51 protein-coding genes and 1 other RNA gene (1 of these 52 running past the window's edge) are annotated in these 57,671 nt (G+C 39.0%); 23 read left to right on the forward strand and 29 right to left on the reverse strand.

All coding sequences use genetic code 11. From position 1 onward, the window contains the following. The 11 genes from ACE1EF_RS17780 to ACE1EF_RS17830 form a co-directional block, all read left to right on the forward strand. Positions 1–644 (forward strand): hypothetical protein (locus ACE1EF_RS17780; RefSeq protein WP_375722048.1); only part of this gene is annotated, 644 nt, incomplete at its 5' end. 202 nt (positions 645–846) lie between these two features. Continuing rightward, entirely contained in the window at positions 847–1,392 is a 546-nt protein-coding gene (locus ACE1EF_RS17785; protein WP_375722049.1) for a hypothetical protein, read from the forward strand. Between the two features lie 415 nt (positions 1,393–1,807). Continuing rightward, positions 1,808–2,080: a hypothetical protein gene (locus ACE1EF_RS17790; protein ID WP_375722050.1), complete on the forward strand. Its 273-nt coding sequence runs from the start codon at positions 1,808–1,810 to the stop codon at positions 2,078–2,080. 85 nt (positions 2,081–2,165) lie between these two features. Beyond that, complete coding sequence (locus ACE1EF_RS17795; protein ID WP_375722051.1) at positions 2,166–3,293, forward strand: class-III pyridoxal-phosphate-dependent aminotransferase; 1,128 nt, start codon at positions 2,166–2,168, stop codon at positions 3,291–3,293. A 125-nt stretch (positions 3,294–3,418) separates the two neighbouring features. Further along, positions 3,419–3,964 (forward strand): DUF6144 family protein, encoded by a 546-nt coding sequence (locus tag ACE1EF_RS17800; protein ID WP_375722052.1) that lies wholly within the window; start codon positions 3,419–3,421, stop codon positions 3,962–3,964. Between the two features lie 28 nt (positions 3,965–3,992). Next, entirely contained in the window at positions 3,993–4,856 is an 864-nt protein-coding gene (locus tag ACE1EF_RS17805; RefSeq protein ID WP_375722053.1) for a PorP/SprF family type IX secretion system membrane protein, read from the forward strand. A gap of 149 nt (positions 4,857–5,005) precedes the next feature. After that, positions 5,006–6,718, forward strand: coding sequence for a serine hydrolase domain-containing protein (locus ACE1EF_RS17810; protein WP_375722054.1), 1,713 nt, complete (start codon positions 5,006–5,008; stop codon positions 6,716–6,718). Between the two features lie 85 nt (positions 6,719–6,803). Beyond that, positions 6,804–7,640, forward strand: coding sequence for a class I SAM-dependent methyltransferase (locus tag ACE1EF_RS17815; protein ID WP_375722055.1), 837 nt, complete (start codon positions 6,804–6,806; stop codon positions 7,638–7,640). Positions 7,641–7,762: 122 nt separating this feature from the next. Continuing rightward, positions 7,763–8,116: a hypothetical protein gene (locus tag ACE1EF_RS17820; protein WP_375722056.1), complete on the forward strand. Its 354-nt coding sequence runs from the start codon at positions 7,763–7,765 to the stop codon at positions 8,114–8,116. Positions 8,117–8,262: 146 nt separating this feature from the next. Further along, positions 8,263–9,324, forward strand: a complete 1,062-nt coding sequence (locus tag ACE1EF_RS17825; RefSeq protein ID WP_375722057.1) for a DUF4185 domain-containing protein — start codon at positions 8,263–8,265, stop codon at positions 9,322–9,324. A 93-nt stretch (positions 9,325–9,417) separates the two neighbouring features. Next, positions 9,418–9,849 (forward strand): hypothetical protein, encoded by a 432-nt coding sequence (locus ACE1EF_RS17830; RefSeq protein WP_375722058.1) that lies wholly within the window; start codon positions 9,418–9,420, stop codon positions 9,847–9,849. Positions 9,850–10,218: 369 nt separating this feature from the next. Here ACE1EF_RS17830 and ACE1EF_RS17835 read toward each other — a convergent pair whose 3' ends face one another. From ACE1EF_RS17835 to ACE1EF_RS17855, 5 genes are all read right to left on the reverse strand, one after another. Beyond that, on the reverse strand, positions 10,219–11,223 hold the full coding sequence (locus tag ACE1EF_RS17835; RefSeq protein WP_375722059.1) for an alpha/beta hydrolase fold domain-containing protein: 1,005 nt from the start codon (positions 11,221–11,223) through the stop codon (positions 10,219–10,221). Then, positions 11,210–12,406 (reverse strand): glycoside hydrolase family 88/105 protein, encoded by a 1,197-nt coding sequence (locus tag ACE1EF_RS17840; RefSeq protein ID WP_375722060.1) that lies wholly within the window; start codon positions 12,404–12,406, stop codon positions 11,210–11,212. The genes ACE1EF_RS17835 and ACE1EF_RS17840 overlap by 14 nt, the downstream gene beginning before the upstream one ends. Before the next feature lie 163 nt (positions 12,407–12,569). Next, entirely contained in the window at positions 12,570–14,507 is a 1,938-nt protein-coding gene (locus ACE1EF_RS17845) for an OmpA family protein (protein WP_375722061.1), read from the reverse strand. Further along, positions 14,500–15,231 carry a lysophospholipid acyltransferase family protein gene (locus tag ACE1EF_RS17850; RefSeq protein WP_375722062.1) on the reverse strand — a complete coding sequence of 244 codons (732 nt, stop codon included), beginning with the start codon at positions 15,229–15,231 and terminating at the stop codon, positions 14,500–14,502. The genes ACE1EF_RS17845 and ACE1EF_RS17850 overlap by 8 nt, the downstream gene beginning before the upstream one ends. A gap of 125 nt (positions 15,232–15,356) precedes the next feature. Next, positions 15,357–16,805: an ATP-dependent DNA helicase gene (locus ACE1EF_RS17855; RefSeq protein ID WP_375722063.1), complete on the reverse strand. Its 1,449-nt coding sequence runs from the start codon at positions 16,803–16,805 to the stop codon at positions 15,357–15,359. A 106-nt stretch (positions 16,806–16,911) separates the two neighbouring features. Between ACE1EF_RS17855 and ACE1EF_RS17860 the strand changes: the two genes are divergently transcribed. The 3 genes from ACE1EF_RS17860 to ACE1EF_RS17870 are packed head-to-tail and all read left to right on the forward strand — an operon-like array spanning position 16,912 to position 18,913. Next, positions 16,912–17,541, forward strand: a complete 630-nt coding sequence (locus ACE1EF_RS17860) for a hypothetical protein (protein WP_375722064.1) — start codon at positions 16,912–16,914, stop codon at positions 17,539–17,541. Between the two features lie 14 nt (positions 17,542–17,555). Continuing rightward, positions 17,556–18,386, forward strand: a complete 831-nt coding sequence (locus tag ACE1EF_RS17865; protein WP_375722065.1) for a DUF3822 family protein — start codon at positions 17,556–17,558, stop codon at positions 18,384–18,386. Beyond that, positions 18,377–18,913: an RsmD family RNA methyltransferase gene (locus ACE1EF_RS17870; RefSeq protein ID WP_375722066.1), complete on the forward strand. Its 537-nt coding sequence runs from the start codon at positions 18,377–18,379 to the stop codon at positions 18,911–18,913. The genes ACE1EF_RS17865 and ACE1EF_RS17870 overlap by 10 nt, the downstream gene beginning before the upstream one ends. Here the strand turns inward: ACE1EF_RS17870 and ACE1EF_RS17875 are convergent. Then, complete coding sequence (locus tag ACE1EF_RS17875) at positions 18,885–19,811, reverse strand: DMT family transporter (RefSeq protein WP_375722067.1); 927 nt, start codon at positions 19,809–19,811, stop codon at positions 18,885–18,887. The two genes, ACE1EF_RS17870 and ACE1EF_RS17875, sit on opposite strands and share 29 nt — an antisense overlap. A 132-nt stretch (positions 19,812–19,943) precedes the next feature. Here ACE1EF_RS17875 and ACE1EF_RS17880 point away from each other — a divergent pair, with 132 nt between their 5' ends. Together ACE1EF_RS17880 and ACE1EF_RS17885 are read left to right on the forward strand one after the other, a co-directional pair. After that, positions 19,944–21,155: an outer membrane protein assembly factor BamB family protein gene (locus tag ACE1EF_RS17880; RefSeq protein ID WP_375722068.1), complete on the forward strand. Its 1,212-nt coding sequence runs from the start codon at positions 19,944–19,946 to the stop codon at positions 21,153–21,155. Between the two features lie 269 nt (positions 21,156–21,424). Then, complete coding sequence (locus tag ACE1EF_RS17885; protein ID WP_375722069.1) at positions 21,425–22,027, forward strand: superoxide dismutase; 603 nt, start codon at positions 21,425–21,427, stop codon at positions 22,025–22,027. Positions 22,028–22,088: 61 nt separating this feature from the next. Here the strand turns inward: ACE1EF_RS17885 and tamL are convergent, their stop codons facing one another. The 5 genes from tamL to ACE1EF_RS17910 form a co-directional block, all read right to left on the reverse strand. Beyond that, entirely contained in the window at positions 22,089–24,377 is a 2,289-nt protein-coding gene (gene tamL / locus ACE1EF_RS17890; RefSeq protein ID WP_375722070.1) for a translocation and assembly module lipoprotein TamL, read from the reverse strand. Further along, positions 24,361–29,328, reverse strand: a complete 4,968-nt coding sequence (locus tag ACE1EF_RS17895) for a translocation/assembly module TamB domain-containing protein (protein WP_375722071.1) — start codon at positions 29,326–29,328, stop codon at positions 24,361–24,363. Before ACE1EF_RS17895 ends, tamL begins: the two co-directional genes overlap by 17 nt. A 91-nt stretch (positions 29,329–29,419) precedes the next feature. Beyond that, complete coding sequence (locus ACE1EF_RS17900) at positions 29,420–29,677, reverse strand: hypothetical protein (protein ID WP_375722072.1); 258 nt, start codon at positions 29,675–29,677, stop codon at positions 29,420–29,422. Next, positions 29,674–30,042 (reverse strand): phage holin family protein, encoded by a 369-nt coding sequence (locus ACE1EF_RS17905; protein WP_375722073.1) that lies wholly within the window; start codon positions 30,040–30,042, stop codon positions 29,674–29,676. Before ACE1EF_RS17905 ends, ACE1EF_RS17900 begins: the two co-directional genes overlap by 4 nt. Before the next feature lie 2 nt (positions 30,043–30,044). Beyond that, a complete protein-coding gene (locus tag ACE1EF_RS17910) occupies positions 30,045–30,359 on the reverse strand; it encodes a YtxH domain-containing protein (protein ID WP_375722074.1) in 315 nt (104 codons plus the stop codon). 236 nt (positions 30,360–30,595) lie between these two features. Here ACE1EF_RS17910 and ACE1EF_RS17915 point away from each other — a divergent pair, with 236 nt between their 5' ends. Continuing rightward, entirely contained in the window at positions 30,596–31,651 is a 1,056-nt protein-coding gene (locus ACE1EF_RS17915; RefSeq protein WP_375722075.1) for an AI-2E family transporter, read from the forward strand. Here the strand turns inward: ACE1EF_RS17915 and ACE1EF_RS17920 are convergent. From ACE1EF_RS17920 to ACE1EF_RS17935, 4 genes are all read right to left on the reverse strand, one after another. Continuing rightward, on the reverse strand, positions 31,648–33,150 hold the full coding sequence (locus ACE1EF_RS17920; RefSeq protein ID WP_375722076.1) for a TlpA family protein disulfide reductase: 1,503 nt from the start codon (positions 33,148–33,150) through the stop codon (positions 31,648–31,650). The genes ACE1EF_RS17915 and ACE1EF_RS17920 overlap by 4 nt on opposite strands. A 155-nt stretch (positions 33,151–33,305) precedes the next feature. Further along, positions 33,306–34,247, reverse strand: a complete 942-nt coding sequence (locus tag ACE1EF_RS17925; protein WP_375722077.1) for a DUF6807 family protein — start codon at positions 34,245–34,247, stop codon at positions 33,306–33,308. Between the two features lie 168 nt (positions 34,248–34,415). Further along, positions 34,416–34,874 carry a hypothetical protein gene (locus tag ACE1EF_RS17930; protein ID WP_375722078.1) on the reverse strand — a complete coding sequence of 153 codons (459 nt, stop codon included), beginning with the start codon at positions 34,872–34,874 and terminating at the stop codon, positions 34,416–34,418. Between the two features lie 60 nt (positions 34,875–34,934). Next, entirely contained in the window at positions 34,935–35,123 is a 189-nt protein-coding gene (locus ACE1EF_RS17935) for a CsbD family protein (protein WP_375722079.1), read from the reverse strand. A gap of 415 nt (positions 35,124–35,538) precedes the next feature. Here ACE1EF_RS17935 and ACE1EF_RS17940 point away from each other — a divergent pair, with 415 nt between their 5' ends. Continuing rightward, entirely contained in the window at positions 35,539–37,887 is a 2,349-nt protein-coding gene (locus ACE1EF_RS17940) for an ATP-binding protein (protein WP_375722080.1), read from the forward strand. Positions 37,888–38,272: 385 nt separating this feature from the next. Then, positions 38,273–39,637 carry a sigma-54-dependent transcriptional regulator gene (locus ACE1EF_RS17945; RefSeq protein WP_375722081.1) on the forward strand — a complete coding sequence of 455 codons (1,365 nt, stop codon included), beginning with the start codon at positions 38,273–38,275 and terminating at the stop codon, positions 39,635–39,637. A gap of 4 nt (positions 39,638–39,641) precedes the next feature. On the opposite strand, the gene ACE1EF_RS17950 is transcribed toward ACE1EF_RS17945, so the two are convergent. The 6 genes from ACE1EF_RS17950 to ACE1EF_RS17975 all read right to left on the reverse strand — a co-directional run bounded on the left by ACE1EF_RS17950 (position 39,642) and on the right by ACE1EF_RS17975 (position 45,569). Next, on the reverse strand, positions 39,642–41,060 hold the full coding sequence (locus ACE1EF_RS17950; RefSeq protein WP_375722082.1) for a YhjD/YihY/BrkB family envelope integrity protein: 1,419 nt from the start codon (positions 41,058–41,060) through the stop codon (positions 39,642–39,644). 15 nt (positions 41,061–41,075) lie between these two features. Then, an RNA gene (gene rnpB / locus ACE1EF_RS17955) (RNase P RNA component class A) lies at positions 41,076–41,419 on the reverse strand. Positions 41,420–41,754: 335 nt separating this feature from the next. Beyond that, complete coding sequence (locus ACE1EF_RS17960; protein ID WP_375722083.1) at positions 41,755–42,207, reverse strand: DUF302 domain-containing protein; 453 nt, start codon at positions 42,205–42,207, stop codon at positions 41,755–41,757. 361 nt (positions 42,208–42,568) lie between these two features. After that, entirely contained in the window at positions 42,569–43,678 is a 1,110-nt protein-coding gene (locus ACE1EF_RS17965; RefSeq protein WP_375722084.1) for an AAA family ATPase, read from the reverse strand. Positions 43,679–44,115: 437 nt separating this feature from the next. After that, complete coding sequence (locus tag ACE1EF_RS17970) at positions 44,116–44,526, reverse strand: hypothetical protein (protein ID WP_375722085.1); 411 nt, start codon at positions 44,524–44,526, stop codon at positions 44,116–44,118. A 44-nt stretch (positions 44,527–44,570) separates the two neighbouring features. Continuing rightward, positions 44,571–45,569: a type I phosphomannose isomerase catalytic subunit gene (locus ACE1EF_RS17975; protein WP_375722086.1), complete on the reverse strand. Its 999-nt coding sequence runs from the start codon at positions 45,567–45,569 to the stop codon at positions 44,571–44,573. A gap of 129 nt (positions 45,570–45,698) precedes the next feature. Here ACE1EF_RS17975 and ACE1EF_RS17980 point away from each other — a divergent pair, with 129 nt between their 5' ends. Genes ACE1EF_RS17980 through trpS form a run of 3 tightly spaced genes read left to right on the forward strand, consistent with a single transcriptional unit; the run spans position 45,699 to position 49,140 of the window. Continuing rightward, positions 45,699–47,318 carry an alkaline phosphatase family protein gene (locus tag ACE1EF_RS17980; protein WP_375722087.1) on the forward strand — a complete coding sequence of 540 codons (1,620 nt, stop codon included), beginning with the start codon at positions 45,699–45,701 and terminating at the stop codon, positions 47,316–47,318. Between the two features lie 33 nt (positions 47,319–47,351). Continuing rightward, on the forward strand, positions 47,352–48,119 hold the full coding sequence (locus tag ACE1EF_RS17985; protein WP_375722088.1) for a TIGR00266 family protein: 768 nt from the start codon (positions 47,352–47,354) through the stop codon (positions 48,117–48,119). A gap of 40 nt (positions 48,120–48,159) precedes the next feature. After that, positions 48,160–49,140 (forward strand): tryptophan--tRNA ligase, encoded by a 981-nt coding sequence (gene trpS, locus ACE1EF_RS17990; protein ID WP_375722089.1) that lies wholly within the window; start codon positions 48,160–48,162, stop codon positions 49,138–49,140. A 180-nt stretch (positions 49,141–49,320) separates the two neighbouring features. On the opposite strand, the gene ACE1EF_RS17995 is transcribed toward trpS, so the two are convergent. Beyond that, a complete protein-coding gene (locus ACE1EF_RS17995) occupies positions 49,321–49,806 on the reverse strand; it encodes a threonine/serine exporter family protein (protein WP_375722090.1) in 486 nt (161 codons plus the stop codon). Between the two features lie 3 nt (positions 49,807–49,809). Then, positions 49,810–50,637 carry a threonine/serine exporter family protein gene (locus tag ACE1EF_RS18000; protein ID WP_375722091.1) on the reverse strand — a complete coding sequence of 276 codons (828 nt, stop codon included), beginning with the start codon at positions 50,635–50,637 and terminating at the stop codon, positions 49,810–49,812. Between the two features lie 153 nt (positions 50,638–50,790). Here ACE1EF_RS18000 and ACE1EF_RS18005 point away from each other — a divergent pair, with 153 nt between their 5' ends. Further along, the gene (locus tag ACE1EF_RS18005) at positions 50,791–51,318 is read left to right on the forward strand and encodes a gamma carbonic anhydrase family protein (protein ID WP_375722092.1); all 528 of its coding nucleotides are present in this window, start codon (positions 50,791–50,793) and stop codon (positions 51,316–51,318) included. A 43-nt stretch (positions 51,319–51,361) separates the two neighbouring features. Here the strand turns inward: ACE1EF_RS18005 and murI are convergent, their stop codons facing one another. The 6 genes from murI to ACE1EF_RS18035 all read right to left on the reverse strand — a co-directional run. Continuing rightward, entirely contained in the window at positions 51,362–52,180 is an 819-nt protein-coding gene (murI, locus tag ACE1EF_RS18010; protein WP_375722093.1) for a glutamate racemase, read from the reverse strand. Positions 52,181–52,196: 16 nt separating this feature from the next. Then, the gene (locus ACE1EF_RS18015; RefSeq protein ID WP_375722094.1) at positions 52,197–52,736 is read right to left on the reverse strand and encodes an OmpH/Skp family outer membrane protein; all 540 of its coding nucleotides are present in this window, start codon (positions 52,734–52,736) and stop codon (positions 52,197–52,199) included. A gap of 220 nt (positions 52,737–52,956) precedes the next feature. Continuing rightward, entirely contained in the window at positions 52,957–54,189 is a 1,233-nt protein-coding gene (gene serB, locus ACE1EF_RS18020) for a phosphoserine phosphatase SerB (RefSeq protein ID WP_375722095.1), read from the reverse strand. Between the two features lie 6 nt (positions 54,190–54,195). Next, positions 54,196–55,896, reverse strand: coding sequence for a glutamine--tRNA ligase/YqeY domain fusion protein (locus ACE1EF_RS18025; RefSeq protein WP_375722096.1), 1,701 nt, complete (start codon positions 55,894–55,896; stop codon positions 54,196–54,198). Positions 55,897–56,100: 204 nt separating this feature from the next. Further along, on the reverse strand, positions 56,101–56,979 hold the full coding sequence (era, locus tag ACE1EF_RS18030) for a GTPase Era (protein ID WP_375722097.1): 879 nt from the start codon (positions 56,977–56,979) through the stop codon (positions 56,101–56,103). 103 nt (positions 56,980–57,082) lie between these two features. Further along, positions 57,083–57,671: the 3' portion of a glycosyltransferase gene (locus ACE1EF_RS18035; protein ID WP_375722098.1), read on the reverse strand. Its footprint extends 464 nt past the window's final position; only the last 589 of its 1,053 coding nucleotides appear in the window; the start codon falls outside the window, past its right edge — the gene reads right to left on this strand; the stop codon is at positions 57,083–57,085.

The raw sequence follows: 57,671 nt of genomic DNA on the forward strand, positions 1-57,671 counted from the left end.
CGCAGTTGTCTCTTTTGTCCTGTCAGTTCCTTTCCCGTCGGAAAGAAACTGCCACGACAGCATACCGCGGGAACGTTAGGCACAAGCTTAAAACAAAAACAACCATGACTAAGTCACAAAGAATTATTCTAATAATATCGCTGACTACTATAACTTCAATATTCGTAAGTTCTTGTTTTAGACATTACTTTAGAATAATTGGTTCAGGAGAATTGAAAGCCTATAACAGTGAGAATACTGAAATTGATACTGTTTATTCAATATTTCGATTAGACAATGTGTGTGAGATTCTTTACACGGAAAATGTAAATTTAGGAGGTATGATTCAAAATTCATACGCAACATCTATAGCAGAAGTTCCTGAGAATAACTTAATAGATTCTACTTTTCAAATTACTTGCAGCAAAGATTTTTTATATAACGATAGTTTAATAGGTGCAAATACAGATTTCTCAAAAATTGAAAGTTTAGAAGTTTATGTTTATAATAGATTCATTGAGGTATGGTTCAATGATGAATTTATGAAGAATTCCAACTTTAAGAATGATTGGTTTAATTTCGAGATTACAATAAAAACTTGCGATGATTTATTAATTAATAATGAATTAAAGCTTTATATGAATGTTAAAAAAGCCAGTGCCTAACACACGGTATAGTGCATGGCAGTTCTTTTAAACCAAAAACACAAACGTTCGCGCAAAGCTCATTTCGTCCTGACAGTTCCTTTCACGGGTGAAAGAAACTGCCACGACACCATACCGCGGGAACGTTGGGCATAATAATGAGAAAGACTGCAAACTCTAAACACATATTGATTAAAATAGCTTATTGATAATAAAACAAACGATGAAAACTGAAACATTCTTTTGGATTATTATAGGAATATTTGGACTGATTGCGTTTTTAGGGTTGATATTAATATTACAGGATAAAGAGAAAACAGGAAAGAAACTAGTAAAATTATCAGGTTTTTTTATAGTATTCATTTTTTTCTTTTTTATTAATGCACCAAGGACTCGATATTATTCTTTGTATAGCGAACAAAAATTTTGGAAAGAATATGGATTGCCCCAAATTGATTCTTGTATGTACCTTGATTACTTAAATAAAGATAAAATTTCATATTTAAGTTGGTGCAAGGATAGTGTGTTACACTTCAGAAAATCAATAGAATATGACATTTTTGATATTTACTCGATTGAAGATGTGTTTATGAATAGAAAAGAGTCTAAAACACTGACTTACTATTTCATTAAACCAAACATACTTAGAGATTCAAGTCTGATAGTGACCATAAATAATGATACAATTTCAAAAATGGAAGGAGACTTGATTCTGAAAGATTGGAGGCTATATAGAAGAGCATATCATGTAAATTTTAATATATATTAAAAAGATAAAATTACTATGCCCAACACACGGTCATAGTGCATACGGTTTTGTTTTAATCTGCGATTCCAAATTCCGTATGCCGTCGTTTTCGGCTTGACAGTTCCTTTACCGTAGGAAAGAAACTGCCACGACACCATACCGCGGGAACGTTAGGCCCCATGACTATAACCACATAAACGGATTGATAGTTATGGATCTCTTAAAATCTGAAAAACAAACAAATAGTGGGGTATATGGCGCGATTTTTGCTTAAATTGAAACAATTAAATCATATGCTTTTAAAAAAATCACTTAAATATTGATCATCATGAAATCGGTTTTTACATTGACATTGATACTCGCATTATATTCTTTAAGTTGCGTTTCACAGGTAAAGGTAAAGCTTAACTTAAGTAACGACTCAATTCATCAATCATTGAGATTAAAACCCCTTCAATACAGCAGCATTCCTTTTGAACTCAGAACCAATCCCTTTTCAAACGGCTTATTGGATTATAACAAGTACTTAAATAAACCGGAAATAAAGTTCAATAATCACGACTTTTTAAAGGATAAAACAGATTTAACAATGGATCATCCTGTAATTTACTTTATGCCCTGTGTAAAAACAGATATTAACAGCAGAATGCCCGTTTTAAAACCGGATACCATTACCAAATACTCACTGCTGATAAAAAAGCTTCAATAATGCGCGTTGTACAGTCGTCCTGAATGTATTTGGATTTTTAATACCTTGCATAACCTTTACGTTATGAGACCTTATATATTTAAAGATGAAAAAGGATATCATCCCGTTTTATCAATCCGGCGATAAACTAATTGTTAAGTCAGATGACTGCAGTTTATATGATTCGGACGGGAAAGTCTATATTGATTTTGAATCCGGCGTTTGGTGTGCAAATATTGGTCACAGCAATACGCAAATTATCAAACGTGTAACGGAACAGATCAACACATCCATACATCATGGCTATCAGTTCAGAAATCAATATGCTGAAGACCTGTCTGTAAAACTGCAGCAACTGATTGGTTTTGAAAACGGAGCCAGCGTTTTTTTAAGCTCCGGCTCGGAAGCCGTAAACCTTTCCATAACCTTAGCCAGATATTTTACAGGTAAAAATAAGATTCTGAAGATTGATAATTCCTATCTGAGTGCCTTCGGACCGGGACAGATTTCGGATGAGAACGATGTCCTGGTAAATATTACCTTTGATGATACCGGTTCAATTGAAACAATTGATTTTAATGACATTGCAGCCTTTGTCATGGAAACAGGAGGTGCCTCAGCAGGTATGGTACGGTTTCCATCAGAAGATTTTATTCATCAGCTGACAGAAGCCTGCAGAAGACATAACTGCCTGATCATTGCAGAAGAGGTTACCACAGGTATGGGAAGAACCGGAAAGTGGTTCGGCTTTCAGCATTACCGTGTTATTCCTGACATTTTGGTGACAGGGAAAGCTTTAGGTAACGGATTTCCCATCAGTTCAGTTACCTTAAACGCCCGGCTCGCAGATCAGTTCGGGCTACATCCTTTCAGGTATGCACAGTCACATCAGAATGATCCTTTGGGATGCTCCATTGCCCTTGAGGTCATTAAAGTTATAGGGGAACAAAAGCTTATTGATAAAGCAAGGACAACAGGAGGGTATTTCAGAAGTAAGCTGGAAAACTTACGCCGAAGATTTCCTGAAAAGATTAAAGATATCAGGGCACGCGGTTTAATGCTGGCTATAGAATTTACAGAATTAGTTAACGGAGAATGGATCAGTCAGCAGCTTTTTGAGAACGGTTTGGTAACAGGGTTCAAACAGAATACCCTGAGGTTTTTACCTCCACTGACAATTCAACACAAAGATATTGATCAATTAACGGATAAACTGGATGATTTACTGGCATGACGTAAGACAACCTGACAGTAGTAAAGGTGAGTACTGTTTACATGCTTCATAAAACTGCAACAGTCTTGGTTTTGATCTGTTAATGAGGGCTGTATTTTAATTTAAAATGATTATTTTTAGGAACTATGGATAGAAAATCGTTTGTCAAAAGTACTTGTTTTGCAGGAGCCTGTTTTTGTGGATTCAGTACCATTTCAGCTTTTACGGATAACAGTGCATCTGAAAATCAGGATAAGGATAAACCGCTTTATCAGCAATGGTTATCGAATCTGCTTTCTGACCTGAACCGGGATATTGATGAAGAGACCCTGAGAAAAATTGTAAAAAAGTCGGCGGAGGCACATTACATAAGCCTGAACATGGATGCATTACTTGCTGATTATGTCGGTGATTTAGATAAGTTTAATGCGTATATTGAAAGTGCCTGGGGATGGAAGATTGATTACGACAAAACAACAAAGGTTTTAATTGCCGATGAAAACAAAACATATTGTGTGTGTCCCGTTCTGGAACACAATAAGGAAGTTAATACCTCCGCAATCTGCTACTGTTCAGAAGGATTTGCTGAAAAAATGTTTTCGGTGGTAACCGGTGCAGCTGTTCACGCAAAGGTGATCAGTTCGGTTAGAAAAGGTGATAAAACATGTAAATATAAAATTGAAATTGCCTGACATAATATGATCCATAAAACTGATATCCATGAAAAAACCTGTACTTATTCTCCTGTTATTAATTCTTTACCTGAATTGTCACGCCCTGAACAATAATATGTTCTGGTTTTCCAGGTCCCTTATAAATCCGGCAGAAAGCGGATTACATCATAACCTTTATGCAGCATCTACAGGAAGAGTACAATGGTTGGGGCTTTCCGGATCTCCATCACAATACAATGCACTCGTCGATCTGAAAATAAACGCCATGCAGGCCGGAGCAGGCTTAAACTATTCTTTCTATAAAGATGGTTCGGTTAAAACAAACAGTTTTAGTGCTAATTATGCCTTACAGCATACATTTAAAAACCAAAGCATAGTAAGCTTCGGCTTATCAGGAGGTTTTACGAACGGGCAGTTTCAAAGGGAGGAGTATGCTATTATCTTAAAATACCTGAGTCCCGGGTTTGAGCTGCAGGATGATTACAGGTTTGCATTTTATAATCTTAAACTGGGGGTTGCATACAAAACTACCCATTTTGAATTGGGATTGAGTTCAAACCATGCCATTGGTTCGCAAGGTTTAAAACCTTACCTCAACCAAATGCGTATGTTTCATCTTACAACTTCTTATCGCTTTGATGCCGGTCCAAACCTTGATATCACTCCCCATGTTTTAATCAGCACGCATGATTTAGAAAATACTTCGTTCACATCCGCAGTTTTGCTGAATTTCAGAGATAGAATGTGGACAGGAGTGAATTACAGATACGACAAGGGATTTGGAATTATGATCGGATGTGATATATCAGGGATGTTCAGGATCGGATATAATTACGAAACCTATTTTAACGGAGAGCGGAGATACACCTATGGGAGTCATGAAATAATTCTGGCCTTTCTGTTAAGGTAGGCAAAGAAGAGAAAGAAATCCGGTAGTTGTTCCCTAAAAGGCTTCCGGTATATAGAGGCAAATTACTGTATTCAATTAGTGAACTTGTTGAAAGTAAGATGGTTTAATAATATATCTTTACACATATACACGTGAAACAAATGCAAGTTATGAAACTAATCCTGATACTTCCCTTAATCGCTTTGGTAATGAATTCCTGCGGGAAAGAACCTGCTGACTGGAGCGGTCCTGTGCTGAGTCAGCCCCGGCTGCAATTGACCGTTGACCACTTACTTAAAGCACAAACATTTCCCCTTACAGACATGAGCTTTTTCACCATGCCGGAATGGGCTCAGCCAGCTGTCGAATCGTTTTCCGGATCTGTTTCATTCTCCGATTCAGAAATAACTTATCCCATTGAAAGAGCTTATTATCCGGGTGAAAATATCTTTCCGGGAATCACGCTCGATTTTATCAGTCATGATGAGGAGCTAATCCCCGTTCGCCAGATTTATATGGTAAACGGGCAGTCCACTAAGAGCGGTTGGAATGTTATTGTTGGAACAGGGAAAGTATGGCATGAAAATGTAGACGGTGAATGGAGCCGGGCATCTTTTCCACTGTCATTAACTGACAGCCATATTGGACAGATCCGGAATTGCGTTGCCACATTTGTTTATAAGCAGGATTCCATCAGCAGGGTCTACATACAGAGCAGCCAGGAAACAGCTGATCTGAATGATCACCAGGTTGGGAATATGCGTGTGGTATTAAAGGCCACATATAGACCTAAAACTTATACTGATTCACTTGCGGTAATTGAAGAACGGAACCGGATAAAAGCTGACAGACTGCCTGTTTATCCGCTATCTGTTATTGATACACATCATGACCTGGCCGGTTATTTTGATAAAAAACGAACTACGAATGCCCCAACAAGTCTTGGTGCCGTCATAATGGACAAAAAAGTGTATCTGCAGCCACCGAAAACACGTCATGGTCTGTATCCCTATCCCTGTGAGATGCGTCATGCCGTATACTCTGTAACAAAAAGCATGGCCGGCGCACTTGCATTGTTCTATTTTGCCCAACGGTATGGAGAAGAACTATTTGACGCGCTTATCACTGATTATGTGCCGGTATTGCGTAACCTTCCGGAATGGCAGAATGTAACCTTTTCGCAAACTTTGAATATGGTAACAGGAACAGAAGGAGGAGAAGATGCTGCAAGGCTTTATGAAATACTTGTAAAACCACTTACAGCAGAAGAAGCGATTAATAATATTGCAGGGCTCGGGGACAAAGAAGGAAGTCCGGGAGAACATTTCAGCTATGCATCCACAAATCTGTTTGTTTTGTCATATGCCCTTCAGAACTATGTAGAACAGAAAGAAGGATCGGGAGTTCGGTATTGGGACCTGGTTCATGAAAACGTACTTGTACCATTGGGTGCTGAGGATTTTATCGTACTCCACACCATAGAATCCGATAATTCTGATGGTCTTCCGATTCTGGCTTACGGAGCATGGCCCACGCTGGATAATGCCGCCAAAATCGCTTTACTTTTCTCTGAAGAAGGCTACTATAACGGACAACAACTTCTAAGCAGGGAAAAGTGCCGTGAAGCTATGGGGCGCACGGCATGGAAAGGATACAGTACAGGAAATGATTACAGGGGTAAGTACTACCGGCATTCTTTTTGGGCTACAGATGTGAGCGCAAACGGTTGCGATGTAGATGTAACATATATGTTGGGGTATGGTGGAAATTATGTATGGTTCTTCCCCAGCGGGGTAATTGCACTCCGCTTTATGGATGAATATGACCTGGAATTTAAGGATCTTGTAAAGGCTGTTGAGCGCATCAGATCCTCCTGTCAGTAAAATGCAGGTGAAGCTTTTCAACCATAGCCTATCCATCAATCCTCATCACGATCGGATTGTCAGAACAGCATAAATACGATGTACCATGAAAAACTACTTAAAGACTGACTGGGATTTTAATTCAGAACAGCTGGTTGAGTTGTACGATGAACTGCCGCTGTGGGCAGCGCCTTTCGGGCTTAAATTACTGGATAATATTATCTATAAAAAAAGTATCAACGCGTTGGATATTGGCTTTGGATGTGGTTTCCCACTCACAGAACTAGCCATGCGGCTGGATCAGAAATCTTTAGTCTATGGTATTGATCCATGGGAACGTGCCATTGAACGAACAGCAAAGAAAATCCACTTTTACAACATCAAAAACGTCAGACTTATTAATGGTGTAGCAGAACAAATCCCCTTGAAAGACAATTCTATAGACTTAATCATCAGCAATAACGGACTGAATAATGTTGAGAATCAGGGAAAAGCTTTGGCTGAATGTTCAAGAATCATAAAAGCCGGCGGACAGTTCATTCAAACGATGAACCTCAAGGATACCATGGCAGAATTTTACACCGTAATGGAAAATGTACTCACAGATATGAATCTGACGGCTTCTGTTGATTTGATGCATAAACACATTTATAAAAAACGAAAACCGCTGGATATATATCTCAAACAGATTGAATCACAGGGGTTCATAATTACAAATACAATAAAAGATAAGTTTGAATATAAATTTGTAGACGGCACTACATTGCTCAATCATTATTTTATCCGGCTCGCTTTTATTGACAGCTGGAAAGAAATTGTACCGCCGAACAAACAGGAAGAAGTATTCGACCGCATCGAAAAGGATTTAAACAGCAACTCAAAAAATGGAAATACTATTATTCTCAGCGTGCCATTTGTTGTTATCGATGCCCTAAAACAATAAATTATACACAGAACATACAATTTTTTTTGTATTTTTCTAAACAGAGAGAGCATATCCCGAAGTAATCCTACATTATGCAGAAGAACAGATTATTTTTAAGTAACACATTGATATAGGAATAAATGACAAGGTTCAGACCGGAAGGCAGAAAATACTATAAAACAGGTGTATCCGGATATATCGGAGCCGGAAACAACCCTATGGTCTATTCTCAAAGTCCGTCTGCATCTTTTGCACGACTAAAACAACTGTATGGTGATCACCTGGAAAACTATCACCATGTGCATAAAATCTCTAAATCTGAAAAAGAAATCTCAGAAGAGGTAAAACGCAATATCAGGAAGCAGGTGAAAAAAGAAATCCGTGCTACATATCGCAAACGCACAATAGCTCTTATTATCAGCACAGCCATCGTTACCGGTTTTATCTTTGCCGTTTATTATCTTTTGCTTCATTTTTTCCCTTCTCTGGGTTAAATAAACGACAACATGAGAAAGCGCTCACATGTATTGCCTTTTTTTCAAAAGCACTCAGTTTTCCTGAAAAGTAGTTGTAAATTTAACCTTTAATTCAAGCAGGAAACGCGTAAATAATATTCATTAACAGCAGAAAAATGACATAGATGAAGTGGATTGCAATTTTTATTTTCATGCTACCCCTGACTGTTTTGGCTCAGAGCGTAAACATAAAGGTGGATACGCTTGACAACAGCTTATTCAAACACGATAGTTACTGGCGGGGTGCAGATGGCGCAGCAAGCGTTCCTCTGAATTCCGGGAAGGTACTGTGGCTATTCAGCGATACCTTCATCGACAAGAAAGGTAAAGGAAAAAGATCTGCTTCTCCCAAAATGATTCGTAACAGTATAGCCATACAGGATTCAAATACCCTGGAATCGAAAATGACCTTTTACTATAACGGAAAAGGTAAAAATGCCGATGATTTTTTCCAACTTCCCGGCGATAACTGGTTCTGGACAGGGCACGGAATAATGATAAAGGATAAACTTGTTGTTTTTCTTATGGAAGAAACGGCTACACATACAGGAATTGGATTTGAAGCAATTGGCTGGTATTTAGCTATTATTAATAATCCGGAGGAGACGCCCGATAAATGGATTATAAATTACTATAAAGGTCCGGATACCTTTGGTGTAATAATAGGTTCTTCAGCTGTATTAAAAGATGATGCGTTTGTATATGTTTTTGGCGTTAAAGAGCCGGCAACACATGAAACGTATCTGTTACGTATTGCAGCGGATAACCTGGTGAATGGAAACCTGAAAAACCTGGAATGGTGGGTAAACTCTATATGGACAAGCAATATAACAACGGCACCCATCTCTTCTTCTTTGTTTACAGGTCAAACTGAATTTTCTGTGCATTTTGACCAGAACATAAACAAATTCGTACAGGTTCAGACCTATGGGATGGGGCAGGCTTCTATCGGGTACCGTCTTGCAGATAAGCTTTACGGCCCCTGGTCTAAACCTGTTCTGTTTTATACTCCGGCTTTAAAGAATAATAGCGATTTTGTTTATACAGCCAACGCGCATCCTGAATTCCTTACAGACGGACTTATCGTGACTTATAATATTAATAGTGGTGATCTTAACCGACTAATACACCATGAAGAAATCTACTTTCCGAAAATCATTAACATAAAGCCGGGAACAATTTATTAAATATAACCCCATAAATTGTAGTTTTGAATGTCATATTTATAAATTGCATATATTTGAGATATTATATCATAAGATAAATATTCTGAATCAACCATGAAAAAAGTGAAATATATTCCATTGCTTTTACTTCTTACAATACCATGTTTAAATGGTTTTACACAAAAGCTGCAGACGCCTGAGTGGATAAAAGGAACCTGGCAAAATTCCTTTGAATCAAATATGAATCATTTCATATACTGGACCTTTTACACGGACAGTATAACACAACAAACAGGAGGCATAAATAGCCCGGTAGAAAACCTGAATTCAACATTTGCCGGTTACCAGGTGACCACGGCATCTAACGACAGTATATTTCGGATCCGTTTTATCAAAGATACGGATGATGTATGCTATGAGTTTAAATATCACAGTTATAATGGCAGTGACATCCCCCAGCATTTCATAACCATCAGCACCATAAAAAACGGGAATGTTACCGGAAATCATGATCCCTTTGCTTCCGTTATCTTTTTTAAACAGTGATAGAAACTGTTCTATATAGGGATCGGTTGTTTAATTCATAAAAAAGCTGACCGGTACCCGCGGTCAGCTCAAATTTTAAGTAGAAAACTAATAATACCTAACATTCTGTTATGTAACAAAATGATTCTTTACAGGGTGATGAAGAAAATGGAATTTCTATATCACCTTCATATATCGGGTCGTTCAGAACACTTTTAAATCAATCCCAGCGGCGTTTCGCTGATCATCGGACTTTAAAGGATCAAAATCAGATTTGTTTTCTAACCCTTTAAACTGATTTTGAATTCACTAAAATTACAAATAAATCGCTTTACAAAAGAAATTTACACAATCGCCTCAAGTACCAAAATGCGGGATTTATTTCCCAATTTAATTACTGCCGTTTTTTCCGTTATAATGGAATGTATCATTTAAAAAGACAACAACCTTGGGATAGGTTTCTTCAAACCACGGATGAAACAACCAGAATGTATGTGGTGTTCCTTCAATCGTAAAAATTCTGTAGTCAATACCATTATCCTTCAGAATAGCCACATACTCGTCCCTTCCGGCATGAAAACGTGGCTGGCTACTGTTAATAAAGATGGTCGGAGGTGTTTTAGGGCCAGCGTAATACAATGCTGATGCCTGTTTCCACAGATCCGGACGTTGTTTATAGGTCGCACCAAACCATCGTGTTCCGGCTGAAGGTTTTGCGGGATCTTCATCTTTGGCACTTTCTGCAGGATCAGTAAAATCAACAACTCCGTCAATATTCACAATGGCCTGTACTTTATCCGAGACTTTTTCCCCGAAATCGAAAGATTTAAAGATCGGATTCTGCCCGGTTGTTCCAACAAGTGCTGCCAGTGTCGCACCCGCAGATGCGCCCAGTGTTGCAATACGGCTTGTATCAATATTATAGTCTGAACAATGCAACTTCAGCCATTTAACAAATGTTTTTAAATCCAGAACTCCTGCGGGATATATGGCTTCTGGTGAAAGTCTGTATTCAACAGCAGCAGCAAAATACCCATCCTTTGCCAGGTTCTCTGCAAGTGGAACCATGTGGGCCTTCGTTCCTGAAGCCCAACCTCCACCATGAATCAGAATAACTGCCGGTATTTTTTCGTCTCCGTTTTTCACCGGAAAAAACAGATCCGCATGTAAATCCCGCTCACCGGTATTATAATAAACAACATTGCGTTTTTCTTTTACACCGGGATACGAAACATCCTTTACAAGAGTAACCTCAGGGTAATATTTTTTGATTTTTTTTAATGCACTATTCAGGTTATATGATGTATCTCTGGGGTAATCAATCTGCTGACCACTCACTGTGAAACAAATGGCTGCAAAAAGAAATAACAGCTGTAAAAGTCTATTTCTCATCATAGCTTTTGCTTAATTCAATGGCAGATAAAATTACCGGCGCAACACCTTTCTGATCATTATCAACCTGTTTCTCAGAAATATAATAATCATAGTCTCCCATCCGGTAAGGATTATTACCTCCTAACCCACAACCGCCTACGGTCTGAATAAGAACAGGAAGTCCTTGCTCATCTTCTGTAACCAGGTTCTCACGAATACTCTTTAGTGATTCCTTTGCTATATCCAGATACTTTTCATCAAGATAACCATGTTTTGCTCCCTTAGCATAAGCATAGGTTATCATAGCACTACCCGATGCCTCAATATAATTCCCTTCTTTTCCTCCCATATCCATCACCTGATACCATAATCCGGTCTGCTCATCACGTACCTTCAAAAGAGCATCACTTAATTCCTGCAGTATGGCAATCAGTTTTTCTCTACCGGGATGATCCTGAGGAATATAATCCAACACATCCACAATTGCCATAATGTACCAACCTGTTCCCCTGCTCCAGAAATGCATCGACTGACCTGTTTCAGGATTACACCATTTCTGCTGTTTACTTTCATCCCAGGCATGATATACCAGGCCTGTTTTCTCATCCTTCACATGTTTATATATTTCTGTAATCTGAAAAACCACTTCATCATACCACTCGGGTTTATCAAAATCGTGTGCATAACGTGCCAGGAATGGTGATGCCATATAAATTCCATCGAGCCACATCTGGTAAGGGTAACGTTTTTTATGCCAGAACCCACCTGATTCAGTTCTGGGTTGTCCTTTCATCTGTTCAACAAGGGTTTTTATAGCTATCTGGTATTTTTTATCACCGGTTTCACTGTAAAGTTCCAGCATATTTAATCCGGGTCTTACCCTGTCAATATTGAAGTCTGACATTTTATAGCCGTCAATATGTCCATCGTCATGAACAAAGTAGTCAATGTAGTCCTTATTGTATTTGGCATACTTTTTATCGTATTTCCCCAGTTTGTTCATGGCTGAGCCTAAAAATGCATAGTCATATTCATATTTGGGTTTATTACCGTTATAATGAATAAGACTATCGTTTCTTGCCATAACAGCATCGGCAAACTCAAGTGCAAAATTGATGGTATCGTCACTTTTTTCAGCTGCCTTTTTGTTGCTTCCACAACCGGCGGCAAGAAGCAGGATCGTAAATAAATATAAGATTTTCATGTTAGCATAATTTGTACAGGAGCAAAAATACAATCTCCTTACTATATTTATCGGGTTATATTTACCAGTTTGCGGGTTAGAACATCTTTCCTGTACCATGTTACCTATATACAACACCGATTTAATAATCTGAAGAAAAAAAAGTGTAAACAGACCTTAAAGGTTACATGGAAATAATTTTGAGTTCTGTACGACGGTTAATACCATCATATGGATTTTCTTTATCTAAAGGTTGTGAAAATCCATATCCTTTGGTTTGCAATCTTTCCGGCTTTATGCCATTATTAATAAGATATTCTTTAACCGATTCCGCACGGTTTTGCGAAAGTTCCCTGTTGTATTCATCAGTCCCTTTCCCATCTGTATGCCCGCCAATTTCAATAATAACCGAAGGATTATTTTTGAGCAAAGCAACCAGTTTATTCAATTCAATAAATGATTCCTTTTTCAGGGCATATGAATCGAATTCAAAATAGATGTTTTTTAACTCAATCTTTGTCCCTGCTTTCATGGGTTGCAGAGGAATATCCTTATTCACCGGCTCAGTAAAATCCTGCTGTTCGCTAAGGGTGAACCGGTCAGAATAAAACATATAGCCTTCTTTACTGACATTCAAAGCATAATTACGACCGACGGGCAGACAAAGCAGGAAAGTACCGTCTTCTGCAGAGTGGGCTTTTGACACCTGTCTGCCTTCTTCCAGGTCTGTCAGCTCAAATTCTGCGACCAGTGCTTTGTTATTATCCGCATTATAAATGTTTCCCTTAAAGTATGTAACCGGAATAGGTTGAAATTTCTGCGGTAATGGGATTGCATAAATATCCTTATCCTTCCTTTCACCGGAAAAAGCTTCAGAAGCGTAGTAGGCCCGCGTTCCAAGTGCATTTACAGTAAAACCGATTTCATCACGGTGCGAATTGATCGGGTAGCCAATATTTTCGGGTTCCTGCCATTCACCGGCACTGTCCTTTCGACTCATAAAAATATCATGTCGCCCTAATCCCATATGTCCGTCAGATGAAAAATAGAGGGTCTGATCATCAAAATGAATATAGGGCGACACCTCATCTTCTTCAGTATTGATGACAGGTCCCGCGTTTTTTACTTCTACTATTTTAATCTGTCTGTCAGCACTTATCTCCAGATTGGCAATCCATATATCTCTTTTACCATAGCCTCCGGGGCGGTTACTGCAAAAATATAACGTATGTCCGTCTGAAGACATAGAAGGGTGGGCTTCCCAATATGTTGTATTTAAAGGACTTCCGGGATTCACCGGTTCACTCCATCCTGATGCGGTATGGAAGGATATAAAAATATCACACTTCCCCGAACCTTCAGCCCTGTTGCACGCAGAGAAAAACAGTATTTCACCATCGGGTGAAAGAGACTGTGCACCTTCATTATTTGGGGAGTTCAAAGGTGCCGCCAGAGGAACTGATTTACTCCAACCGCTGTCCTTACGGTAACTTTCATAAAAATCTTCCTGATACTCTGTCAGATTTCCTCTTTTTGTTTCAACAAGAACCGTGGTTATTAACCGGTTTTCATCGGCACTGATAACCGGCCAGTAATCATCATATTCCGTATTTACTTCAGGCCCCAGATTTTCTGGTTGAAAAGGTTCCGGATGAGCAACAAGGTTCAGAGCAAAATCACACCGCCTCTGGTTGTATCGGGCATATTGCACCAGATTGGAGTTACGGGCACCATACTTCTCAAGTGTGTTGTATATATCTTTTGCTTCACTGTAGCGGCCTTCATTAAAGAGCGCTGTACCCAGTTTTATAAGCGTTTCATCATAATAAGTGTAAGATGGATTATCTGCTGCTTTAAGGGCATTGATCTGTTTGTCATATTGCCGGTTGATTTCATAGATGGTTGCCTTAAACCAATAGGCTTCACTAAAGGATTTGTCTTTTTTTATTGCTTTGTCCAATAAATCAATGGCCTCATCATACTGACGGGTAAAATATTTATCACGGGCTTCAGCATACGCTTTCTGTGCCGATTTTTTAGATGTTGACAACAACTGTGCGGAACTATCAAATCCCGCTAAAAGAAATAAAAATACTATATTATATATCCAAAACTTATTCATCCAGCGGTGCTGCAATTATCTCCCTTGTTTTGTCAATTAACTTATTCATCTCGTTCCTGTCATGGCTGTCGATCTTTACCGGGTCATGAATAAAAATTTCAATCTTACCTTTTGACCCGAGAAATTTTCCCGGTGTTTTTACCTTGTAAGCCCCTTTTATTGTGATAGGTACTAAATCCAAACGCATATCAAAGGCAAAATGGTATGCACCTTTCTTAAAAACTTTAAGTTTTCCGTCACGACTTCTGGTTCCTTCGGGAAAAAACATGATACTGACACCCGGTTTCAGTGTTTCCCTGGCGGCATTAATTGAATCGATGGCAGCCTGAGAATTAGAGCGATCCACGGCGATCTGTCCCGACGCTCTCGTTGCCCATCCGAACAACGGTATTTTGGTCAGCTCTTTTTTCATCACCCACCGGATATTGTAGCCAATCCAGCCAAATATGGTATATATATCGAACGAACTTGCATGATTGGCTATCAGAATGTAGGATTTTGACGGATCCAGCTTCTCTCTTCCGTATACTTTTACAGGGGTTAACGATGAATATACAATGCTCCGCCCCCAAAATAAACCGATATGGTGACTCACTCTGTCGGGTCCTATCAGTGGAAATAAAATAATACACAACAAGGCGCTGATAATTGTAAACAGCACCTGAAGCGGAATAAAAACGATGACGAAATAAACTTTATATATAAAATTACCGATTGCCTTCATACTTAAACATGTCGTTTATACAATTCCCTTGTGCCGGTTATTGGAATTGCAAACATACTTTATATTGGGAACAGAATAAAAAATAGCACGTTAAATCGTCTCTTTGACATTCAGATTATCGCGTATTATACACTATCGTCTGTATATTCAAGAATTGCTGCCGGGAAATTAACAAGGTAAAGTTTGTCTGTCGCCCTGGTGACTGCTGTATACAACCAGCGTAAAAACTCCAGATCAACCATTTCGTCTGTGATGTAACCGAGATCAAGGTAAACATGTTTCCACTGGCCCCCCTGAGATTTATGACAGGTAACTGCATAGCCGTATTTAACCTGCAACGCATTATAAAAAGGATCTTCCCGCATTGTCTTCACCGTTTCTTTTTTGCTTTTCACATCCGGATAGTCTTCCAGTATTTTAAAATATAATTCCTGCATCTCAGAGGAAGACAGAGATGGGCCATCGTGCATAATACTTCCGGTATTAATGGTTACATCAAGTTCATAATTGTTATAATCGGGAAAACGCAGGGTAACTTCAGCAAAACGTTGATCGTAAAGATCTGTAATACCCCTTATACTTACAATTTCAGCCATATCACCGTTTGCAATAAAATCGAGTTCCTTTATTTTTTCTGTCCAGTGATAACTGTTTTTAACCACCATCAGATAATCTCCGGTAACGATTTCTTCCTCTCTGTAAAGCACCGTGCTTCTGATACCCTGGTTAAAAAGATTGGCGCGTTTATTAGAACGGGTTATGATGATGACGTTTTCAACGCCTACACTGTCATAAGATGCACTGACCTGTTCACTCAGATACTCTCCTGAAATTGAAATAACATCTCTGCCATTCACACTAAACTTAGGTATAGAGGAAAAATTCTTATCTGCCAGCTGTTTTCTTATTCTGGTTGCCATACTTAAAATACCGGAATCGGAGGTTTGCCTCAACACTTCGCGCAGGGTGAACTCCAAAACATCGAGTCCATAGCCTCTTAGCATACCAGGGTCCAGAGCCGGACTCAGTATAGTTCCTACAGGGGGCAACTGGGCCAGATCACCAATGAAAATAATCCTGCATCTTGCACCTTCGTAGACATATTTTATCAGTTCATCCAGTAAATCACCGGACCCGAAGAGGTTTAGCTCGTCACCTTTATTTGTAATCATGGAAGCTTCATCCACGATGAATACGGTATCCTTACTTTTATTAAAATCGAGGCTGAATGAACCGGCTCCAAGTGAATCCGGATCAACACCGGGATTTTTCTGTCTGTAAATTTGTTTATGAATTGTATAAGCCGGAAAACCACTCATTTGTGAGAGCACTTTAGCTGCCCTCCCAGTTGGCGCCAGCAATACAAAAGATTGCTGAAGCTGAGAAAGCGTTTTAATAAATGCACTGATTACGGTTGTTTTGCCTGTTCCTGCATATCCTTTCAATAAAAACAGAGAAAATACGTTATCAGATAAGTAAAAGTTGGTCAGCATATCTATAAGCTCCAGCTGCTCTCCGGTTGGTTCAAAGCGTAGTGAACTTGTAAATATGGCTTTAAAGTGGTTCTCTAACATTTTTTAGTTTAAATTTCCAAAAACCAAAGTAAGAAACAATTTTTTTTTAAATTTGCACGGTAAGATGAAATTCTCTTCTAATTAACATAAAACGAAATAAAACAAGATGAAACAAGCATTACAGGTTATCCTTCTCATTCTCATCGTCGTTATGGCATATCTTGTGATTGACAGCCCGATGAAAAAAATACGTTTCGATCAGGAAAAAGCGAAACGGGAAGAAGCTGTTAAACTTCGCCTGATGGACATCAGAACAGCACAGATAGCTTACAAGGAAAAGTACAAACATCACACTGCCAGCTTTGATACTTTAATCAATTTTATTGAACAAGATTCTCTTCCTATCGTACTTAAAGAAGGTATCCTGACTGATTCAATGGTAAATGCCGGAATGACTGAAGCAAAAGCCATTAAGTTAGGTCTGATCGTTCGTGATACATCTTACATTCCTGTTGCACAGGATTTATTTGGAAAAGGTTATGCTGCCGATTCTCTGCGATTTGTTCCTTTTGCCGATACAGCCCAGTTTATTATGGGTGCTGGAAGTGTAACGACAGCTTCAAACGTTACAGTTCAGGTATTTGAAGCCAAAACACCATATGAAGTATATCTTCACGGTCTGAATCCTCAGGAAATTACAAACCTGAAGTTAGAAGCTGAAAAATATGAACGTTATCCGGGTATGAAAGTGGGTGACCTGGAAGAGGCTAATAACTATGCTGGTAACTGGGAATAATTTATGTTATTTCAATGCATGATATTCTAGTTTTATCACCGGCATTTAATAAAGAAAATACAAATCAATACATATTATCCATCCAGCTCTGTCTGGATGGATTTTCTTTTTTGGTCTGTGACTCTCTGAGCAACAAATTCATTTATCTGAAACATAAACCCTATGGTACGGATAAATCTGTTAAAGATCAAACATTAACTTATCTTAAAACAGAAGAGCTGCTTCATTTAAACTACAAAAAGGTCGTTATTCTTTATGACCTTTCTCCTTCAACCTGTATTCCGTCTGTTTTATATGAGGAAGATCAGAAAGAGCTTTTTTACTTGAAGAATTATAAAACGGACAGGCACAGCACCATCCGCTCCGATAAGACAGATCCACTAAGCTACATATCAGTTTATCCTGTTGATACCGATATACAGAATACTCTGGAGCAAAAATTTACCAATCCGCTTATTGTACACCACAATACAGTAAAAAACTGTTCTTTACCCGGAATATCTGATAGTTATATAAAACTGACTATCAGACAAAGCAGATTCTCAATTTCAGCCTATAAAAATAATACGCTGCAACTGGCCAACAGTTATTCCTATCAGAATGAAGATGAGTTTCTTTACTTTTTCCTTTACTGCTTCAACCAGTTGAAATTAGATCAGATGAAAACTGTTGTCGAAATTGACGGTATAGTGCCTAAACATGCCAGTGTAATCAAACAACTTGAACGCTTCATCAAAAACGTAACCTTTTCCGGATGGCCTGAAGCTTTTAATTTTGCCAATGATTTTTATGATCTGCCGGCCCATTATTTTACTCACTTATATGCCAGTCTGTTGTGCGAATAATATCAGGAAAATATAAAATCAGAACCCTACCAGGTCCCAAAGGATTTACAGCAAGGCCAACCACAGATTTTGCAAAGGAAAACCTGTTTAATGTACTTAAAAACAATTATGTACTCGAAGATATCAAAGCGCTTGATTTGTTTGCCGGTACAGGCAGCATAAGCCTGGAACTTGCATCCAACGGGTGCAGCAGTGTTTTGACTGTAGAAAAGAACCCCAAACATCTGGCTTATATCCAGTCCATTATTGACAGACTAAACATAGCCGAAATAGAATTAATGCGTGGTGATGCCCTTAAATTTATTCAACGAACACTTTTAAAGTTTGATCTTATTTTTGCAGATCCGCCTTACCAAATGAAAGGGATAAGTGCAATACCGGATATTATTTTTGAACGCGGTCTTTTAAATCAGGATGGATTGTTTATTCTGGAACATTCAAGGGAGTACAATTTTTCTGATCATCCCGGGTATACACAAAAAAAAGTCTACGGCAGCGTTAACTTTTCATTTTTTCAGCCGGTTTAGACTTTAGCCTTTTCCTGTCAACCCTTGTTATAAGTATCAAAGAAACCGCTGTTAAAAGCATCCCTGAGATTGTTATAAAATCCGGTTTCTCCGAAGAAATGATTATCCAGCTGAGCATTACACCGGAAACCGGAACCAAAAACTTCCACATATTCAGACTTGAAACTTTGATATTTGGCCTTCTCAGTAAGCTGAACCATATAGAGATTGCCACAGCACTTAGCATGCTCAACCATGATAACGACAACCAGTATTCAAGGGGAAATGGTCCGGTTTGAAATCCTTCCAGTGGTACGGAGAGTACGAATAATCCCAGGCCTCCCAATACAAGTGTGGTGGAGCTCAGCACGATAGCAGGCACTTTCCCCTTGGATTTTGCAATAACAATATTGGCAAATCCCCCCAGTGTGTTACTGATAAGCAAAAACAATACGCCCAACAACTTAAAATCTTCCGATCCTGAAGCTTTTTTGCCCACACTGACCAAAACGATTCCTGAAAATCCCAGCAACATCACCAACGCTTTTCTCAATGCCATCTTATCGTTATCCATCATAAAATGTGACATAAATGCGATGAATAAAGGTCCACTACCCACAATGATGGCTCCTATTGCTCCGGGAACACGGCTCATTCCGTTATAGAAAAAGGCATACAAACCAAAAACATGCAAGAAACTGACCAGCAGAATAAATGGAAGGTTTTTAATTATTATATTAAAGTACCCTTTGCTTCGCATGGCAAGCGGAACAAGCATCAGCCCCGAAAGGGTAAATCTTATGCCGGCAAACTGCAAAGGTTGAGTATACTGTAAACCCACCTTTATCACAGCAAATGCTGATGACCATAACAGACAGGCTATGATTGCCAGAATTATAGTGTTTGTTTCACGTTTCATTCAGGCCACAAAAGTAGACCATTTTATGCTTTTTAAGCACAAGAAAAAAAGAAATAAACAACACTCCTTCCTATCTGCTTGCAATTCAGGAAAATAAGAACTAATTTGGTACCACAACAAAATTAACCTCATATGAAACCACTCATGCTGCTAAGCCTGGTTGTACTTCTGTCATGTACGCCAAAAGCCAACTGGTCAAAATGGCGCGGCCCTGAAGCCAATGGAAAAATCACCAGTAATAAACCCTGGAAAACCAATCTGGACTCCACACTTATAGCCTGGCAAAAAAATATTGGCAAAGGACATTCAGCAATTACAGTTCAGGATAACAACTGTTATGTAAGTGGATGGACTCAGTCTGTAAACGGAACCGATACCATAAATGAAACTGTTGTGCGTTGCCTGAATATTGAAACAGGAGATGATATCTGGACCTATACCTATCCTTCTGCGGAAAGAAGTTTTCCGGGACCAAGATCCACACCGGTTATTGATGAAGATAATCTGTTTATACTTAGCTGGGAAGGAACCCTCTACTGTCTGAGTGCAGAAGATGGAAAAGAAAAATGGAAGCGTGATATATACAGTGATTCCCTGATCGTGAGGGACAGATGGGGAATTTGTTCGTCCCCCGTAATTTATAAAAACCTTTTACTGCTGAACCTAAACCATCATGGAATAGCCTTTGATAAAACAAACGGTCAGCTCATATGGAACAGTCCCAGGGGAAGCGGAGCTTTTTCTTCCACTACCCTATTTGATTATAATGGTATCCAGGCAGGAACTTTTATGAGCGATTCATCGCTGTACATCGTGGATGTAAGCAACGGTACCATCTTAAACACCTATCCGTCTGATAAAAACTTCAGAAAAGAAAATGATGTAATACTTACAGATGATCCGGATCAACTGTTTTTATCCAATGAGCTGATCCGGAAAGAGGGTGCCCATTTCCGTTCTGTATGGAGGAATGACACTGTTGCATCAGCGTTCAGAACAGGAGTTATTGTTGATGGCTATGTTTATCAGTTTAACAACTTCAGAAATAAAATGAAATTGTTTTGTCTAGACCTTTCATCGGGCAAAGAGATGTGGAATCATACCTACGATCTGTTTGGATCAGTTTCTGCCGTTGATGATAAACTGGTTATTCTATCGGGACTGGGTAAAGTAGCAATCGTAGAAACCAATCCGGAAGAATACACTGAACTATCTATTTTGCAGGTTCTACCCAGTATTAATAAAAATACGCACTGGTGCTGGACTGCACCGACCTTTACCAACGGAAAAATATTTGTTCGAAATTCCAATGGTGATCTGGCCTGTATTAATGTTGGTTCTTAAGTCTCATTTTATGTCTGTCGCATTATTGAAACAATGCACTAAAAACTATAATCCAACCCGTCAATTGTTAAAAAGTATTAAGCCTTAAAGCACTGTATATGTGTGTCTTGCAATGCACATACACCTGTTTCGTTTCAGTAATCTATTTTTATTCAATCTAAGAATAAACAACAACCGGTTTAGTATTGTTAATTGAATACATTCCCCGAACGGAATATTTGAAACGGAGAATAAAACAGGAAATATTAATAATTTAAAACTGAAATATTATGGCTTATAAATTACCGGATCTTGGGTATGATTATTCAGCCCTTGAACCACACATTGACGCAAGAACAATGGAGATTCACCACACAAAACATCATGCAGCATATACCAGCAAACTGAATGATGCAGTAGAAAATACAGATTTAGCAAATAAATCGATTGAAGAAATTTTCGCAGGTGTTTCAAAATTATCCCCGGCCGTGAGAAATAACGGTGGTGGTTTTTACAATCACAAGTTATTCTGGGAGTGGATCGCTCCGGGATCAGGAAAAGAAATGGATGCAAACCTGAAAGCTGCCATTGATAAAGCTTTCGGTTCTCTGGATAAATTTAAAGAAGAATTTTCGAATGCAGCTGCCACGCGTTTTGGTTCCGGATGGGCCTGGCTGGTAAAACTGGATAACGGGGATTTAGTCGTTACTTCAACCCCTAATCAGGATAATCCGCTGATGGATGTAGCCGATGTTAAAGGTAAACCAATCCTTGGACTTGATGTCTGGGAACATGCATATTATCTGAATTATCAGAACAGACGTCCGGATTATATCAGTGCATTCTGGAACGTAGTAAACTGGGATAAGGTTGCAGCGCTTTACAACGAATAACAATACGAAGTATACCTAAACAAAAACTGTATTACACTTGCTGTAATGCAGTTTTTTTATGTCAAAACGGGTAGCCAAGAGCAATATTGAATACCAGGTTATTCCGGTACCAGTTCCATGACGACATATTGGAAGACCGGGTTAACCACCGTTCCCCTGCCGGAAGTGAAGGATCGCGCAATGGCAAACCTATATCCAGCCGAAGGATAATGATTGATGCATCCAGACGCAGGCCTAAACCTGTATTTACAGCTAATTGCGATAGTATATTATCAGGTTTAAAAAGACTACCCGGTTTATAAGCGTTTTCACGTAACAGCCATATATTACCGGCATCCATAAACAAGGCTCCCTTAAAAAAGCCGGCAATTGGAAACCGGTACTCAAGGTTGGTTTCCAGCTTGATATCACCGGGTTGGTAATACAACACATTATTTAAAGATGTATCTCTATACGATCCCGGGCCGATAGAATTATACCGAAATCCACGCAGACTGTTTGCTCCTCCTGAAAAGAACTGTTTGCTGTATGGCAATACGTTTGAGTTATTATATGCATATCCCACTCCTGCATAAAATCTGTATGCAAGTGATCCATATTTTTTCAGATCATAATAAAATCTCGTATCCAGCGTCGTTCTTACATACTGGGCAAAATAAACACCCAGAAACTTATTTCTGGTTCCACTTTTCCCATCAATCCAGTTCAGTACATTTCCTGCCGTTTCAAGATTTCCTGAGAAATAAGAGGAAAGCCGCTTATCTGTAAAATCCTGGTTCCTGTACGTAAAAGTATATTGCCAGCTTAAGATAAACTGTTCAGCATAACTCTGTGCTACAAGAGGGTCTTTTTTATTTAAGTTTATAAACGCTTCTGATTGTTTATAGATATCTGCATAATCCAGCGAAAATATTTTAAGGCTATGATGCTTCTCTGCCGTTTCCTGCCAGTTATATGCCCAACCGGCATTAAGTGAATACATGCTAAAATATTGTTCTCTGCGCAGAAAAGAGTTATCCAGTGTGAACGATGTGGATGATCTGTATTTATCTGCCAAAAGCTTGTTCAGATCTAAAAACGGAAACACGAGCTTCGGAATTTCCAGGGAGGACTCAAGCGAGAGATTGATTGAGTTTACGCCCTGCTTCTTGCTGAACAACTGCGTTTCAAAACCGGCATTGAGTCCAATGTTTAACTTTTGTGCCCGATGCAAAAAGTTCCTGTCATTGTAGCTTAGGCTTAGACCCGGACCACTCTGATCATTGGATTTTGTGACGGCTTCGAGCGTCAAATCTACGGTTTTGGGAATATCAGGGGTGAGCTTTATTTCAGGGATCAGTACCGGAGAGCCGGAAGTTGAATCTTCCTTATAGTCGATATTGATATACTTATACACATCCAGTCCAACAAGTTTTTTTATGGTAGCATTATGACGGTTTAAGCGGAACTGATCGCCCGGATTAAAAAGAATACTTCGTTTCAAAACATTTGGTTTCAGGGTGTACTCCTCTGAAACATAATGTATCCGTTTCATATTTATGGTATCCGGTCTTTTTTCCTCATTTGCATTTTCTATGACGTAAACATCACCAAGCGAGTACACCCTGGTTGCTTTTTCGGGCATACTTGCTTTCAGGTACATCATCAAATCTATGGTATGACTGGTTCTGCTGCTATCAAGTTTGAACCCTATATAGTCCGGAATAAACGCGTAATAGCCTCTGTTATTCAGGAAAGTCCCGATCCGCTCCCGTTCTTCTTTCAACATATCGAGATCGTAAAACTCTCCTTTCTTAAGGACTGTATTATTTTGCGATTCAGATATGCGTCGGGTGATTCCGTTTATGGTATCGGGAAAGGTAACATTATTTATTTTGTACCTGTTACCCGTTTGAACCTTATAAGTTACAGCTGTCTTTTTATGTTTTGTCACCGGATCGAAGGAGGTGCGGGCGTCGAAATACCCCTGCCTTTTCAGTTCATACTGAAGATTACTTTTAGATCGTTCCGCCATGTATGTCTGGTATATAACCGGCTCCTCGCCTATACGGTACTTTAACCAATGCCTTAATCCTTTTTCCGGAACCGAATCCCCGGCAATATGATAAAACCACATCCTCATTGGGAATACACCAAGTACCTTCCGGTTTGGATCCGGAATGATCACATTGTTTAAATCGCTTTTCAGTGACAAATCTTCATAAAAACTATCACCCATATCCAGATCAGCACCGGTATACAGGCTTTCATTTTCACTGATATACCGGGTGGGCCGGCATGAAGCCAATACCAGAATCGATAGCATAACAGCAAAGGACTGGAGCAATATGTTTTTACTTTGTATTATCATTCTCACCTTCTGTCTTTTTTTTGTTTTTGCGTTTAAACAATTCACTAAAGTGTGTAAATGCCTTGCTCAGTTTAAGAGCGATACCCGTTTTAACAACATCGCCAACCAGTACGTCCTCATATTCAGATGACCGGAAGGCCTGCACGCTAATACCTCCCTCCTTTGATACCTTGTAGTCAATTTTAAAGTCTCCTGCAACAGTATTCGAACCCGGTGGCCTGCTGTTTTCATTCTCTACATTAATGCTGCTTCCAACCTCTATGGTCAGTCTGTCACTGAAAAGCGTCTTGGAAGCACCAAATACAAGGTCCGTGTTTCCTGATGAAGTATTACTGAGCCCCGCCCTGGATTCAACATCAAGGGTAAGATTTATACCTTTTATGTAGTTTTGCGCAAACTGATTGAAGCTGTTACTCAGAATATTACTTAATCCGTTTCTGGCAGTATTGTTTAACCGATAGGCCATATCCGGTCCACCAACATTCTGATTCATAAAAGATTTAAAAATCAAAAGGGAAAGAACCTGTTTATTAACTGCCGATTCATCGCTGTTTAAACGGTTGAGTTGCTCCGAGACCAGAGCATCGGCTTTTCCCGGTGGTGTTTCAATGTCAAAATTTATATCCGGAGAGAGTAAGTCACCCTTCAGATTCATGACAACACTGAATGGCAAAGGCTTTCTGTACTGAGACAAACTCTGACTTCCCGCGTTCAACTCATTTGCCACCAGACCAATGGGACTGGTATTAACATCAAACGACGCCACAAGATCCACTTCAGGTTTCAGAACATTTCCTGTCCAAAGCAGGTAACTCCCCTGCCTAATATTAAAGGTCCGTTTAAAAACATTATATAGCAGTAGTGTATACTTTCCACTGTTTATGGTATAGCGTCCACTCAGTGAAGGTTCCGAATTACCACTCAGCCGTAGGGAAAGATCACCCTTGCCACTTACCTGCAACTGTTCTTTGGTAACCGGATCAATTACGATGGTAACCGGTATATTATCCTGAAAGGATATATTAGCCGTAATATCCGGTAAACTTCCTGAATAGTTCAGGCTCTGATCCGAAATCCTGGTCACCACCGATGTGTCTTTGTTGATGAATTCAGCCACATCCTGTTCCTCACCGGGATCGGATGAGGCTTCAGGAACTGTGAAATGTAAATCTGATCCTTCCTTGATGGTCGTTTTCATATTCAGTACAGGACGGTTAAGATTTCCTGTTAAAGATGCATCAACATCCGTGATTAATGTACCATGATACAGATCAAGTTCATTCTTATCCACATTGATAAACATGAAGTCATTTGCCTTGAAGTTAAGATTAAATGTTGTTTTGTTTTCCGGACGATATGCCAGGGTTCCGTTTAAAACCGCTTTATGCTTATTCTTATCTGCTATGGTGGTTTTATTAAATTGCAAGGTATTATTACGAACTTCAACCGTAGCATCATTCATGGTTAAAGGAGAATTCAAAAGCACGGGATTCACAAGCAGACTATCGAACCTTAGTTGTCCATTCAACATGGGTTTGTCTGTTGATCCGGAAAGTTTTAGTTGTCCGGAAAGTTCTCCCGTTAAAGCATAAAACTGACTTTCCAGCAGTGGCGCAAAAGGAGATAAAGTAAAACGGTTAAGTACAATATCCATGTCCAGCGTCGTAATTTCTCCAACCTTATATTGCCCCTGCAACCTTGATGTACGGCCATTGTTTTGTAAGTCTATGTTAAAATCGTACAGATCAGCGGTCGTTTGTTCCGCCTTCAGGTCCAGCATATCGAACACCGTATTTCCGAATAGTTTCAGATCTGAAATCAATAAATCCGATGTGAATGTAGACCTGCTGTCTTTCTTACCAAACACAGCCTTTCCGTTTATAACTGCAGAAGGTGCTTTACCATCATATTCTGCGAGAGAAGCCAGTGTTTTAAGGTTGAAATTGGAAAAATTAATCTCTGTTTGATCCTGATCGCTGTAATCCCTGCTGCTCACGACACTAAGGGTATCGGAGTTATGTGATAGCTGAAAATTGCTGAACAGAGTCCGGTTTTTCTTTAACAGAATTGCATTATCCTTTGAAATTCTCCAGGGACTACGGTTTAGAATAAGGCTATCCGGCAATATGCTGATTTGTAAATTCTCATTTCCATTTTTTGAAAGCCTGGCCTGAATAAAGTAAGCCGAGTGGTTTTCATCGTACGGCAGGTCTAAGGTATTAAACAGAAGGCTATCCTTCAATATACCGCTAATCCGTGTTGCAGGGATGGTTACAGAGCCGGAATTCACCTGCCTGAAACCGGATCTGTAATTAAACTTATTCTGATCTGCATTAAGTTCAGTAAACAGAGAATCCACCGCCATGGAATTATACTCCAGGTAAGGCAAAACCAGTTCTGCATGAAGACCATCATTTTCATTATATGAAGCATTTAATGTAGTTGGATTCAACTGTTTTAAACCGGGAGTCAGAAGTTGGGTATAAACAGGATCTTCCTCCAGTCTTAATTTAAATGTAAAACTTTTTGATTTTAAACGCTCAACATCTGGTGAATCACCATTTCTTTTAATAAAAGGAACATAATTCATTAACCAATTCCCCAGATCCATCGGTTGTAGTGTTCCGTTATATTCCGCATGAGCGAAGGGAGATATCAGCTTAATATTGCTTGTATCACCAACCTTAGCACTGAGAAATAGAGAGTCAGGATAATAGACTGTATTGTTGCGGTTGATAACCAGTTTATTAATAACCAGAGAACTATTAAATTCGTTGGGAAGACTACCTGAAATATCCGCTCTGACCATGCCACTCATTCTGAAGTCCTCATTCCTGAGTTTTAGCGATTGCAGATCGATATAATCTGCATGAAGTGCCAAACTTATAACAGACACTGAATCCGCAACATAATAAGAGGCATCGGTGGTTAACTTCAGATTAGGATCGGCTGAGTTGATTCGGGCATAAAGAGTGTCGTTCCGCTGTTCTGCGTTTGCAGTAATATTTTTATATGTATACCCCCCGTAATCCAGCGATCTGATCTTTACATCTCCATCAAGTTTTTGCAATTTATCTTTCACCAGAACAGCATTCAGATTTGCAGTTGCCGATAATGCACCAATCGTATCCGGATTATCCAATAAAACACCAAGTTTATATTCCGGAATACCAATTTTTGCTGTAAGTGATGTACTTTGCTGAACGGTGTCCTTGCGGTAGGTTCCTTTCAATACAATTTTACCCTGAACAGATGACATCTGCACTTCAGTTCGTGCTTCATAGAGTCCACCGCTTCCGTAACCGGTTATACTTAAAGTATCGGGCAGAACCAAACCTTCCGGAAGATCCAGCATTGTCAGGTAAGGCTTAAGCTGAAGGTAGTTGAGCCAAAAGTGTTTAATGGTTAAATCAGTGCGGAGCTGATCTATGTTGGTAGCATTAAAAACCTTCCCACTTATGGCCATCTTTACCTTGTTGTCCGATGAAAATTCAAGTTGTGATATGTTGAGCGAATCAATCATGCCACTTATATCAGATCTGATGTTCAGTACAATACCGTTTTGAACCAGATCCGGAAAGGAATCGGAAAGTTCAGGCAGAAAATATGCTACATCCCTGATATTCATGCTGGCATCCTGACGAAAAGTATTGATGTCAATAGACTGTGGCTGTTCAGTCAGCGCAACAAGAGAATTATAGCTTAAACGTATTGAACCGTTATACGTGCTGGCTGATGTATTTAATACCAGAGAATTTATATTCAGTTCGTTTTGATTCACCGAAATACCTGAACCAAAGTTTTTAATTCTGAATTGGTTCCCGGATAACAGGGCAAATTTTTCCAGGTTCATATTCAAACCCTTGTCGTCCAACTCCAGATCATCTATTTCTCCTGATAATTCAGAGATATGAATATGCCCCGGATCAAACCCTTCCTTCATTCTCTGCTGATCCGTATCCAGTATAAACTGATTATCCTCCAATGAAATTTTATCGGCGGCTATCTGCCAATCGGGGAATGTGAAAGTACTTTGCCTATTCGTTTGAATGCTATTCCCGCTTGTATCTGCAGACGCCGGTATTTTTAACATTAAACTAATGTTATTTAAATCCAGTGAATTCAGAACAATGGACTGTTGCTCAAGGTCAAAGGTGTTGTCCCTGATCACAAGATTGATATGGCTGGCATCAATGACTGAACCGGAAGCATCGGCATACTTTACTGAACAGTTTTTAAAACTTCCTTTTCTTTTCAGTTTCACAATCAGATTTAACGGCTCAGTACTTACAGAAGAGACTTCCGTCACACTTCCGGTTTCAATTAAAGCCGAAGTACCGGATAACTCAAAATTATTGATATCATAATTGTTTTTCTGAAGATCTATAGCATTCATTTCCAGTTTAAACTGCCCCAGGTTAACCGCAATATTGCTTTTTGAAACTGCATCTTCCATTAAAAATCTAATGTGATCAAGCATAACAGTTCCAACCGTAATTCTTAAGTGATCAGAAGATGTTGTATCAGCGGTACTTTCTGAAACATGACCAAATGAAAAATTAAACAACGAATCCCTGGAATTTCGGTTCAACCGTACATAAGCATGTTCCAGCTCAGCATGTTCAACCACAAGATGGCTTTTAAGTAACGGGATTAGTCTGACAGACACAGCCAGTCGTTTTCCGGCAACCAATGTATCTTTATCGGTTCCCTGAATATAAAAATCATTCACCGTAATCTGAGCAGGCGGAACATAGCGGATTGATCCTATTGCAATATCCGTTTGCAATTGTTTTTCTGCCTTACTTACAACCTTTTGTGTGATGAAATTGCCGGTTGGAGGAATTATAAGAAGGGTGGTTATCAGCAACAGTAAAAACACAATCGTACTAATCAAAACAACAACCGTTTTGAATAGAATCTTAAAAATACGGTGTTTTTTATGCGCCATAGTATAAAATTAAACTACCAATTAACACACACTAAGGTGTATTGATTGGCAGTCTATCAAAGGTAAATAATTATAAAGAGAAACGGAGTGTTTAATCTTCGGTTTCTGTATCTTCTTTCCGGCTTCTGAATTTTTCAAAAAGTGAAATTAGTGCCAGCTTTATCAGCTTTCTGGTATAGTCCTGCACTCCCTGTCGAACTGTCTCAACAATAGTATATCTGATGCCTTTGAGTGAAGATACGATGGCTTTTTCTTTCATAGTTACATCGTATTCCAGCATGTACTTTACATAAGCCAGTTCCTGGAGTGAATGAATTTCGTGTAACTTATTCTTTTCTAATGCCTTCATTTCTGATTGTCATTTTTGGGATTGAAAATTATAGAGGATAAGTGCTTCACCAGTGGATTGGAAAACAACTGACGACGAAAGAAATAACCCAGAATTATAATGATCAGATAAATCCCTCCGGAAATCAGAAAACCTTCTGATATGCTTCCATGGGTTTCACCATACCAAAATGAAAATGCAAAAGAAACCAGCATCAATAACATTAACAGGGAGACCAGGACCAGGATGGTTGTGATAAAGTAAGTCCCTATACGGGTAAACTTCTCCAGCATTTCCACTTTCCACAAATTAATGCGGGCCTGAAGGTATCCCTGAATAATATCATTTAACTCCGAAATATTCTCTTTAAATGATTCCTGTTGCATGATTATTTCTTTTGAGCTGTTGCTGCCTTGGCTTTAGTTTCAACCTCTTCAATCTTTTCTTCAGCTTTCTTTTTTACGTTGCTCTCCAGATCATTAAACCTGGTTTTAACTTCATCCACAAAGTCTGACACATAAGATTTCAGATCGTCGATACTGTCATTCATACTGTCTTTAAGCTCATTGGAAGCTTTTTTCGCTTTTTTAGAAATTTTCTTCCGTGTTTTTTTCCCTTTGTCCGGAGCAAATAAGATTCCGGCTAATGCACCGGATGCTGCTCCGGCGACAAATCCTAATACTGCATTTGATGTTTTTGACATAACTTTATTTTTTAATGGTTAAACATATTTTCGAAATAGTATACTACCAAAACCCTGCCATAACAGAACTTTACTCTGTTTCAGCCGTTTTCACATATCTCTTTGGGGTTTTATTACACAAACAGCAACAGCACCTGTGGAATTATGTCACAATATAATTTATGCCTTTTCTTTACTGTAAAGGGTTAGCGTACATAGGCTCACTTTTTGATCCTCTCTTTTACAAACTAAATTTTATGAATGTAAATTCAGGACAGGTATCAAATACAGCCAACATATTAATCGTTTTTCTGGCTACTTTAGCTTTAATGTATCTGGGAAGAACCATTCTCATTCCATTGTTTCTTGGTTTAATACTGGCGTTGATCCTACTGCCACTAAGCGACTTCTTTGAAAAAAAACTTCCCCGACTTTTTTCCATCATCCTTACGTACGTTACCATAACCGCGGTTCTCACCGGCATTATGTATTTTTTCGGTTCCCAGTTTGTTAAACTATATGATAATGTGAAGGATTTCGGTGCCAGCATAAACAAACTCCTGACCAGTTTCTTCCATCTTGTCAATGACAATCTTTTCAGTGGCGAAGTGCAGATCAAAGACCTGCTAAGCCAGGAAAACGGCAGTATTCTGCCAACCACCGCAATCATTCAAAAAACCATAAGTGTTTCAAGTGGCTTTTTATCTGCGATAGGTCTTGCTATTATTTTTTCCTTTCTGTTCCTACTCTACCGTTCATCCTTTAGGATATTGCTTGTGGAGAAAACAGGATTCAGCGATAAAAAGGAAATTGCAGGCATCATAATCCGCATAAAGAAAGTGATTCAGAAGTATTTTTATGGTGTATTTTTTGTAATGCTGATCCTGGGAATACTAAATGGTTTTGGTTTATGGATCATCGGAATAGACTACCCCTTCCTTTTTGGTTTTTTTGCTGCCTTCCTGGCTATAATTCCTTACATCGGATCCTTTATAGGTGGTGCACTTCCTTTTCTATATGCTGTTCTCAATTTTGATTCCTTCTGGCCAGCCGTCTGGGTCGTTCTCTGGTACACTCTTGTTCAGGCTTTTGAAGGCAACTTTCTCACGCCAAAAGTTGTTGGTTCTCAGGTGAGCATGAATCCGCTATTCGCCCTTATTGCTTTGATCCTTGGCGGAATTATCTGGGGAATAGCAGGCATGATTCTTTTTATTCCGTTATTTGCCATACTTAAAATTATGATGGAAAACATTGAAGAGCTTAAGCCATACAGCTTTATGCTCGGGAAAAAATTCGGACATAAACAGAACTAAAGCTCCTCATCCACCAGCAAACTAATTTTCTCCTGTGTGCTGATGCTTTGAGGAATAAGATGATGACCATAATCTACAATTGCACCGCTCTTATTCACCAGCATATAGTATGGAATCCCACTGAATCCGAACCGATCCTTGAGGTCCCGCGATTCCTCTCTGCTACAGAGAATATGCAAACCTTCAAGGTTCAGCTCTTTAACCCTGCTCAGCCATTTGTCCTTTTGGGTATCGGTACTCAGATATACAAATATCATATCCCTGTTCCTGTACTGAGCCTCCAGTTCTCCTGAAAACTTCATATTACGAATACAGGGAGCGCAACCTGATGCCCATACATCAAAATATATAACCTTACCCGGATACTGGCTGATCAGACGTTTCACAATATTATGTTCCGATTCTTCAACATTAATGCTCCTCCCGTTCAATTCTTTACCATATCCGGAATCAAGCACCTTTTCTGTAAATCTCTCAGGATGATCCAGGTATTCCCTGGTCCTTTCAACCCTGTCAAGAACAGAAAACCTGAGAAAGACATCAGCTAACTGCTGATCGACCTTTTCACTGTATTTATCATAAAACCGGGTTGTATTACTGTTTAAGCTTGAATGGACAAAATAACTCAGAAGAAACTCATTCAGGTACTTTTCTTTTGTGTCACGGGATGAAAATATATCAAAAATGTCATCGTCTGAAATTCTGCGGTTCCTGTCACCTCTCATGGCACTGTTGAATTCATTTACAACATATCTTTCTGCGACCTTAAAATAATCCGCCATGATTAACGTGTTATCATAGGTTTCAGCTAAATTATCGGTAAATGAAAAGTATGTTGAAGAATCCTTCATTTCTTCCCGTGTTCTCATCCTGTACTGTAAAGGGTAATTAAACATCCACCGGGCATAATCCAGGTCAATCTGTTTCCTGGCCCAGGCTTTAAATGCTTTGGATGGTTTGTGTTTTTCTACAAAACGGTTCAGTTTCCCGTTGTTAACTCTTTTGATACTATCGCAAAATGCTTTGTAATTTAAACACGGAATATCATAGGCGTGTGAAAACCTACCAAGGTATTCACTCCTGAACAGACTTATTTCCTTATTCAATTGCGCATTATCACCTGAAAAGTCTGTATTAATTATATCCGCAAAATCTTTGTATATGAAAAGACTATCTCCCGGCCCGATAACAAATCTCTCCTCTATATTAGCCAGACTAACTTCGCGCCATACTACGGGGTAAAACTCAAATCTGAACTGACCGACCGAGTCAATTTTCTGCGTAATCAACTGGTCGTCACCTCTGAAACCAGGGATAACAAGCTTTAATTCCTTTATATGTGGATAAACACTTAGATTGGTAATCTTACCGGAAATTATGGCTGTTTTTAGCTTCTGACGTTCAAATTTCTTCTGCTCAATTTTTTGAATTATCCTGGAAGTACAACTGCTGGAAACAACAAGCAAAATAAAGAGATAACCGAATGACTTTTTATACATAGTGGAGTAATTTAGTTCGCCTCAAGGGTTCTGCTCTAAAGGTAAACATTTTATACTAAACCACTTAATATAAATGTTGTATTTTTTAAAATTGAAACTCAGCCAACGGTTGCACAAAAGAAGAAAAACCCTGAATACGCTTTGCTGAACCCGGTTTATTTTATTTTGCGAAATGTGGATCTAATCTCATTCAAAACCTGATTTACATCTATTTTGCCTGTATAAACCACAACGGAATACTTTAATTCTAATGGCCTGTGTTTTGGTAAATAAACAGGCTTTCTTCCCGGGAATACGGCATTCTGCATGCTTTTTTTGCTGCGAAGTATCCAGGTTGGGGAGCCGGGTTGGTTATCAGGATCTGCATATATCAGTAAACCTCCGGGTGCCGTACCATCTTTGGCATAAGTTCCGCTTATATTCATATAATCGCCAGCTTCAACGGCTTCATTAGCAGGCTCAACCTTCCCGTTTGATGAAAAAAACCGCACATCATCCGGCAGCTTTATTCGAGTTGAAAAACCACCATACCCTTTTACATCATCAGAGCCCCCCAGTTGCAAACTGTCCACCAGAGGTGTAAGTGTGATGATAACATCAATAATCCTGTAATTCTGCGTCTTTGGATGAAAAATACTGGTGACCTCTTCTTTCATATATGCCTTTCCCGCGTCTTTATATTGCGGTGATAACCAAAATGTTTTGGTTTTAAGCCTGCCATTACCATTTTTAAGCGTTTTGAATCTTACGCGCTTTATATCTGTTATAAAATTGCGAAGATCCCATGAATCACTAACCTGTTCAGATCCGATTAGTATTTGGTGCCAGGCCCAGAAAATACCACGGTGATGCATATGGTCATCAGGAGCATTCTCAGTAATTACCGTCTCATCAGGTAAATATACCGGATGTAAAAAATTGTTTCTCATTAAATCCGGTGTAGGCCCCGTTAGATTATACTGGTAAAACGCCACATTTTGTTCGCCTTCCATGACCAGATATCCACCGTCCACTTTTTGCATCCATAATTGAGCCATCCCTGTTTGCAGAGTAATGACTAAACAAATACCCATTAATATTATGGCTTTATTTTTCATTTTTGCGCTTGTTGAATTTTATCCAATTTACATGTTTTTTTGTAAAAAACCCGATAATATGGATTCGGTCTAAGACGATCTGTTTTTAGACATTTATATAAAAAGCAGGGTTGATAGGACGAGCGTCCTATCAACCCTGTAAGCATCATCAAATGTTTATATGAAGGATTAGATGTTATCAATTTTATCGCCGAATTCTTTCAGTTTGGATTTTACATCAGCCATGAAATCCTGCAATTCATCGCCTGTTTTGTCACCAAAATCAGCAATTTGTTCTCTGATATCTTTACTTTGTTTCTGTAAATCTTCAATTGCCTCTTCAGTCTTTTCACTGATTTCTTCACCGGACTCCTCGGCTTTATCCTTGAACTTATCAACTTTGTCGTCAAAATTATCCAGGGCTTCATTCACCTTACGTTTCATATTATCCGGGTCATCCTTAACTGCCTCGGCAATTTCTTCTTTTACGTCTTTTAATTCATCGCGCAAATTCTGAACGGCATCCTGTGCCTCATCCTGCATTTGTGTCTGTTGATTTTCAGACTGCTTATTCTTATTCTGCATATTACATCCTGCGATAAAAAACACAGCCAAAGCAGAAAATAGTATCACTCGTAAATTCTTCATAATTTTTATAAAGTTTATATATTAATATTTGTATTTATTCTCTCTTTAATAAAGTTACCTCTAGATGGCATCATTGATTTCCTTGATCAGTTCTTCTTTTGATTTTCCGATACGATCCTGTAAACGGCCTAGAAGCTGATCTTCCTTACCTTCAACATATACAAGATCATCATTGGTTAACTCACCATATTTCTCTTTCAGGTATCCTTTAACCTGATTCCAGTTTCCTTTTATTTCAAACTTATTCATACTCATCATTTTTTAAATTCGATAAGTATAATGAAAATAATATGCCATAAATTCACATATTGGCTTAAGGCCTCATTATAAAAGCGATCCGGACCCATAAAACAAAAATGCAGAAAAAATAATTCCGATCGCTTCGGGCATAATTTCCACAAAAAAGTGTGGAACATCGTTACAAACCAGCATGTATTAATTCCAATACGAACTAACTTTGGAAGTTAATACTGATACGATTATATTTAAAACAAAGATGAAGACTAAAGCATATAATGTAATAAATCAGCTTGTTAACCGTAAGATTAAGATATAACGCTACCCTTCATAATTTAATGTCATTTAACATGTCGCAATAAATAAACAATGGTATGCACCTTGTTGTATATAAATTACGATAAATACAGGATGAAAACTATTTAAGATGAAAGTACCGCTTGATGATGTCATATTGGAAAAACTACTGACAAGAAATTCACACAATGAGGAATATGAACATATTGCACATATATTTAATCTTATTCCATCACTGTTAATTATTCTCAGTCCCGATGGGGAAATTGCCTATATAAATGAGGCAGGCTGCAAACTTTTGGGTTCAGATAATAAAAACCTTGTTGGGAAGAAATTTACTAAATTCATTGCACGGGGTGATCACAAATCATTTAATGACTTACTTAAGACACTTGATAATTCAGGTGTTGTTCCCGATTCTTTAATTTTAAAAGTTTTTAATTCAAATGAGGATATTGTTTCGCTGAGCTGTAATACTTCGATAATAGAATCGGAAAATCACAACTATGGACTGCTGATTGCCGCCACGGATGTTTCACATATGATGAGGCACTACCAAATGCTGGAACGGGATAAAAACCTGTATGAAAAACTGGCGGCTCAGATTCCGGATATCAATCTTTTTGTACTTGATACAGACCTAAAATTTATTATCTCAGTTGGGAATGAGCTCAATCTGAGTGATGCCCCGGATTCAGATCTGAATGGAAAAACGATAAACCAGCTTGAAGATAAAAACCTAATCGAAATATGGAAGCCACATTTTGACTCTGCCATGCATGGTAAAGAAATTGCAACCAGCTACAATTACAATAAGCGCTATTATGATATTTGGGTATTTCCACTTTATGATGAAAACAACGAAATAATGGGTGTAACGGCCATAACTCAAAATGTTACTGATCAAAAAGAACTTGAACTTAAACTGAGGAAAACGATAGATGAAGCGGAAAACGCCAATAAAATTAAAAGCGAATTTCTGGCCAATATCAGTCATGAAATCCGAACCCCTTTAAACGCCATTATCGGTTTTTCTGAACAACTCAGTCAGACTGCACTGCAGGAACAACAGGAAGAATTTGTTAAAGTCATTTCCAAATCGTCAGAACATTTACTGTATCTTGTCAATGACATCCTGATCCTTTCAAAAATTGAGGCCAACGCCATTAAATTTGATGTTTCACCGTTTAAGATTGAATCGGTCATTACATATATTTACAATACGCTGAAAATAAAAGCAGAGCAAAAAAATCTCATTTTCACATATGATATTGATCCCAGACTGAATATGGTGATTAAGGGTGATCCTTTCCGGCTGAGACAGATCATCATCAATCTGGTTAACAATGCCATTAAATTTACGCATAACGGATATGTTGAAATGAAATGTTTTATGATATCTGATGAAGAAGATGAAGTTAAAATCAGGTTTGATGTAATGGATACCGGAATCGGCATAAGTGCAGATAAAATGGCCACTATTTTTGATCAGTTCCGACAAGCTGACTCCCGCATCACAAAACGATATGGTGGAACAGGACTGGGATTAACGATTTGTAAAAATCTGATAGAGAAACAAAATGGAAGTCTTACCGTAAAAAGTGAAGAAGGAATGGGAACCCGGTTTAGTTTTGTACTACCTTTCAGAAAGGGTAGTGAGACTGAACTTTCCGAAGAAAATATTGATGATTTTGACTTTATGGAATTATCTGACAAACATATACTTCTGGTTGACGATGATAGCGTAAACAGACTTCTGGGTAAAACCATTCTTGAAAAACTGAAATGCAATTATGAGTTAGCAGGCAATGGTGAAGAAGCCATTAAAATACTTAAAGAGACACAATTTGATGCGGTTTTACTGGACATTCATATGCCTGATATCAGCGGGCTGGATGTTGCAAAATACGTACGCAGGGAATTAAAAAATGACACAATAAAACTGATTGCAGTGACAGCTGACGTGTTTAATGAGGACATAAAAAATTATTATTCTGCAGGAATAGATGACTACTTAATTAAACCCTACAGGGAATTGGAGTTGTATAATGTGCTGCGGAAAGTATTAAAGATTAAGCCGGATAAAAACTCAAAAAGTGCTGAAAAAGTTATTGTGAAGGCAAGTGAGAATGACCTGTATAATCTGCGGCAACTTAAGGATATAGCAGAAGGAAACAGCGATTTCATCGCTAATATGCTTCGAACGTTCATAGTAAACTCCGAAAACGCCATCATTGAATTCCGGAAAAGCCTGGAGCATAATAAGTGGAATTCGATCAAGGAAACGGCGCATCGGATTTTACCTTCTTACAGGCACCTGGAAGCTTATACTACAATAGATTTACTTACGGATATTAAAAACATGTCATCCAATCAGTTTGGAAAAGACAAAGCCATAAATCTCATTGAGAAGGTGACCACCAATATCAGGGATATTATTGATAAACTGAACCGCGAAATTAAGGATTTAAATGCGTGAATAAACGTGTCAATACCTTATACCTCATATTGATACCTCACAGGAATAAGTGTAATGGATATCAACTTCAGTCTGGGGCTATGATAAAAAATAAATGTTAAAAGTATGAAATAAATTGTACCTGTTCTCATGTTTAAATGGAAGATAAACAGTTGAAATTAGGGTAAAAGACATCCTCTGTACAAGCGCTATTAGTCTCTAGATATGCCTTGCACAAAGGATTTCAATTAAATGACCCTCTTAATTCAAATGAAACAACATATATGCAAAAAAGCCTGCCAGCCCGCTTTAAGCGCTATTGACATTTTGAACCAAAGCATTCCGGGTATGTTTTATAAGTAAGTTTATTAGCATCTTTATTACCTTAATCATCAATTGTTTTTATATGAAAAACCCAATTCTAGTCATCGACGACGATACATATATCAGCGATCTACTGGTTCGATATTTAAACCAGAAAGGTTATGCTGCCACAGGTACATATTCCGGTGATCAGGGTAAAAAACTTATCCTTGAGAATATGTATGATGTTATTCTATGTGACTACCGCCTGCCTGACACAAACGGTGAAGACATGCTTGCTTTTGTCAAGCAAAAAAGGCCAGGAATACCGGTCATTATTATGACAGCGTACCAGGAAATAAAAACTGCAGTGAAACTGATTAAAGCAGGTGCTTATGATTATGTTACCAAGCCTGTTTTGCCAGATCAGATTCTACAACTTGTATCAAACGCATGTGCAACAGTTCAACATGATCCTTCATTAGAATTTTCATCAGGTTTTATTACAGGCCCGAGTAAAAAAATTCAGAAGGTATTATCCTATTGTGAAATAGTTGCCCCAACTGATGTGATGGTTATTCTGCAGGGTGAAACCGGTGCTGGAAAAGAGTATATTGCCCGGGCAATACATGATCAGAGTGAACGAAAAGATAAACCATTTGTAGCTGTCGACTGTGGCGCACTACCCAAAGAACTGGCAAACAGTGAATTATTCGGGCATGTTAAAGGCTCCTTTACCGGTGCAATTAATGACAAAAAGGGATACTTTGAGCAAGCCAAAGGTGGAACACTGTTTCTTGATGAAGTAGGTAACCTGACCTACGAAAACCAGGTAAAACTACTTCGGGCATTACAGGAAAAAGTTATTTACCGGGTCGGAGGAAATAAACCCATTAAAACAGATGTCAGAATTATCACTGCCACAAATGAAGATCTTTCAGAAATGGTGAAACGGAACGAATTCAGAGAAGACCTCTATCACCGTTTAAATGGTTTTAAAATAAAAATTCCTCCACTGCGGAAACGAAAAGAAGATATCCCTGATTTTGTAAACTACTTTATTCAAAAAGCCAATAAATCTTTTAATAAATCGGTTAAACAACTCAGTGATGAGGTACATGATATTTTTATGAACTACAAATGGGATGGTAATATCCGTGAATTGCGTAATGTTATAAACCGATCCGTTTTGCTGACACAGGGTGATGAAATCTCAAAAGATGTATTGCCGGAAGAATTTACCGGAAAACTGGATAATGATGGTGTTTATCTGAATTCCGGTTTGATAAATGAGAATGGCATCCCTGATCTGCGTGAAGTCACCTCACTAACAGAAAAAGAGCTGATATTAAATGCATTAAATGAAGCGAAGTACAATAAATCCAAAGCAGCTAAGATGCTGAACATTGACCGCAAAACCCTGTATAACAAATTAAAGACCTACAACATAGATATAGCTCGTCAGTAAGATGCTATTTCAATGAAAGATCCTTAATACAGATGTTTTCGTCTGACAGAATAAATTTCTCTTCAGCATTAACGATGGTTTGCCTGATCTTCTTATAGGCTGATTGTTTCAGTGGCAGAAAATTACTGCTGCCAAGATTATCCATTTTAAAGCGAACATACTGGATGGTAATAATGTCAATATCAACCGCAGGCTGATAAGCGGTGTCATCCACTGTATTCACTTCTGAGATTAATCCGGCCCGTTGCAGATCACCCATAATCTTACGCACAAGTCTGACCGGAATATTTTCGTTATCTGCAATTTCACTGGCTTTTAAGGGTTCTTTCCCCACCTTGAAACGATCAATAATAAGGTAAAGGATATAAAACAAAATCGAATTCCGGTATGCTATACTTATATCTTTAATGTCACTGTCGTATAGAAAATTTTTGTTGTTTTGAATGGCGAAAGAGAACTCTGCCCCATATAATACAAGGACCCAGCCAAGCTGCAAAAACATAAGAAATAACGGCAAGGCAGCAAATGTCCCGTACACAGCATTTATACGTGACAAATACACCTGCCCGTTGATATACCCATACTGTAAAAACTGGAACAATATTCCGACCAGTACACCGGCAATTAAGGCTGGTACAACCTTAACCTTGGTATTTGGGATCACGATATAAAACAGAAAAAACACAAGGGTGTAGAGCACATAAGGAGCTACGGTTGCCAGAATAAGGGTTATGGGTCCGATGGCAAAGTCCAGCCCCAGGACTTTAAACAGTTCTTCAATTCTGGTGGTTACAAACACATTGGCCCCGGCAGAAAAAATGATGATAACCGGAGCCAGAATCATAAAACCGAAATAATCCGTGTATTTTCGTAATATCGTTCGCGGTTTTCGGATCTGCCAGATATCATTAAACGTATTTTCTATATGGCTCAGCATATTTATGACAGACCAAAACAGAATGATGAGGCCTATCCCTAAAATGAAACCTTCCTGCGTCTTATCGAGATATTTATATGCAAATCCAAGAATTTTTTCAGCAACATTCGTCTCCCTGGTTTGCGGTATAGAATCCGTATACATTGCTGTATCAGCGGGGGATTCCGTGACTTTAACAGAATCGGAGGTTATGATGATGGTCTGGTCGCTGAAATTTTTTATAATCTGATCTTCAATATAATTCTGAAAGCCAAATCCCCGGGCTATTCCAAGCAACAAAGCTAAAATAGGGACTACTGCCCATAACGAATAATAGGTTAGTGCAGACGCGCGAAGTTGTACTTTATCTTCAAGAAAACCCTGGATAGATAAGGCCAGGATCCTGAACGGCTTCATCAGATAACGCTTCCATGTGGACAGTTCTTTTTCAGGTATTCTCCAGATGTCCTGCGTAACGAAATGAATAAGATCGTTTAATTTGCTCATTACAGATAGATTAAAAAAAACAGCAGGCCTGTAAGCCGGGTTCTGTCTCCCGATAAACCGGGATGTCTGTCATTTATCTGAGCGACCTACCCCTCCCGTCTTCCAAAGAAAAAAGCGGGCAGCTTTATACGGGATATACATGGTCTTGCAACCCGAAAGACATACAGCTATTTATGTTGCCATAAATACTGGTGGGCTCTTACCCCACCTTTTCACCCTTATCCCGATATACATCGGGACGGTTATTTTCTGTTACATTACTATGCCTTCACAAACATCTTCGCTTTCCGAAGTTCGGTGCCCTGTGTTGCCCGGACTTTCCTCTCCGACAAATATGGAGCGACAGACCGGCCTGCTGGTGTTGCAAAGGTACAAAAATATATATTCGAAGAGTTTACCGGCTAAAATGAATTAAATTAAACACTTATATGCTATTTTATGCTGATCCAAAACAAAAAACCGCCCATGGTTTGGCGTTGCCTCCAGGCTACGTCATGATCTATCAAAGCTTTAATTATTTGACGTAGCGAAAGACGCTACGCCGAACACCAGACATAAGGTCATCTTTCCAAGTGTCACGAAAGCTTTCTCAGGCGAACTAATGTTTGAAGGACCCTAAAAATACAGGCAGAGCCAAAATAAAAAAACCGTCCATAAGTGCTGAACGGTTTTCCGAATAAATAAAAAACGGGTATTAAAGGTTGCTTAACGCCTCTTTAAATCGTTTGGTAACTTCTGCAGCCACCTTATCCAAATCAGGATTATTAATATTTTTCATTACTTCTGAAGGATTGATCATCACCACTTCGACTTTTGAATCATCAACCTGTTTTACAACGACTTTGCAGGGAAGAAACAAACCAATATTCGGTTCTGCCTGTAAGGTCTTATACGCAAAACCCGGATTGCAGACACCCAGAATCAGGTAGGGCTTCATATCTACATTATCAAGTTTCTCTTTTAAAACCTTATCCATTTGTGTTTCTGTGGTTACCCCAAATCCCTGTTCCTTCAGTACATCTTTGGTTTTCTGAACCACTTCCTTATAATTTCCATTTATGGTTTTACTCAGGTAATAATCCTGGGCATTTGCCGCAAAAACAGCTATAAAACTCAGTAAAACCATAGCATACAAACTCTTTCTCATAATATTTCAATTAATGTTTCATATTAAACATATAGAATATTATATATGTTTTCAGCAAAAAACATTTGTTAGGAATTTTTAGGAAATAAGGAGCTTATATAATGTAGAGAAATTAAAATTAACGAAGTTAAGGTTGCCTAAATTAACCAGGTGTTTTATTTATTTTTTAATTCCAGGGAAAGCAGTGCGGCTGTGGTTGATAATGTAATCTCAATATACGGTGAACCAACTATAAATTTACCTTCTCTATTCATAAAGATTTATTTAAAATTCTGTTTGTTACTACTTCCCTGCAAGCCAAAGTTAAATATATTATGGTATTGTCCTGAAAAGATTCATTAGTATAACAGGAGCATACATTTTATAAAAAGTATTTAAGATAGTGCTCCAGAAAAACATCGTACAACCTGTAGGTATCATTATCCTTTATAACTAATTGTTTATCCAACAAAGCGTTAAATGCCCTATACATGCTGCTGACGCTTTTGATTTTTGCGATCTCCATAAAAACAGCGGAATTGGGGCTTGAAACTGTGCCGGATTTTGCCACCCCTTTCAAAACAGAAAACTGTTGCTTCGTAAGTAATTCGGGCAACTCACTGTAAAAGACACTTTTTTCCAATATAAATTCACGATACTGCAACTCGAATTCATTTACAGTTTCCGGTAATGTTTCCAGACTAAATAAAAAGTTAGCCATAGCTTGCACATAATAAGTATGCAAATATGAAATGGAAAGAATATGCTCTATAATGGATGGATTCACTTCTTTTTTTGCCTTTCTAAAATGCTTTAATATGAACTCCAAATAGTCAGCCTTTTTGATTTTCCCGATTGACAGCATTCGGGTGGATTGATAAAACGGCATATTATATTTGGTAAATATTTCGTTCAGCAAATGCTGTTCACTTCCACTATATATAAATATAATATTATTGCTTTGTTGGGTGAGTGATCTTAATTTACCTTCAAATGGGACCTGGTTGTCATATTTTTTAATCTCTTGAAACTCATCAATAGCAAATACAATTTGCACTTTAAGCTGATTCAAAAATTTGAATAACTCTTCCAAATTACTAAAAATCCGGTTTCTGTTATTGAAAACTACATCGACAGAGGGCAAACCATCCATACCTATACTGAAGGACGCACCGATAGATTTTAAAAAGCTTTGAAGTTTGTCTGAGAAATCCCGCTTTGCAAACACCTTACTTTTTATAATCCCATTCGCAAGTTCCTTTGTAAAATCGTCCACACTACTTGTGCCCCATATATCGGCATATACACATACATATTCCTTACCAAGTCTGTGGAATACATGATGTATCAATGCTGATTTTCCCAAACGCCTGTACCCGTATAATGTAATATCCTGGTTATTTATGATTGCTGAAATCAGTTTCTCACTTTCATCCACCCGGTCACAAAAATACCGTTGATTCTTATAACCTTTAATTAAAAAAGGATTCATTTTCTTCTTTTATTCAAAGATATGAATTTGTTATCAATTTCGCAATATGCGAAACGCAATATGCGAAACGCAATATGTAGAATGCAGAAATATCGGTTTAAGAATGAACCAACGCAATTACTTTCACCAATTTCCATAGTTTGGTTCCATTCTTCGACTTTCCAACCTGAAATCCAAAACTACAATATCAAGTTATTAAAATCTTACTAAAATCATATAATGAAGGTTTGTTTTAAGATCAAGTACATAAATCTTTATGAAAGTATGTTATTTTCAACAACATTTCTTATATTTGTCATCACGATACTCAACCTGAATCAGAATTTCCAATCATTTTACCAGAAATTTCAGGTTATGTCAAATTGAATCAAAATCACCTCAACAGGCTGAGGGTTTTAAATAGTTAAGGATCTGTGAGAGCTTTCGCCCGAAAGCTCTCATTTTTTATGTTCCAGTATTAAATCGAAAATGCGGTTAAAACGGGGAATTGTCTTTTCGGCATAATAGATTAAACCATCATACAAAGCCAGTTTTTCCGGCATTTGATTTCCCCTGCGAATATCTTCTTCATCATGCGATAAAAGCAGAATAATCAGGGTATCATTTTTTTCGGTCACGGTGTTATCCACATCCAGCCATTTCACCTTGAGATTCTCTTCATCAATTATCTCCAGGTTGATCTCAAAAAAGTCTCGTTGAAAAACTTCGAGCAACAGTTTTGAGTTTGTAAATTTATTCTCAAATAAGAACTTAAAATACAAATCAATACTCTCGGTTTTAACCCATTTGTGTCCTTTGGATTTGATGTGTGCTTTTATATCCTCGATTGTTTCTTCCAGATTTTCCATAATATCATTTTGTACCTATGAAACCACAAGCATGGAAAATTGTTTTATGCCTCTTCATAACTGGCTTCATAATATATTTCCAGCAATTTGACTTCGCCCATCGGCAAAAAGCTGACTTCCCGTATTTCAGCAGGAATAAGTACCGTCTCACCAGCTTTTATTGTCACAGGTTCATTTTCGGTTGCAATAACAGCCTCCCCTTCCACGCACATGATGATCTCAAATGAATCCAACAGGTAGTAATCTCTTTTTACTGCCTGATCGAGATGCAACAAATTAACCGTAAAAAACTTATTCCGCTGAAGATTCACCGGTTGATTGAGTTCAACCTCATATTTGCTTAAAAATGCGCCGGGTTTACTGTAGTGAAGTACATTTAAGGAATCCTCTATATGCAACTCTCTGAAATTTCCATTATCATCTTTTCTTTTGTAGTCATACAGCCGGTATGTGACATCGGAAGTCTGCTGTATTTCGGCTACAACAACACCGGCACACAAGGCATGCACCCTTCCGGCAGGAATCATAAATACATCTCCCCTTTTAACAGGGAATTTTGTCAGTATGTCTTCAAAATTGCCTTCATCAATACAGTTTTGTACCTCCTCGCGGGTTACATCTTTCGAAAATCCGGGGATGATATATGCTCCCGGCTGTGCATCCACAATATACCACATTTCGTTCTTACCAAGTTTTCCGTGGCGTTCTGCGGCATATTCATCATCAGGATGAACCTGAATGCTCAGATCGGCATTGGCATCAATAAATTTAATCAACAGCGGTATAACTGTTCCGAACTTATCAAAAACCACATCTCCAACCAAATCTCCCATATAAACTTCTATCAATTCATCCAGCGGATTGCCGGCAAGAAAGCCATTGGCTACAACCGAAACGCTGCCTTCAACTGAACTGATCTCAAGAGACTCCCCTACCCTGGCCTTCTCTCCGGCATTCTTATTCAGTTTATCCTTCAGGTAACTTCCACCCCAAATCTTTTCATGTAAAACCGGTTCAAACTTTAATGGATACAGCAAACTCATATCTTCTGTTTTTTACAAATGTAGGTTTTATCATTATTTAAAGCTAAAGGAATAATAAAAAGTGGAAAATTTATGAATTCATAATGCGTTAGGTAAAAATGGAGTGCTATTTTTGTTTAAAATACGATTATGAAGACCAAACTAACATATTCAATTCTTACATTTTTTCTGTTTTTTTGTACCGGAGCTAAAAGTCAGATTCCGGTTCCTCCGGAAAAACCAACATTAATTATTGGCATTATCATCGACCAGATGCATCCTGATTATCTTAACCGGTATTACAATAATTTCACTGAAAAAGGATTCCGGGTTTTTATTGATAACGGATACACATTCAGCAATGCGGCTTACAGCTATGCCTTTTCACACAAAGGACCGGATCAGGCTACCCTGGTCACCGGAACCACACCCCGGTATCACGGAATAACCGGCATAGAATGGTACAACCGCAAAACGCTTAAAACAGAACTCATCACAGCAGATGAACGGGCCATTACAGTAGGGCTTACCCCTTCTCAACATGCGTATAACGCAGCAAACATGAATGCCTCTACCATTGGTGATGAACTAAAACTGAGCACTTACGGTAATTCAAAAGTTGTTTCAGTTTCCCTTGAACCAACCCAGGCAGTTCTGCTGGCTGGTCATGCTGCCGACGGCGCTTACTGGCTGGATGAAAAAACCGGCAGGATGATTTCGAGTGATGCGTATATGGCCTGGCTTCCCGACTGGGTAGATGCATTTAACCTGAAAAATTTTCCCGGATTCTATATGAAATCAAGATGGGATCTGCTGCTTCCCGAGAATAAATACCTCTATGATGCGAAAAAAAGGATTTATAAAGATTATTCACTGCCTCAGTCTTTTGAATCCAATGCTTCAAAACCAAATCCTTTTGCTTTTTTAAAAGCCACACCTTTCGGAAACATGATGCTTAAGGACTTTGCGTTGAGCGCTATTAAAGGTGAAAAACTCGGACAGGATGGTTTTACGGATCTGTTATTTGTCAATTTCTCTTCGCTTGGACAAAAAGCACTTGAATACGGTCCTTATTCCATTGAAATGGAGGATAACTACCTCCGTCTCGATCGGGAAATTGAAGATTTGATTAAAACCATTGAAAAGGAAGTGGGTCGAAATAATGTTTTGTTCTTTTTAACCGGATCACAACGAGCACCAATTAATCCGGAATACCTTGAAGAATACAATATACCCTCTGGTTATTTTAAAGCAGACCGTGCCATGGCTTTGCTCAATACCTATCTGATGGCATTTTACGGACAGGGCCGTTGGATTGAACACTACTACGGTCAGCAAATTTATCTTAACAGAGAATTGATTGAATCATCGAAGATTTCATTTAAAGAAGTACAGGACAGAACAGCTGCATTCATGAAAGAATTTACAGGGGTGGCATTTGCTGCACCTACCCATTTATTTAATGAGAACGAATATCAGTCCGGCGTATTGAAAAAAATGCAGGAATCTTACAATAAGGAGCATTGTGGTGATATTTTCCTGATGCTGGAACCGGGATGGATTGAAGAACCCGGGGATCAAAATGAAACCGAAGTATATGGATTGTCTGACACAAGGGTCCCTCTTAGCTTTTACGGTTGGAAGACAGGAAGAGGTGAAAGTTCTCAACCCGTAAAAATAAGTGATATAATTCCAACTATTTGCAGTATGACCGGAATCCCCATGCCAAACAGTGCAACAGGAACACCAATTAAAGAACTCAATCCCTGATTTTATAAATATAAACTCTAAAACGAATACGTTATGCGATCACACGAAATTGATTATCAGATTAAAGGTCACGATGTACAGCTTGTAGAAATTGAACTCGATCCGAATGAAACTGTCATAGCCGAAGCCGGTGCCATGCTGTATATGGATGAGGGAATCAACTATACTGCCCGCATGGGAGACGGTTCAACACCCAACGAAGGCCTGTTCGGTAAACTGTTGAAAGGTGCAGGAAGACTCATTACAGGTGAAAGTCTGTTCGTAACCCATTTTACCAACCAGGGTTATGGAAAAAAACGGGTAGCCTTTTCAGCGCCTTATCCCGGTACTATCATTCCTTTGCATCTTGAAAAACTCGGTTTCAGGGTTACCGTTCAGCGGGATGCCTTTTTATGTGCCGCTCTGGGTACAAAAATATCTGTTACTTTCAGTAAACGTCTCGGTTCAGGATTGTTTGGCGGCGAAGGATTTATCCTTCAGAAACTGGAAGGTGACGGACTGGCTTTTGTACATGCAGGTGGTACGGTGATTGAAAAAGAACTGAACGGCGAATCACTTTTTGTGGACACGGGCTGCCTCGTCGGATTTACCGATGGCATTGATTATAATATCAGCCAGGCCGGTGGACTGCGTTCCATGGTATTTGGCGGAGAAGGCCTGTTTCTGGCCCATCTCAGGGGGACCGGAAAAGTCTGGTTACAATCCATGCCAATCAGCAAACTGATTGCTGCCATTGCACCTGCCGGAAGAAACAGTGGTAAGGAAACCGGTGGCCTGCTGGGAAATTTACTTCAGGATTAAACGGTATTTTTATTACTTTTGCAGCCGTTAAATTAAACACATGGAAACAGTAGTAAGTGGAATAAGACCAACAGGGAACCTGCATCTGGGTAATTATTTTGGTGCAGTACGAAACTTTATCAAAATGCAGAATGAGTATAACTGCTTTTTTTTCATTGCAGACTGGCATTCGCTTACGACACATCCCAAACCAGGTGATCTGAAAAAGAATGTCCGACAGGTTCTGGCTGAATACCTTGCCTGCGGCATTGATCCCGAAAAAGCCACCATATACATACAGAGCGATGTGAAAGAGATCCTTGAACTCTATCTGCTTCTGAACATGAATGCGTATCTCGGAGAGCTGGAACGGACCACGTCATTTAAGGACAAAGCACGGCAGCAACCCAATAATGTCAATGCAGGACTGCTTACCTACCCGGTGCTGATGGCCAGTGATATTATTATTCACAGGGCGCATAAGGTACCGGTTGGAAAAGATCAGGAACAAAACCTCGAAATGGCCAGAAAATTTGCCAAACGTTTTAACAACATGTACGGTGAATTATTTCCTTTACCACAACCATTTACCTTTTATGGTACAGATCTGATTAAAGTTCCGGGACTAGACGGTAGCGGAAAAATGGGCAAATCTGAAGGAAATGGTATTTTTTTGGTTGATAGTGATAAAGATATCCGTAAAAAAGTGATGCGTGCCGTTACCGACAGTGGTCCAACTGTAGAAAACTCAAAAAAACCTGAAGCGATTCAGAATCTGTTTACACTGATGGAAATCGTTTCAACACCAGACACTGTCGCACATTTTGATGCCCTTTATAACGCATGTGAAATTCGTTATGGGGATATGAAAAAACAGCTTGCCGAAGATATCACAAGTTTCATTGCACCAATCCGTGAAAAGATAGAAGACTTATATAACAATGAGGCGTACCTGGAAAAGGTATCTAAAACAGGTGCAGAAAAAGCCCGTGAAAGTGCAGCGAGCACTCTTAGCGAGGCTAAAAAGCTGATGGGACTATAATTATTTACAAATTTAGGAATTACGAATCATAGTTATCCGGATAAAAGCCTAAATAAAGGGTTGAAACATACGATTTTCAGTAACCCTGGTATTGTGTCACCGCTAAAGCTATGGCGAAATGCGGTAATGCCTGAGTTACGTTTCAATTAACTAAAACCATAAGAGGTTCTTGTTTCAAAATCAGGAGATAACCCGTTTTTTCTTAACGGATTCTTTCCTGGTAAGTAATATGGGAAGTGCGACCCCTAAGGCAAGAGCCAGCAAGATAAAAGAAGCTTTTAAACCATTATTGACAGTTTCTGCCATTATCCGGTTATAATCTCCCGCGTTTACATCTTCTGTTAATTCCATGAGCCCTATCATCATTCTGTACGTGAATACACCTGGTACCATGGGAATTACTGCAGGAACGGCAAAAATCATCGGAGGTGCATGTTTATAATGTGCTGCATAACTGCTCATAACACCTACAGTAACTGAACCACCCAAAGATGCAAGGGTTATGTTTACGCCGAACTTTAAAAGCAGGAATTTAACCAGACCACCAACAGCACCAATTAAAAAAATAACCTTCAGTGTTCTCAGCGGTACATTAAACAGGATGGCAAAGCCAATTGCTGCTAATCCAAGCCAGATTCCCTTCTCTAAAAATGCAATCCATTCCATATGTTACAACTGACAGATTTGTATGGCAAGCAATAAGCCGATTGCAATTGCAAAGGCTATGACTAACCCATTAACACTTCGTACAATTCCATTCATAATATTCCCGTGAATAAGATCTGAAAAAGAATTAATAAGAGGAACGCCGGGAATAAGATACAGCACTGATGCGGACAATGCATATTCCTGAACAGATCCGCCAAACTTAACAAACAATCCGGCTATCATCGAAGATACAAACGATGCAAAAAAGATGCATAAATAGGGATTAAAGCTCTTCTTAACAGCCTCCTGCCTTACATACAGACCAATAAATGTTGCAATAAAAGCGACCAGCATTTCCTGCCATCCTCCGCCAAACAACCTGCAAAAGGAGGCATCAGCAAGTCCGACCATCAGAAGAATGACCGGCCTGGGATAATGCGGTAAACTCAGTAACCTATCCAGTTCTGCATTGATCTGCTCTATATTCCATCTTTCCTGAACCACCTTCCAGCTCATAATACTGATTCCGGAAACTACGCTGAAGTTTACTCCGTGGGGCGAAGTTCGTTTAAGGCTGCTGTGAAAATGTTCCTCATCCGCATCGCTCACCGTTAACATAAGGGCTCTGTGTGTAATCAACAACTCTGTAGTACAATTGAATGCTCCCGATATGCGCTCAACGGTCATCCTGATCCGTCTTGTATTAGCACCACAACTCATCAGGTTGGATCCAACACGAAGCAGCGCCTTCCCCAGCTCTTTTATATTAACTTTTCCTACAGCATCTGCAGGTATAATCTGTTCATCCATAAACATCAATTCCGGCAGCAAAATTACGAAATGCATCATTCTCATTTCAACTTATATTAACCACAAAACGTGATTTAACATAATTTTACAATGCAACCCTTTTTAGTAATCCGGATCCTTTAAAATGTTATAAATCTTCATGCATCAACGACCAGAACTGCTTTTTTCATATTTTTGCAAAAAAGTGATGTAATGGCATTAATTAAGAAAGTACGTGGATTTATCCCCAAAATTGGTGAAAACTGTTACCTGGCTGAAACAGCCGTTGTAATTGGTGATGTAGTGATGGGCGACAACTGCAGCATATGGTATAATGCGGTGCTGAGGGGTGATGTAAACTCCATCAGAATTGGTAATAACGTCAATATTCAGGATGGATCAGTATTACATACACTGTATGAGAAATCTACGGTTGACATTGGCAATAATGTATCCGTTGGACACAATGTGACCATCCATGGTGCTAAAATCAGTGATAATGTATTGATCGGTATCGGTGCCACGGTTCTGGATCATGCTGAAATAGGAGAAAATTCGATTATAGCGGCAAACTCACTTGTTTTAACAGGAACCAAAGTGGAACCAAACAGCGTATATGCTGGAGTGCCTGCCAAAAAGGTTAAAGATATTGAGCCCGAACAGAGCAGAGAGATGATTCATAAAATAGCCAACAATTATGCAATGTATGCCAGCTGGTACAAGGATGGCGAAAGCTGGTAGAAAATACTTTGGCCAATACGTGATATCATCCTATAGGAAAAAACTATAAGGTTATGTGCCGGGCCCGGATGGGCTCATTATAGAAAAGGTTGGCCAGGCCGTTAAATTTATCCGGATTCTCAGTTGTGAAAAATTCAACATGCCCTGATTTGCTGATTTTTTCGTCCATTTCTGGATGTCTGCCGAGATAATCCTTCAGACTGGCAGCAACAACCGGTCCCTGTGATACAATTTCGATATGAGAAGGCAAAAAGGATTTTATTTTTCGGATCAGAAGAGGATAATGCGTACACCCAAGGATTATAGTATCAACCTCCGCATCTTTCTCCATCAACGCATTGATATGTTGCTTTACAAAATATTCAGCACCGGGTGAATCGGCTTCACCATTCTCAACCAAAGGTACCCACATTGGACAAGCTTCTCCGGTAACGCTAATATCCGGATGCAGTTTATGGATTTCAATTGGATAGGATTCTGATTGTATGGTGCCGGTTGTTCCAAAAACCCCAACATGTTTCGTATGTGTAATATCTCCTACCATTTCCACACTCGGTCGGATAACACCAAGCACTCTTCTGTCCGGATCAATGACGGGAAGATGTTTCTGCTGAATTGTACGGAGGGCTTTTGCTGAAGCCGTATTGCAGGCGAGAATAATCAAATGACATCCCATTTCAAACAGCCTTGTGACGGCTTCAAGGGTATATTCCAGAACAACATCAAACGAACGCGTTCCATAGGGTGTCCGGGCATTATCACCCAGATAAATAAAGTTATGCTGTGGTAATGAATTGACCAGATCCCGCAGGATGGTTAATCCCCCGTAACCGGAGTCGAACACTCCAATGGGACCTGGCAATTCAGACAATTTTGTTTTATTGTGCTGCTGCATCATTATCTGTGATACCAAGCTTTTTCAACACAAGAGGCATGATGTCAATACTCTGATCTCCCATATATAGCACTTCACCCTTGGCCAGATCAAAGATATAAGTAAACCCGTTTTCCCGGCCTACTTCTTCAACTGCTTTACGGGCCTTATCCAGGATTGGCTGCGTCAACTCGGTTTGTTTTTGCTGCATATCCTTCTGTGCAGACTGGTAAAAATCCTGTATATTCTGGCTCATCATCTGCAGTTCTTTTTCTCTTGACTGACGGGTAATGGCATCCAGAGTTTTACTTTCACTGACATATTTGGTATTCAGTTTTTGTAATTCACCCTGCATCATTTTCAGCTTTTCGTTGTTACTGGTCTGAAGATCCTCAAGATCATTCATAGCCTTGTCCATCTCGGGCATCTTCTGAATAAGCGCCTGACTATCGATATGTCCAAATTTAAACTTAGTTTGTGCATTGACATTCCATACTGCAAACGGCAGTACAACTAGCAGAAATAAAATTGCTGTTTTTTTCATTCGTTTGAAATTTTTAAGTTTTCTATCCTTCATTACCTCGAAGCTCCGGAGCAGTTAAGCCGCCTCTTTTTGTATACTTTGATTAAACCTGTGAATGTCTAAGGTCAAGATTTAATAAAAGTACGTCTTCGTTTCACAAGAATATATTTTCGTTTTGTTTTTATTTTTACAGGTCCGGATTAAACGTCTCTTTTGTTTTAACTGCCATACCCTGTTTTATTTATTTTCCGTGATCAATCATTAAATCATTGAAACCAAGAAGATATAGGATACCATCCAGGCCAACTGATGAAATAGCATGCTGTGCATTCTCCTTAACCTTTGGTTTGGCATGAAATGCAATTCCCAATCCCGCAAGGTTCAGCATCGGTAGGTCGTTGGCCCCGTCACCCACTGCAATAACCTGTTCAAGATGGAGTTTTTCCACCTGCGCGAGAAGTTTCAGCAACTCTGCTTTTCTTTTACCATCAACAATTTCACCAACATACCCTCCGGTAAGTTTGTCGTTCTCTATCTCAAACTCATTGGCATATACATAATCAATATCAAGTTTTCGTTTGAGATGTTCACCAAAAAAAGTAAATCCACCTGACAAAATAGCAATTTTGAAGCCAAACTTTTTTAGTGTGGAGATCAATCTTGCGGCTCCCTCTGTTACAGGCAGGTTTTCAGCTATTTCATTCAGTACTGAAACCTCAAGCCCTTTTAGTAAAGACAGGCGCTTTTTAAAGCTTTCATTAAACTCCAGCTCACCTCGCATGGCAGATTCCGTGATTGCTCTTACCTGTTCTCCAACACCATGCCGTTCGGCCATTTCATCAATCACTTCTGTTTGTATCAGTGTTGAATCCATATCAAAGCATACCAGCCTGCGGTTTCTTCTGTAAATATTATCTTCCTGAAAGGCTACATCAATACCCTGCTCCTTGGATAAATCCATGAAGTTTTTTTGCATCATGGCCTTGTCTTTCAGAGAGCCTCTCACTGATAACTGCACACACGACCTGGTCTGGCTGTTGGTTGCATTTAATGGTATCCGACCTGTTAACCGTGTTATATTATCAATATTCAATCCCTGAGAGGCCATTAGACCTGTAACCGACGATATCTGCTTTGCACTTAACTTGCGTCCGAGTAAAGTGACGATGTACCTGTTTTTGCCCTGCATGCTCACCCAGTGTGAGTATTCCTCGTGGGAAACCGGGGTAAAACTGGCATTCAGTTCCAGTTCATAGGCCTTGAACAACAGGTCCTTTAATACCGGAGCCGATTCATTGTTTGACGGCACCTCGAACAAAATACCCAGCGAAAGTGTATTGTGAATATCCGCCTGACCGATATCCAGAATATTACAATCATATTTGGCCAGTATTCCGGTCAGTGCTGATGTTAAACCCGGCTTATCTTCACCAGTTATTTTTAATAGTAACAGCTCGTTTTTTAAATCAATCATAAAAGCCTATTTACCGGCTTGTTTTGCCCAACTGTCTTTTAACTGAACAGTTCTGTTAAATATTAAAGCTCCTTTTGCAGAATCCGGATCAACATTAAAATATCCTATCCGCTGAAACTGAAAATTCTGCAGAGCCTGCACATTCTCAAGTGGTGGCTCAACCTTACAGCCTTTCAGTATCTTTAGGGAATCCTTGTTCAGAAACTCTAGAAAATCCTTGTCCTTATGCCCCTGAGGCGCTTCATCGAGGAATAACCGGTCATATAATCTCACTTCGGCATCCACACAATGTTTAACGCTTACCCAATGTAACGTTCCTTTCACCTTTCGGTTACTCTGCGGCATGCCACTTTTTGTCTCAGGATCGTATGTACAGTATATTTCTTCAATCTCACCTGATGACTCGTTCTTTTTAAAACCGGTACATTTAACAATGTATGCACCTTTTAATCGTACCTCGCGATCCGGACCAAGACGGAAGAATTTTTTTGGCGGATCTTCCATAAAATCATCCCGCTCTATATAAATTTCCTTTGAAAACGGCAGTTTTCTGCTTCCCATGGATTCATCTTCCGGATTATTAATGATCTCCATCTCTTCAACCAGCTCATCCGGATAATTTGTAAGAATAAGTTTCAGGGGATTTAGCACTGCGTTTACCCTGGGCGCCCTTTTGTTAAGGTCTTCGCGTATGCTGTGCTCCAGTAAAGCGAAATCGTTTAATGCTTCGAATTTTGTATATCCTATGCGATCGACGAATTTCCGTATGGATTCGGGCGTGTAACCTCTCCGGCGTAAACCACACAATGTTGGCATGCGTGGATCATCCCAACCATTGACATAACCTTCCTTAACCAGCTGAAGCAATTTACGTTTGCTCATAACAGTGTAGTTCAGATTCAGACGATTGAACTCAATCTGACGCGGCCGGTAATCACTGTCCGTTAACTGATCGACAAACCAGTTATACAATGGTCGGTGGACTTCAAATTCCAGGGTGCACAGAGAATGTGTAATACCTTCAAAATAATCACTCTGTCCATGTGCAAAATCATACATCGGGTATACATGCCAGGTATCTCCGGTCCGGTGATGTGGCTTATTAATGATCCTGTACATGATAGGATCACGCATATGCATATTGGGAGATGCCATATCAATTTTTGCACGCAAGACTTTGGAACCCTCCGGAAACTCTCCGGAATTCATGCGCTGAAAAATATCCAGATTTTCTTCTACTGATCTGCTTCTGAACGGGCTCTCCTGCCCTGGTGATGTTGGAGTCCCCTTCTGACTGGCAATAGCTTCCGAAGACTGATCATCAACATAAGCCAATCCTCTTTTTATAAGATCGACCGCAAATTCAAAGAGTTGTCCAAAATAATCAGAGGCATAAAACTCCCTGTCCTCCCAGTCAAATCCCAGCCATTTTATATCCTCTTTTATGGAATCCACATATTCCACATCTTCTTTCACCGGATTCGTATCATCAAAACGAAGATTACACTTTCCTCCAAAACGTTCTGCAATACCAAAATCAAGACAAATTGCCTTGGCATGGCCGATATGAAGATATCCGTTAGGCTCGGGCGGAAACCGGGTGTGTACCCTTTTATTGTTTTTTCCTGCTTCGATGTCCTGAACCACAAATTCCTCAATAAAATTCAGTGGTTTTCTTTCGATGTCTTTTTCATTTAACTCGCCCATATATCTCAAAAATTTTGACCGCAAATTTACTAATTTCAAAAGAAGTATTACAGGTTTTAATGTATTTGTTGGTTCGATTCAAATCAAACCGGGCCAGCGGATACATTGAATCCTTAAATTAACTTCAAAAAAGATACTATACTCTTAACCTGAATTCCATCCGTTCAAACTTCCGTTCAGAAAGCTTTTACAATTGAAGGCAGGTTATTCGTAACCAAACTGCTTTAATTGATTATCATTATTCCGCCAGTCCTTCTGGACTTTTACAAATATCTGAAGGAACACCTGTTTACCCAGAAACTTCTCAATATCCTTTCGTGCTTCTGTACCAACACCTTTCAAAGCCTTTCCCTGGTTGCCGATAATAATTCCTTTCTGCGATTCGCGTTCAACCAGAATGACAGCATTAATATGAATAATTTTTTTATCCTCCTTAAACTGCTCAATGTTGACTTCAGTAGAATAAGGAACTTCTTCCTTGTAGCGTTCAAATATTTTTTCACGTATGATCTCTGAAACAAAAAAACGTTCCGGACGATCAGTCAGCGCATCTTTTTCAAAATACGGGGGTGAATCAGGAATTAGTGATACAATGCGTTTAAATAACAAATCGGCATTAAATTTATGTAATGCCGAAACAGGATATATCTCAGCCTTTGGCAGTTGTTGCTTCCAGTAATCTACAAGTTCCTCCAGTTTACTCTGGTCAGTCAGATCGATCTTATTAATGACCACAATCTGGTGTGCATCCGAGTTTCTGACTTTCTCAATAAACTCTATATTTTTTTCTTTGCTTTCCACCACATCTGTCACATAAAGCAGAACATCAGCATCTTCCAGTGCTGAATTAGAGAACTTCAACATAGACTCCTGCAGCTTATAATGAGGTTTTACCACACCGGGAGTATCTGAAAAAATAATCTGAAAATCATCGCCATTTATGATGCCGAGTATTCTGTGCCGGGTTGTCTGGGATTTATTGGTAATAATGGAGAGCCTCTCTCCTACGAATAAATTCATGAGTGTGGATTTACCAACGTTGGGGTTTCCAACTATATTTACAAATCCTGCTTTATGTGCCATTAATTATGTTTTGAATTTGAGAGGCTAAAAGTACTACAATTTTTCTTTCGTCCTTAAAATGAGCAAATACTGATAAAAAATGTTTGGATTTATTCTGAAAATTTTACATAATTTCAGATAATATGCGATTCAGATTGATCTGACTCAGTGCAGGCAGTTTACATTGCGTCCTGACCACTTCCGGTTTGAGGTAGTCAAAGTTATACTGATCCCTAACAACAAACCAGCCCATTTCTTCGGCTCTTTCAGCAATATATTCCTGTTCACTTTGTCCAGGTGTAGGAATAATGATGGCTGGCGTTCTGGTCACCAACAGGTCCATTATTGAGGAATAACCAGATCTGCACACAACATAGCTGCAATCCTGTAAAAGCTTTTTAAGGATAACAGTATCCGCTATATTATACACGATTATATTATCAGGCAGTTTTCTTGCCCTGAACCGGTCTGATCCGCGGACCAATACTATTTTCTCATCCGTATGGTATGCTGCTGTAATTAATCTGTCTTCAAGAAAAGAGCGTTGTGGTTCCGGACCTGAAATGATGGCCAGTATATGTTTTTTGTTGTGTTGGATGGCGGTACCGAAACGGCTTATAAACCCAAGGTATCTTGATTCCGGTTTTGAAACACTGAACCGTGTAAGTTCCGGGAAACAGTGTTCAGGAACATCAGGGATAATACATAAATCG

The sequence above is a fragment of the Quyinboa sediminis genome (assembly GCF_042219855.1).
Lineage (GTDB): Bacteria > Bacteroidota > Bacteroidia > Bacteroidales > UBA5342 > JBHJHP01.

Bases quoted from the DNA above. Each gene is read 5' to 3' on its own strand.
- ACE1EF_RS17785 (WP_375722049.1), top strand. From the start codon at position 847: ATGAAAACTGAAACATTCTTTTGGATTATTATAGGAATATTTGGACTG.
- ACE1EF_RS17795 (WP_375722051.1), top strand. From the start codon at position 2,166: ATGAAAAAGGATATCATCCCGTTTTATCAATCCGGCGATAAACTAATT.
- ACE1EF_RS17800 (WP_375722052.1), top strand. From the start codon at position 3,419: ATGGATAGAAAATCGTTTGTCAAAAGTACTTGTTTTGCAGGAGCCTGT.
- ACE1EF_RS17805 (WP_375722053.1), top strand. From the start codon at position 3,993: ATGAAAAAACCTGTACTTATTCTCCTGTTATTAATTCTTTACCTGAAT.
- ACE1EF_RS17810 (WP_375722054.1), top strand. From the start codon at position 5,006: ATGAAACTAATCCTGATACTTCCCTTAATCGCTTTGGTAATGAATTCC.
- ACE1EF_RS17815 (WP_375722055.1), top strand. From the start codon at position 6,804: ATGAAAAACTACTTAAAGACTGACTGGGATTTTAATTCAGAACAGCTG.
- ACE1EF_RS17820 (WP_375722056.1), top strand. From the start codon at position 7,763: ATGACAAGGTTCAGACCGGAAGGCAGAAAATACTATAAAACAGGTGTA.
- ACE1EF_RS17825 (WP_375722057.1), top strand. From the start codon at position 8,263: ATGAAGTGGATTGCAATTTTTATTTTCATGCTACCCCTGACTGTTTTG.
- ACE1EF_RS17830 (WP_375722058.1), top strand. From the start codon at position 9,418: ATGAAAAAAGTGAAATATATTCCATTGCTTTTACTTCTTACAATACCA.
- ACE1EF_RS17835 (WP_375722059.1), bottom strand. From the start codon at position 11,223: ATGATGAGAAATAGACTTTTACAGCTGTTATTTCTTTTTGCAGCCATT.
- ACE1EF_RS17840 (WP_375722060.1), bottom strand. From the start codon at position 12,406: ATGAAAATCTTATATTTATTTACGATCCTGCTTCTTGCCGCCGGTTGT.
- ACE1EF_RS17845 (WP_375722061.1), bottom strand. From the start codon at position 14,507: ATGAATAAGTTTTGGATATATAATATAGTATTTTTATTTCTTTTAGCG.
- ACE1EF_RS17850 (WP_375722062.1), bottom strand. From the start codon at position 15,231: ATGAAGGCAATCGGTAATTTTATATATAAAGTTTATTTCGTCATCGTT.
- ACE1EF_RS17855 (WP_375722063.1), bottom strand. From the start codon at position 16,805: ATGTTAGAGAACCACTTTAAAGCCATATTTACAAGTTCACTACGCTTT.
- ACE1EF_RS17860 (WP_375722064.1), top strand. From the start codon at position 16,912: ATGAAACAAGCATTACAGGTTATCCTTCTCATTCTCATCGTCGTTATG.
- ACE1EF_RS17865 (WP_375722065.1), top strand. From the start codon at position 17,556: ATGCATGATATTCTAGTTTTATCACCGGCATTTAATAAAGAAAATACA.
- ACE1EF_RS17875 (WP_375722067.1), bottom strand. From the start codon at position 19,811: ATGAAACGTGAAACAAACACTATAATTCTGGCAATCATAGCCTGTCTG.
- ACE1EF_RS17880 (WP_375722068.1), top strand. From the start codon at position 19,944: ATGAAACCACTCATGCTGCTAAGCCTGGTTGTACTTCTGTCATGTACG.
- ACE1EF_RS17885 (WP_375722069.1), top strand. From the start codon at position 21,425: ATGGCTTATAAATTACCGGATCTTGGGTATGATTATTCAGCCCTTGAA.
- tamL (WP_375722070.1), bottom strand. From the start codon at position 24,377: ATGATAATACAAAGTAAAAACATATTGCTCCAGTCCTTTGCTGTTATG.
- ACE1EF_RS17895 (WP_375722071.1), bottom strand. From the start codon at position 29,328: ATGGCGCATAAAAAACACCGTATTTTTAAGATTCTATTCAAAACGGTT.
- ACE1EF_RS17900 (WP_375722072.1), bottom strand. From the start codon at position 29,677: ATGAAGGCATTAGAAAAGAATAAGTTACACGAAATTCATTCACTCCAG.
- ACE1EF_RS17905 (WP_375722073.1), bottom strand. From the start codon at position 30,042: ATGCAACAGGAATCATTTAAAGAGAATATTTCGGAGTTAAATGATATT.
- ACE1EF_RS17910 (WP_375722074.1), bottom strand. From the start codon at position 30,359: ATGTCAAAAACATCAAATGCAGTATTAGGATTTGTCGCCGGAGCAGCA.
- ACE1EF_RS17915 (WP_375722075.1), top strand. From the start codon at position 30,596: ATGAATGTAAATTCAGGACAGGTATCAAATACAGCCAACATATTAATC.
- ACE1EF_RS17920 (WP_375722076.1), bottom strand. From the start codon at position 33,150: ATGTATAAAAAGTCATTCGGTTATCTCTTTATTTTGCTTGTTGTTTCC.
- ACE1EF_RS17925 (WP_375722077.1), bottom strand. From the start codon at position 34,247: ATGAAAAATAAAGCCATAATATTAATGGGTATTTGTTTAGTCATTACT.
- ACE1EF_RS17930 (WP_375722078.1), bottom strand. From the start codon at position 34,874: ATGAAGAATTTACGAGTGATACTATTTTCTGCTTTGGCTGTGTTTTTT.
- ACE1EF_RS17935 (WP_375722079.1), bottom strand. From the start codon at position 35,123: ATGAATAAGTTTGAAATAAAAGGAAACTGGAATCAGGTTAAAGGATAC.
- ACE1EF_RS17940 (WP_375722080.1), top strand. From the start codon at position 35,539: ATGAAAGTACCGCTTGATGATGTCATATTGGAAAAACTACTGACAAGA.
- ACE1EF_RS17945 (WP_375722081.1), top strand. From the start codon at position 38,273: ATGAAAAACCCAATTCTAGTCATCGACGACGATACATATATCAGCGAT.
- ACE1EF_RS17950 (WP_375722082.1), bottom strand. From the start codon at position 41,060: ATGAGCAAATTAAACGATCTTATTCATTTCGTTACGCAGGACATCTGG.
- ACE1EF_RS17960 (WP_375722083.1), bottom strand. From the start codon at position 42,207: ATGAGAAAGAGTTTGTATGCTATGGTTTTACTGAGTTTTATAGCTGTT.
- ACE1EF_RS17965 (WP_375722084.1), bottom strand. From the start codon at position 43,678: ATGAATCCTTTTTTAATTAAAGGTTATAAGAATCAACGGTATTTTTGT.
- ACE1EF_RS17970 (WP_375722085.1), bottom strand. From the start codon at position 44,526: ATGGAAAATCTGGAAGAAACAATCGAGGATATAAAAGCACACATCAAA.
- ACE1EF_RS17975 (WP_375722086.1), bottom strand. From the start codon at position 45,569: ATGAGTTTGCTGTATCCATTAAAGTTTGAACCGGTTTTACATGAAAAG.
- ACE1EF_RS17980 (WP_375722087.1), top strand. From the start codon at position 45,699: ATGAAGACCAAACTAACATATTCAATTCTTACATTTTTTCTGTTTTTT.
- ACE1EF_RS17985 (WP_375722088.1), top strand. From the start codon at position 47,352: ATGCGATCACACGAAATTGATTATCAGATTAAAGGTCACGATGTACAG.
- trpS (WP_375722089.1), top strand. From the start codon at position 48,160: ATGGAAACAGTAGTAAGTGGAATAAGACCAACAGGGAACCTGCATCTG.
- ACE1EF_RS17995 (WP_375722090.1), bottom strand. From the start codon at position 49,806: ATGGAATGGATTGCATTTTTAGAGAAGGGAATCTGGCTTGGATTAGCA.
- ACE1EF_RS18000 (WP_375722091.1), bottom strand. From the start codon at position 50,637: ATGATGCATTTCGTAATTTTGCTGCCGGAATTGATGTTTATGGATGAA.
- ACE1EF_RS18005 (WP_375722092.1), top strand. From the start codon at position 50,791: ATGGCATTAATTAAGAAAGTACGTGGATTTATCCCCAAAATTGGTGAA.
- ACE1EF_RS18015 (WP_375722094.1), bottom strand. From the start codon at position 52,736: ATGAAAAAAACAGCAATTTTATTTCTGCTAGTTGTACTGCCGTTTGCA.
- serB (WP_375722095.1), bottom strand. From the start codon at position 54,189: ATGATTGATTTAAAAAACGAGCTGTTACTATTAAAAATAACTGGTGAA.
- ACE1EF_RS18025 (WP_375722096.1), bottom strand. From the start codon at position 55,896: ATGGGCGAGTTAAATGAAAAAGACATCGAAAGAAAACCACTGAATTTT.
- era (WP_375722097.1), bottom strand. From the start codon at position 56,979: ATGGCACATAAAGCAGGATTTGTAAATATAGTTGGAAACCCCAACGTT.